Here is a 57,671-nt window from a genome sequence, read left to right as displayed (position 1 = left end):
TTATCTGAATCAGCATAATTCACTGTTCCTGGATATTATTAGAGCGTCTGTTATCATCATGCTCACATGGGGCTTGTACAATATGGCATCGGCATCTTCAGCCCTTTTCACAAGCCTAAAGGTTAAGTACGATCTGGAAATTGATGATATTCTCATTCCTTTCATTTCTAAGGCATTGAGATTCGTGCTTGTGGCAATTAGCATCAGCATTGTTGCTCAAGAATTTAACTATGATGTGAACGGTTTTGTGGCGGGACTCGGGTTAGGCGGAGTTGCCATTGCTTTTGCCGCTAAGGACGTACTGGGCAATTTGTTAGGCGGCTTCGTCATTATTACAGAAAAGCCGTTCACGATTGGTGATTGGATAATGACGCCAAGTGTCGAGGGAACCGTAGAAGATATTTCTTTCCGAAGCACGAGAGTAAGAACATTCGCCCAGGCGCTTGTTACTGTTCCTAATGCAACTTTAGCAAATGAATCCATTACCAACTGGAGCAAGATGGGAAAAAGACAGATCAGCTTTAGACTGCGTGTTACCCATGATACGACTAAAGATCAAATGGCGAATGTGGTAGGGCAGATCGAGTATCTGTTAAAAAATCATCCGGATATACATCCGGAAACCATTCTTGTTACCTTTGACGACTACAAAGAAAATGGGCTCGATATCTTCCTTTATTTCTTCACTAAAACAACAAACTGGGGAGAATTCCTTAAAATAAAGGAAGAAATCAATTTTGAGATCATGGACATCCTTGAAAATGAGCGTGTTTATGTTGCTATGCCTAGCAGGAAGCTATACTTAGATCCTGAAGGCGAAAATCAGCTGAAAAAAGATTCCAGGGTGAGACAGGAGTCGTAGTATATAAAAAGGCGGAACCTGGAGTCCGCCTTTTTTATTTTGAGAATATTTTATTCCATTGTTCGGCCTTAGCTAATGCAAAAGAATCTTCTTTCACTTCTTCCGGCTTTACTCCGCTCCCAATGATATAGTCCGCAAATTCCATCCCGACAAAATCAAAAATGTATTGAAATTGCTGAACAAGAGGGAGTCCTTTTACTTTCGCGCTGCTGCCTCCGGTAATGACAACGTAAGCTTTCTTCTTTGCCAGCTCTTCTTTCAGATTAAAGCGTTCATCCCTTAGGTACTGTGACCAGCGATCAAAGAAATCCTTCATCGGACCGCTCATGCCATACCAGTATAAAGGGGTGGCGAATACGAAAACATCATGTGTCAGCATCTGATGCACTAACTCTTCATAGTCGTCATCGACCGGCGTAAAGCCGCCATCCGCATGCCTCTGATCCACAATCGGTTTGATATTCAGGTCTGCTAGTTTTACCAGGGTGTGATCAGTCCCTTCCACAATCTTATTTGCCAAATACTCCGAGTTCCCGTTTTCTCTTGTACTGCCCAGCAAAGCTAATACTTTCATTGAATTCTCTCCTTCGACTATCGTCTTTGTATGAATTTTACATAAAAATATTGGGGGAAGCAAAAAAAGCATCTTTACATAAGTGTTAGTTCATTTTTACATTCTATTAATCTCTCATTTACATTAGGGTTCTATACTACTGCGTGTAAGATAATAAAGGGAGGTTAATAGAATGAAATTCAAGAAATTCACAAAAAGAACACTTCCAATCCTTGCTGCTTCTGCAGTTGCGTTTGGCGGACTAATGGGTTCAGTACAGCAAACAGAAGCAAAGAGCAAATCAGATGATAGAAAGATCAAAAATGTTATTTTCCTTATCGGCGACGGAATGGGCGTATCCTACACGTCTGCATACCGATATTTAAAAGACGATCCCGGCACAAAATTTGTTGAACGTACTGAGTTAGATAAATATTTGGTCGGCCAGCAAATGACTTATCCGGAAGATCCCGAACAAAATGTTACAGACTCTGCATCGGCAGCCACAGCCATGTCTGCAGGAATAAAAACATATAACAATGCAATTGCTGTTGATAATGACGGTTCTGAGGTAAAAACAGTTTTGGAAGCAGCGAAAGAGCAAGGAAAAGCGACTGGTCTTGTAGCTACATCAGAAATTACTCATGCCACTCCTGCCTCATTCGGGTCGCATGACGAAAGCCGGCAGAATATGAATGCCATTGCCGATGATTATTATGATGAGCTTATCAATGGCAAGCACAAAGTAGATGTTCTTCTTGGCGGGGGAACTGATTTACTTGTCCGCAAAGACAGAAACATCGCGGAGGAATTCAAGAAAGACGGATACAGCTATGTACCAAACCGCACAGAATTATTGGCGGATAAAAATGAACAAGTCCTTGGTCTGTTTGCAGAACGCGGCATGCCCAAAATGATTGACCGCACAGAAGACACACCTTCACTGAAGGATATGACTGCTTCTGCAATCGAGCGTTTGAACAAAGATAAAGACGGCTTCTTCCTGATGGTAGAAGGAAGTCAGGTAGACTGGGCTGGCCATGATAATGACATCGTTAGCGCAATGAGTGAAATGGAAGACTTCGAGAAAGCATTCAAAGCAGCGATCGAGTTTGCGAAGAAGGACAAGCACACCCTTGTGGTGGCAACTGCTGACCATTCAACTGGCGGCTATTCCATCGGTTCAGATGGCAACTATAACTGGTTCAGCGAGCCAATTAAAGCAGCGAAGCGGACACCAGATTTCATGGCTCAGGAAATTGCCAATGGAGCCGGTGTGGAAGAAACGCTAAAGGAATATATTGATCTTGATTTAAAAGAAGCAGAAATTCAATCTGTTAAAAAAGCTGCTGAAACAAAAAAGGCAGCTGACATCGATAATGCCATTGAAGAAATTTTCAACCAGCGCTCCCATACGGGCTGGACAACAGGCGGCCATACAGGTGAAGATGTGCCTGTGTATGCATTTGGCCCAGCCAGCGACCGATTTGCAGGGCAAATAGAGAATACTGACCAGGCTAAACTGATCTTTGAGATATTAAAGTCTAAAGTAAAGATTGAAGATAAATAAATGTTTATCTCCCGCTGCTTTCGGATGCAGCGGGAACTTTTTTACAATAACTGAAGGGGGATCATCATGATAAAAATAATCACAGTGATTACGCTCTTATCCACTGTCCTGTTCGGCTGCTCAAGTGCCCCGGAACAGCCTGCAGAGGTTAAAGCAGAAGTTCCGGCGGAAAACGAACCGGTGAAAAATTATGCCCCAAACCCTCAAGTTCCGGACGATCGGCAGCTGTGGAAAGAAGGGAAGACTCACATAGATGAAAAAGGTGAAATCACTTTAAAAAAAGCAAAAACTGTGGACGGAAACTATAAGATTGGCCCAATCGAAATGAAAATAACTGATGCCAAAGTGATGCATCTGAAGCCTGACTACAGTCTGGTTGACTATTTTCACACCTTGACCCATGACGAGGAATTCGACTTTGTTAAGGTTTTTGTAGAAATAAAGAACAACTCTGATCAAAAAGTGAATTTTGCCCCGGCAGCCTTCCTTGAAACAAGCGAAGGTGAGCAAATAACCTGGGAAAAAGATATGTATCTTGATGGGCTTAACGAAGAAATTGGGCCTAACGAAACCAAAGCCGGCAATGTTGGCTTTATCATTGAAAAATCGGAACTGAATAGTATTGAAATAACCACTAGCGACGTGTTTAGTGGTGAGAACAAGATTGAAGATGCAGAAAAGATTAAAATCGAATTTTAAGGGACAAGGCTCCAGAGATGGGGTCTTTTTGGCTGCCGCTGGCATGGAGAATGTAATTGTTGTTGGTTTTGATGCCGCAGTCCTCAGAATTGGGGGCTGTTTTTAGTTTCGCTCATAAAACCTCCGATTTCGCTGATATTATCTTTTTTTCGCCGATATTGTTAAAATTTTGCTGATAAATTCAAACCTAATCTTTCAAATGGAAGGAAATCATGCCGAAGAGTCGAATTCTTTCTGTAAAATAAATAGAGGAGTGATAAATTGATTGCAAAACCCAGGACAAAACCAATTACTTTGCTAAAATTGGAGGCATTATTGAAAAGATTGCCGGAAGTTCATCCAAAATACTCTTTGATAAAATCAGATTATGCCAAACAGAAGGCAGGATATTTAGGTGAAAAATTCCTTGAATATCCTTTAAGCTGCCTCCCCGGCAAGGATTATTTAATATTCAATGATTTAAGGCTTTTGAATGGCAAGCATTTCTTTCAAATCGATGTCCTCCTCCTAACCCCTTTTTTTATATCCATTCTCGAAGTGAAAAATATATCAGGTTCTATCTTCTTCAATTCCTTATTTAAACAAATAATCCGTACCATTGAAGGCAAGGAGGAAGGCTTTGCCGACCCGGTGGCACAGGTGAAACGGCAGACAGAGCATTTAAGGGATTGGCTGGAACGGTATGGTTTCCCCGCACTTCCGATAGTACCCCTGGTTGTTATCGCAAATGAACGCACCGTAATCAAATTTGATCCCCGCGATAAAATAACCCCTAATTTTGTAATCCCCTCTTCGGATATCATCAGCAACATGAGATTCTATGATAAAAAGTTCACATCCCCTTTCCTAACCCCGAGACAGGTCAAGAAATTATATTCCCGTCTGATAGCTGACCATACTCCAGTAGAAATGGATATTTTTCAAAGATATGCACTACAGAAAACTGATTTGATAAAGGGTGTCCAATGTCCAGGCTGTTTATCGTTTCCTATGAACAGGGTTCACGGTAACTGGAAGTGTTTAAGATGCAGCCATGTTTCTCAGGATGCACATAATCAAGCATTAAAGGATTATGCTCTGCTGATTAAAACCTCTATAACCAATAAAGAAGCCAGAGATTTTTTAGGCAGCATATCCAGTGATACGGCAAAGCGGATTCTTCAGCAAACTTGCAAAGTAAGTGAAGGAAATAAGAAAGGTAAACTTTATTTTATTCCTGTTGATAAAGTTTAATTGACAACAATCCTTCCCTATATTAAAGTTAACTACGTTAATAGTTAAACAGTTGAACAGTTAAATGATAGAATAATCACACTGTGAGGTGAATATATAAGTGAGTGTGCCAGACATTAAGGATTTGGTCGACCGGTATATTGCCGTTTCTTTTTCTGTTGAGAAAAAGGCTGCGTCACTTGTAAAAAATCAGATTGGCAGCGATCTGACCAATGATCAGCATTTTACTCTGAGGTACATAAATCAGGCAGGCTCTTGTACTTCGTCAGAGCTTGCGGAAGTGTTTGATGTAAAAAAGAGTGCGATCACAGCCATGATTACGCGCATGTGGGAAAAGGGTCTGATTCAGCGGACACGTGATGAAAATGATCGCAGGGTAGTCTATCTGACACTTACGGAAAAAGGGAATGAGCTGTACGTCAAAGCAGAAGAAAAGATTCATAATCTTGTAGAGTCACTGATAAACAGATTTGATCAGGCTGAAATTCAGCAGTTCATTGAAACCTTTGAGAAATTGGATAAAGTATTATCGCAGTCTAACGGTCAGTAAGACTGCCGCCTCTAGACTCCTGGCAATCGAAGAATATGGCGGAAGACTAACAATCTGCGGGGGAAAAGTACCCCCTGATTGAGGTTTCACTTTATCAGAAAACAAAGCGGGGGATTAAAAAGTGTATTCAATTATTAAAAGAAAATGGCTCGTCATTGCCGTCTGGATCGCAGTGGCTGCCGGCTTATTTATGGCAGCGCCAAACATGGCTGATCTTGTCCGTGATAAAGGGCAGATTACTGTTCCTGAAGAGTATTCATCCACACTTGCCGGGGATATCATGCAACAAGTGCAGAAACAGGAAGGCGGCGGGGATGAGACCCAGGTCGCACTTGTTTTTCATAATGATAAAAAGCTTACAGGAGAAGAAATCAAAGAAGCGGAGAAAGCTATCCGGACGCTTGAAGACAAAAGTTCAGAAATGGGAATTACTGAAATTCTTACACATTTTAATGAAGAAAGCTTAAAAGAACAGCTTGTTTCAGAGGATGGCAAGTCGATTCTTGCTTCTGTCAATGTAATCTGGAACGATCGTGAGCCAGCAGAGCTAAGTGAAGAGCTTTATTCAGCTATTGATGATGCTGAGGTAGATCATTATTATACGAGTGAATGGCTGATCAATGAAGATCTCATGAACAGTTCGCAGGAAGGACTGAAAAAGACGGAAGGGATCACAGTCGTCTTTATTCTGGTCGTTTTGCTGCTGGTATTCCGATCAGTGGTTGCGCCAATTATTCCGCTCCTGACAGTGGGATTCACTTATCTTGCTTCACAATCCATTGTGGCATTTTTAGTAGATAAGCTGGATTTTCCGATTTCAAACTATACCCAAATTTTCCTTGTAGCGATTCTGTTTGGGATTGGAACAGACTATTGTATCCTGCTGCTTAGCCGTTTTAAAGAAGAGCTTTCCTATAATGAAAGCACAGCGGACGCCATTGTGGCAACATACCGCAATGCGGGGCGCACAGTATTTTTCAGCGGCCTGGCTGTTATGATTGGCTTTGCTGCAATTGGCTTCTCGCAGTTTATTCTTTACCAGTCAGCAGCAGCTGTGGCCATTGGTGTAGCGATCCTCTTAATTGCTTTATTTACGATTGTGCCATTCTTTATGGCGGTGCTGGGACAGAAAATTTTCTGGCCTTCGAAAAAGAGTGCCGAGCATGGTGAAAGCAAGCTATGGGGTACGGCCGGCCGATTCTCGCTGGCGCGTCCATTCCTGGCATTGCTTATCGTGGCAGCTGTTTGTGTGCCATTCCTGGTGACGTATGACGGAGACCTTTCCTACAACTCCCTTGAGGAAATCGGCGGGGATGTTAATTCCATTAAGGCGTTTAATGCCATAGCTGACAGCTTTGGACCGGGAGAATCCATGCCGACGCAGATCGTCTTGAAAAACGATGAGGAAATGGATTCAGCAGAATATGTAGGCCTGGCTGAAAAAATTAGCCGGGAGGTTGAAAAAGTAGATCTGGTGGATACAGTCCGTTCTGTTACAAGACCAACTGGAGAGCCGATCGAAGACTTCTTTGTTGCCAAACAAGCTGAAACGCTTGAAGAAGGGCTTGGGGAAGGAAAAGATGGACTGAACAAAATTTCAGATGGCTTGAATGAAGCAAGCAGCGAACTGTCCAAATCAGAACCTGAGCTGCAGAATGCCACAAAAGGAATCAATGACTTGATTTCCGGCACTAATGAAATCAAGTCGGGTCTTGGTGAAATTCAGACAAACCTGGCAAAAATCGAAGATGGTATTCGTCAGGGATCTGCAGGTTCAGATCAAATTAAAGAGGGACTGGAAAAATCCAAGGCCGGTGCCGAAGAGCTTCTCGCTGGATATCAGCAGCTGCTAGTTGGGTATCAGTCAGGAGAAGAGGCCATTCCTTCCTTAATGGCGGGCTATAAAGAAATCCAGACGAACTTAAATCAGTTGTCGGATGGCATCAGACAGGCAAATGAAGCACTGTTTGGCTATGTTGAAACCAAGGACCCTGAGTTGGCCCAAGACCCGCAATACCAAGCAATTAAAGGTCAAGTAGCTGGCCTTCAGCAGCAGCTTCCAAAAGTTTCAGAAGGTATCAATGCTGCTAATAGGGGGTTAACACAGCTGCAAAACGGCTTGGCGGAGGCAAATAAAAACTTCGGAACCGCCATATCCGGCCAAAAGGAATTAACTTCAGGGCTCCAGCAGCTTATTAAAGGAATCGAAGCCCAGCAGGCAGGACTCAATCAGCTTGCAGACGGTCAGGGACAAATCGTTAATAATTTTCCAAAGCTGACAAATGGTTTAGCCGGAATCAATGGAGGGCAGGAACAGCTTCTTGCCGGATTTGGCGATCTTGGCGGACAAATCAGTCAGCTGACAGATGGCCTTGGCCAGAGTGCAGATGGGCTTGAGCAGGTATCTGAAGGACTCGGTTCTGCACAGGACTACCTGGCAGGTCTTTCAAACTCGGATAATATGGATGGTTTCTATCTGCCGCCTGAGGTTTTGGAGGATGAAGAATTTGCCCAGGTGTTTGATGTCTATTTGTCTGAGGACCGTAAAGTTATGACAATGGATGTTGTGCTTGAAGCAAATCCTTATTCTAATGAAGCCATTAACCAGGTAGATGAAATTAAGGAAGCTGTGGAAAGAGCGACACAGGGGACTAAGCTTGAAAATGCGGTTGTCGCAGTAGGCGGGATTACAAGTACCAATGCTGATTTAAGCACAATGTCTGATCAGGATTATTCCCGTACAGTCGTATTGATGCTGCTTGGCATTTCCATCATCCTTGTGTTCCTTTTCAGGTCTATCATCATGCCAATCTATTTAATTGGTTCATTGATTCTGACCTACTATACAAGTATGGCAATGAACGAAGCGATTTTTGTAAATCTGCTTGGATATACAGGCATCAGCTGGGCAGTTCCATTCTTTGCTTTCGTTATTCTCGTTGCACTTGGCGTCGACTACAGCATTTTCTTAATGGACCGCTTTAATGAATATCGTGACCTTTCAATCGCAGATGCAATGCTGTTATCCATGAAAAAGATGGGCACTGTTATTATTTCAGCTGCTGTAATCCTAGGCGGAACATTCGCGGCCATGATGCCGTCCGGAATGCTGTCGCTATTGCAGATCGCGTCCATCGTTCTGATCGGATTAATGCTTTACGCACTGGTCGTGCTTCCGCTATTTATACCGGTCATGGTCAAAAACTTCGGCCAGGCAAACTGGTGGCCGTTTAAAAGAAGTGCAAATTAATTAAGTTGAGACTGCCTTTATGGCAGTCTTTTTTTGATGGTTAAATTTAAGCAGAAGCATAAAGCCCCAATTATCAGCATTGGGGCTTTCAGCTAAATCTTATGGATTTGTCGACCACATGCCGGCTGTTTTAACAAACACCCGAGGGTTCAATTTCAGCTGTGCGACCATGAATTCTGCCAGATCTTCCGGCTGCATGACTTTTTCAGGGTTGCCGTCTGTCAGGTTTGTTTCAATCGCAAGGTCAGTGGCAACCGTGCTTGGCGTTAACGCGCTAACTCGGATATTGTGTTTTCTAACCTCAAGCATCAGGGACTCTGTTAAGCCTAAAACGGCAAATTTGGATGCGCTGTATGCACTGGTGACAGGCGCACCTTTCTGGCCTGCTGTGGATGCAATGTTGATAATGTCTCCGGACTTCTGTTCAATCATTTCAGGGAGAACGGCTCTTGTAACATTATAAACACCCATTAAGTTGACTTTGATGATGCTTTCCCACTCAGCGGGAGAAAGCTCCAGAAATCCTCCAAACTTGGCGATTCCGGCATTGTTAATCAGGATATCCACAGAGCCAAGGTCTGACTTAATATGCTCGACTGCATGAGTAACAGCTTCAAGGTCGGCAACATCGGCTGCAGCAGCAGATACATTCACATCGTACTGGCTAAGTTCATCCGCCATTTTTTCCAGATTTTCAATCGTGCGGCCAAGCAAACCAATATGGACGCCTTCTTTTGCGAGCGCTATGGCTGCTGCACGGCCGATTCCTCTGCCTGCTCCCGTGATGAGAGCTGTTTTGCCTTTTAATGTATGCATTGTTTTTCCTCCTCTAAAAAATCATTCATATACTACCAGAAAGGAGGTGAATTTCCTAATAAACCGCTTGCGCAGGTGGCACGTTTGAGGAAGCTGCAGGCATTATGATAAGATCACTGCAATGAAAGGGGGAGATCTAGTGAAGCTCAGTGTATTGGATCAATCAGTCGTGGCGAAAGGGGATACTGCCGCTGAAACTTTTCGTAAAACAGTCAATCTAGCTCAAATGGCAGAACAGCTTGGCTACACTCGTTTTTGGGTGGCTGAGCATCATAATTCGAATGGAATGGCTGGCTCCTCACCGGAAATTCTTATCTCACATATTGCATCAAGCACGAGTAAAATCAGGGTTGGTTCGGGCGGAGTTCTTTTGCCGCAATACAGTCCTTATAAAATTGCCGAAAACTTTAATGTTCTCCAGACATTATTTCCAGGAAGAATCGATTTGGGCGTTGGGAGGTCCCCCGGAGGATCCGCATCCACCCGGCTTGCCCTGACAGATGGCGTAAGGAAAAGTTTGAATGAATTTCCGAGACAGCTTAGGGATTTGCAGGGGTTTTTGAACAAGGAGCTTCCATAAGGACATCCTTATCAGCAAGTCAAAGCTTTTCCGGAGGCTGAAGACCCTGCACTATTGTGGCTTCTTGGAATCACACATCGCGGAGCAAGGCTGGCTGCGGAAGTGGGAGCTTCTTTTACGTATGGGCACTTTATCAATCCTGCCAATGGAAAGAGAGCAATGGATACATATTTCAGTCAATTCCAGCCTTCAGCAGCTTTGGCTGAACCGAAAGCAAATGTGTGTATTTTTATTGTATGCGCTGAGACACAGGAAGAGGCTGAAAAGCTGGCATTGAGCCAGGATATGTGGCTTCTGGCAGTTGAAAAAGGGAGAGATACGAGATTAATCCCAAGCACAGAATCTGAAAGTATCCAGCTCACACATGCGGAAAAGAAGAAAATAGCTGAAAACCGCAAAAGAATGCTGGTTGGTACTCCTCGAAAAATAAAAGAGGAATTGCAGCTGCTCAGCGAAATCTACGCAACAGATGAGTTTATGATCATCACCAATATTCATGATTTTCAGGGCAAGCTGAATTCATACACATTGCTGGCTGAAGCTTTCGGATTAAGTTGAGAATTTGTAATCCACAAATTGACTTACCGCTGTTTCAAAATGTGAATAACTAATTCATTGATTTTTTGAATTTTTCAGAAGTATCCACAATTAGAGTTGTTTTTTGCCCGTTTCATCCACACAGCGTGGATAATTCATGGAGGCAATAGAGTTATCCACATAGGCGATCATGTTTGAGACAAAAAGTTATCCCCAACATTCGCCTCTTTTATTTATCCACATAAGTGATTGCCTGTCTTCCCATCTGTTCCCATCCGGCAATGAACTTGTCCCTTTGGTATTGGGTGTTTTTCTCCTTAAGCGGGTCATTTGCATAGATATGATCTTCATCATAGCCTGTGACTAATACAGCATGCATTCTATAAGTTATTTTGACAGGGCCATCTTTTGTTTCCCAGGTTTCCCATTCCGATTCAGGCAATACGTCGTAAGTGCTGGTGATGATCACCCAGACTGGTCTGCCATCATCAAGCTGTTTAATTACTTTATCACCGCTGCCTGTCAGGTCTTCAATTTTACCGGGCATATAGCCTTCAGCCAGTTCTGCAGCAGGCTCATGGTATACGCCGAGTCCCGGTTCATCCAATGTTTGCATATTGCCAACAAAGCCTTTATGAATATTTCCCCGATAGCCATCTTTTTCGAAAGGAACACGGTTTATTTTGTCCGCTAATTCCATTTTGTCTGTCTCTTTTCCAGCATGATTCAGGAGCATACTGAGACTGGTTACCTCACATCCTCTTTCAAGCTCAGGCATTTGCGAATAATGAGGGGCATCAATTAATACTTTTCCGTCTCTTTGTTCTGAGGATTCGGTTTCACTGTGCTGGCCGGTAATCCAGGATGGTGAAGAACAGCCTGCCAGCAGGATGAATGTGAGTAAAATAGCTCTCTTCAAGATTCACACTCCTTTATGAAATTTCGCTTGTCAAAATAATTGGTATAAGCCTATTTCCCTATAGTGTGGAGCCTTAATCCTCATTCTGCATCAAAAAAAGCCCGGTTTCCCGGACTTAATTAACTTCGGCTTTCCCGCTGGATACAGAGATGCGGATATCATGTTGTCCTGATCCATGTTTGCCGGAAATATCATTTTTATCGCGCTTTTCATCATCCAATTTAAAATCGCTGCTGATATGGCCGCTGCTTGCTTTGCCTTTTAAGGTGAAGTCTGCATCATCAGGCAAGTCAAGGCGGACAAAGCCTGAACTGGCTTCAACCTTAATAGAGTCAATCAGTTTTCCGATCATTATATCGAGCTGTCCAGATGAGACCCCGGCATCAAGCTTGCCCTGGTAGTTGCGCAGCTTCACTTTGCCTGAACTCATATCTATTTCGCCTGAACGGGCAAATAAGTGATCTGCATCCATCATTCCCGAGGAGCCTTCATGTTCAAATTCATTCGTCTTAATATTGGCCAGGCTGACTTTTCCCGAGCTCATATTAACATCCAGGCTCTCAAGCTCGAAAGGCTTGCTCTCAGATTCACCGGCGAAATTCAAACGGCCGGAACCGATGTCAATGGACATGGATTTATTGAAATCTTCAGGAATGTAAATTTTCAGATTGCTTTTGCTGTTGAAAAACTGAAAGCCGTCCAGCCACTTTCTTTTATACTCTACACGAATTTCGTTTCCAGACTTATTTACGGTCACTTTGCCTTTACCGTCAAGCTCCGCTCTAACATCATTTCTCTTTTCAGGAATAATGACTGTATCTGAGCTTGATACATCTATACTGATAGTATTTGTCCTCTTGCTGAGAGAAGCTTCATTATTGCTTCCTCCAAAGCTGAGCCAGCTGCCCACGCCGGTAAAGAGCAAATAGGAACAGACTAAAATGATAAAAATGGTGAAGATCCTTTTCACTATGAACCCCTGCTTTCCCTCAATAATTTCTTAATTATATTTTATGCTAATCTCAATTCATGCACATTGAGCCCCAGGTTTAATTTCAGCTAAGACCTGAGTCTTACGGAATATAATATATAGCTTTTTGTCCGGCGAAAGATGTGCAAACTTGAATATATACACTGCAGCAGAAGTTGTAGAGGGGAGCTCTGCCTATAGTAACTCTCTAAAAAGAATTCTCTTTTCACTGCTAATATCTTATTATAAAAGGAAAAAACAGGAGAATCTATGAAAATCAAAAATGTTATTGGAAATGTCGGCAAGCCTGAGGTATGCGATAAAAAGCTGACTGCTGCTGAGGTGAAAATGATTAAATCGCATATAAAGATTGCTCCGATCTCAATAGATCACGAAACTGCTGCAAAAGAATTAATTTTGAATGGATTCCAGGAACGCTTCGGGTTTATTGACCATTCGTTAAATCCTGATTTGAACAGTCTTACAGAAACATACAGCGCTGAAGGTGCTCTTTTTCTGGCTGGTTTAATTGATACTGAACTGGTGTGTACGGGTGCAATTACCAATGAAGGCAATGGGTTGTGCAGGCTGCAGCGAATGTCTGTAAAAAAGGAATTCCGGGGTCAGGGCATTGCCCGAATGATGGTACGGAAACTGGAGGATCATGCTAAAGCAGCCGGTTACATAAAAGTTGTCCTGGAAACAAATATTGCCTGGGATAGTGCGGTAAACCTCTATAAAAGCTGCGGTTATAAGGAGTTTAAAATGGAAGCTGAGATGATCCATCTATCTAAAGAAATTTAGCGGATTTGCCTAAGGGCAAGTCCGATTTTTTTTTTAGAAAAAGCATGCATATGAAGTGCGATGTAACATAATATATGATATGATATATTTATGTTACATTAAAAAACGATAAAGACAGTGGAAGCGGCAAAAGTTAATCTTATTGGAAACAAAGCCAGCGACTCACTGTCACTTCTTTCTAATAGAAGCTCTGCACCATGCTAAGATCCGCAATGAGCTGCTGTCATAATCTCTCCTGGCATTTTCCTGTTGCAATAAAAGAAAACCTCAATAATGATAGAACATTGTTTATAACCTATATCCTTTGATTAAATCTGAATAAAGAAGGTGATCGTATTGGCTGAATTTATTTGGCACACAGATGCACTTATCCTGCTGGCTGCTATTCTTTTTATTATTGGTGTTATGACAACTAAATTTTCTGCACGGCTTGGCGTACCCGCTCTGGTTCTGTTTATCGCGGTCGGAATGGGATTGGGGCAATTCATTTATTTTGATAATGCGAGAATTGCGCAGATGATTGGGGTTTTGGCCTTTATCATTATTTTGTTTGAAGGTGGACTGCAGACGAACTGGAAAACAGCCCGGACGGTCATTGTACCCTCCTTATCATTGGCAACCTTAGGTGTTGTGATTACTACCGGACTTGTTGCTGTGGCAGCAAAGTTTATTCTCGGTGTTGATTGGCCTGTCGCGGTGCTATTTGGTGCGATTGTCGGTTCAACTGATGCAGCTGCCGTTTTTGCTGTATTAAAAGGGCAAAATATAAAGCCCAGGATTTCCGCCACACTTGAAGCCGAGTCCGGCTCCAATGATCCCATGGCAGTGTTCCTGACAGTTGCCATGATTGAGCTGATCATGACTCCCGGCTCGGGCATTTTCTCACTTGTTGGTTCCTTCTTTATCCAAATGGGAGTAGGAGCAATAGCGGGTCTCTTGTTTGGCAAGTTCGCAATATGGTCATTGAATAAAATTAACTTGGATTCAAGCGGGCTTTATCCTGTGTTTGCAACTGGTTTTGCCATGCTGACATATGGAATAACAGCTTATCTGGGAGGCAGCGGCCTTCTTGCTGTATATGTGGCAGGTATTATGATTGGGAACGCAGACATTGCTTATCGCCACTCTGTTTTCCGTTTTACGGAAGGCTTTGCCTGGATGATGCAAATTGCGATGTTCGTTATTTTAGGACTTCTGGTCTTTCCGAATGAACTTTTCCAATCTGACATTTTGCTAAAAGGCCTGGCTCTTTCAGCACTTCTCATATTTGTTGCCAGACCTGCTGCTGTTTTTCTAACCACCATTAAAATGGGCTTTTCGATGAAAGAATTGATCTTCTTATCTTGGGCAGGATTAAAAGGGGCTGTGCCAATTGTGCTGGCCACTTTTCCGCTGCTATCCGGCGTGGAAGGCAGTCACGAGATTTTCAATGTTGTCTTTTTCGTTGTCCTGACCAGCGCTCTTATTCAGGGATCAACAATTACATTGTTAGCTGAAAAGCTTGGTCTGACTGGGCCTGAAAAGGTTACTCCCATGCATTCCCTGGAATTGGTCTCCCTTGGGAAAGCAGATGCTGAAATGATTGAATTTGAAATTGAAGAAGATGCATTCATTATCGGTCAAAATCTGATGGAGATTCCATTTCCTGAAGGCGCACTCGTCAATGCAATTATTCGTAAAGATGAGTTAATTACTCCAACAGGCAACACCCAAATTGAGCAGGGAGATTTTCTTTACATTCTTACTAAGAGGAAATATAAAAGAGAGCTAAAGCTGCTGCTGAAAAAGAAAAAACCAGATGAAACTCTGGTTGAAGCAGAGGCGTAGTCAAATAGGGAGCCAGTGTGGAGAGGATCTGCACTGGATTTTTGCATTTTTTGCGGATAAAGAAGTTAAATTGAATCAAAATTTCGCTGTTATCTTCTATTTTTCGCGGAAAAATTTTGTGTGCAGCTGCGAAATGTCTAAACTATTAGACATCCTGACATCTGAAATGCTACCATAAGATCAGTTTCGGCCCAAAAGGTGGCAGGATCAAAAATAAAATAAAGGAAATACGGAATAACTCAGAAAAGGCTCGCTCAAGAATGCAGTGTGGCCAGGCAGACAATTAACTGCATAGAAATAATAAATACAATCCCACATTGGAGCTTGCTTTTTAAAATATCTAAAAACACTAAATGTAAAGGTAGATGAATTGTTTATTTATGAGTAAATTTAATGCTGATACAATCATTACGATGAAGGATATTGTACGTGAGGGTGATCCAGTCCTGCGTGAAGTAACAAAAGAAGTCACAGTGCCTTTGACTGAAGAAGATCGCGGAACGCTGATTGCGATGATGCAGTATTTGAAAAACAGCCAGGACCCTGCTGTTGCAAAAAAATATGGTTTGCGTCCGGGCATTGGGCTATCCGCCAACCAAATTGGCCTGAACAAGCGCATGTTTACTGCTTATTTTACCAATGAAAAAGGTGAGCCACAGGAGCATTATTTAATTAACCCGAAAATTATCAGCCACTCTATCGGTGTTATTTTTCTTCCAGAGGGTGAAGGCTGCCTGTCTGTAGACCGTGACGTAAAAGGGTATGTGCCCCGTTATGAGCGCATTAAGGTAAAAGCACATAATCTTGATGGCGAGGAAGTGACACACCGGTTTAAGGGGATTCCGTCAATCATAATGCAGCATGAAATCGACCACCTGAACGGAATAATGTTTTATGATCGAATTGATAAAAACGACCCGTTTAAAATTCCGGATAACTCAGTTATGAAGAACTTTTAGAAGCATAGGCCATGGGTTTATGCTTTTTGTTTTATTTTATGGAAACAGAAAGCGGTAAATATTTAATAACCACTTATAACAAACTATAACAAAAGGAGGATTAGTTAAATGAATGATACTACTGCTGAAACGAATATCAGGCTTAATGAAAAGCTGGAGGATCTGACTGTGCACTCCCAAATTAACAGCAAGACAGAAACAGAGGATGCAAATCTAAAATTGCAAGAAGCTATGAATCATCGTAATGAGAAACAAAACATGGCTCCAACCTATCTGTATAACAACACACCAGCGATTAAAATTTCAGGTGATGACGAATAGAAACCGGCTTCGATAAGGAAGCCGGTTTTCTTTTAAAAGATTAAAAAGTATAACTTTGAACTTCGATAACTGTCTAGCTCCAGGCGCCATCGGCTCGAGGTCATAAGCTTGTCTTGTTTCGGCTCCTAGGGACTCGAGGTCATAAGCCGCTCCCTTCCAGAAGGAAAAAACACCTTCTTACAGGGAACGTCTTATGCTGGTCGTCCCTGGGCAGTCGCCTCAACATTTCTTTCAATCCGTCCTAAAGGTTAAAGAACAACCTTTCAGCCGGCTTGTCTTATGCTTGAGGCCCGCAGGACAAGAAAGGCTTCGTCAGCATAAACATCGCACGACCAAAAGCGACAGCTTTTGGGAGGATGCGGGTCATGCAGACGTTGCCACAGGACGTGGCGGTTTTAGTCTGCGTTCCTAGGTAGGCGGGCGCCTTGCGCTTTTCTTAATCCAAATCAGTCTTATCCTTTTGATCTTTATTCCTCTTATTGCCTTTGCTGTTATCACCGCTGATCGGGGATTGATTCCCTCTTGGTGAATTTTGATTATTGCTGCCTTTATTGAACTTCTTTGTCATGGCGATTCTCCTTTCTTTGATTGCTACCTTATTTTTTCTAAATCACTCCTTTTTTATCCGGAGCGGCCTTCATCTTTCCTTTTTAAAAGGCATATACATTTAAAAGGATGGGGGGATCTTTAATGAATGAAATAGGATTGACGCCATGGGAGGAGCATGCCTTTTGGCTGGAGATTCTTGAAGACCATGCGATTTTTGTCAGGGACTATCTTTCTCCAACAGAAAGCAAGTATGTAAAAAGAGCGGATGAATACAGACAAGCCTTCCGTAACCTTAGAAATAGGCTTAATCAGTTATCTCCGTCTATACAGGCATCCTCTCAGGAGGCAATTGCCTTGGCCCTGGAGATATGGCCAATTGCAAACGGCTATTTTCAATTTGAGGGAAAGCTTCAGAATCTGAGAATCAATAATTTAATCAATCTAAATCTTTCGCCAACTTATTTTAACGGCACATTAAGTGAAAATCAGGAATATTTGCGTCTGCTGTCCTATTATGCAAAAGGACTCACACCGCCACAGCAATCCCTTTTTGAATTGCTGGATTTGTGGCTGGAGGATCAGCTGGGACACATCGTTCTTCTGAGAAATTCAATCGATCCAATTGAGGTATTTGTAGATGAACAGGCAGAAATTTATACCCGGATTTTTCAGGGTTTTATGGTGCAGAACCGACATATGAAAGGATATCTCCGGTTTACGCAGCCAGGGTTTCCGCGCCAGCAGGAAATGGCCCGGGATGTAGGGCTGGCTGTGATTGAAATGAATGAATACATTAAGGGAATAGTCCAGAAATACGCCGGCAAAAGGATTCTCAATAAAACAACCCTGAGATTTCTCGAACATCATTTCCCTGAAGCCTGCTATTTAATTAAAAAGCTCAGCTTCTATGCTCCTGAACTGGCGGAAGAGGCTTCTAAATGCTCATTGAAAAAACCATCTTATTCTTAGTTTCCTAAAGCCTTCTATTAGAAAGAGGGTTTTTTTCTTTGGCCTCCTATAAACTAAGCACTTTAGGAAAAGATAAAATAAAATCATTTCTTAAACAGGAGGCAAACAGATGAAAAAGACTTTTTTTAGTGCTGTTCTAATCTGTTTCGTTTTAATCATTTCAGGGTGCGGAACGAATAAAGCAAACCCGGACAATCAGGATGAGACTGCATCAGAAGAGGAGGGGCAGGATTTATGGGCAAAAGTGCAGGATGAGGGAAAGCTGTTAATAGGAACGGAAGGCACTTATCCGCCATTCACGTTCCATGACGATAAAGGCGAACTTACCGGTTTTGATGTGGACATCTCAAAGGAAGTGGCCAAAAGGCTTGGTGTGAAGCCGGAATTTCTGGAAACACAATGGGATGCCATGTTCGCCGGATTGGATTCAAAACGATTTGATATGATCGCAAACCAGGTGGGGATTCGCCCTGATCGCCAGGAGAAATACGATTTTTCGGATCCTTATATTTCTTCTGCAGCTGTTTTGATTACACATGAATCCAATGGTTCAGTTTCAAGTTTTGAAGACATAGAGGGTTTGAAAGCCGCACAGTCCATGACAAGCAATTATGCTGATCTGGCAAAGTCTTATGGAGCAGAAATTGTAGGAGTAGACGGATTTAACCAGGCGATTGAGCTGATTAATTCAAAGCGTGCAGATGTTACACTCAACGATAATTTGTCTTTTTTGGATTTTAAAAAACATAAGCCTGACGCTCCAGTCAAAATCGCAGATGAATCCGAAGATGCATCCCAAAGTGGACTAATGTTCAGAAAGGGAAGCGATACATTGGTTGATGAAGTCAATAAAGCATTGACCGAAATGATAGAGGATGGCACTTATTTGAAAATTTCAGAAAAATGGTTTGGCGAAGATGTACTTAAGTAGTATTTTTGCCAACCCGGAAAGGATCGAAAGACTTATAGAGATTGGCAAGAATTCATTCCAGCCATTGCTGGAGGGTGCCATTATTTATACCATCCCATTAACTCTGATTTCATTTATATGCGGGCTGGCATTGGCAATATTTACGGCACTTGCCCGTATTTCAGGAAATAAGGCACTGGAGACAATAGCCAGAATTTATGTATCAGCCATAAGGGGCACGCCGCTTCTTGTGCAGCTGTTCATCATTTTTTACGGGCTTCCGACGGTTGGTGTCATTATAGATCCTTTCCCTTCAGCGATCATAGGATTTTCGCTGAATGCAGGGGCGTATGCCTCTGAAATTATCCGGGCTGCCATCCTTTCGATCCCAAAAGGACAATGGGAAGCGGGATATTCCATAGGCATGTCTTATTCGCAGACGCTTAAGAGGATTATCCTTCCACAGGCTTCCAGAGTATCGATACCGCCGTTATCCAACTCATTCATCAGTCTTGTAAAAGATACATCTCTGGCTTCCATGATTCTGGTTACAGAGATGTTCCGAAGAGCACAGGAAATAGCCGCAACTAATTATGAATTTTTGCTTCTATATACGCAGGCTGCCTTCATATATTGGGTGATTTGCTTTATGCTCTCAATCGTGCAGGGAAGGCTTGAACGCCGTCTGGACCGATATATTTCTTCATGAAAAGAGGCAAGGCTATTAATGATTAATATTAAGGATTTGCATAAGCAATTTGATCAGCTGAAAGTACTGAAAGGAATTAATTTGGAAGTGAAGAAAGGAAAAGTGGTTGTAGTGATTGGGCCATCCGGCTCCGGAAAAACAACCTTGCTTAGGTGCTTAAATTTACTGGAGCAGCCTACTTCAGGCCTGCTTGCTATTGGCGATCAAGTCCTCGACTTTTCTAAGAAGGTCTTGAAAAGGCAAATACCTCCTTTCAGGCGCCTTACGGGAATGGTTTTTCAGAACTATAACTTATTTCCGCATATGACTGCACTCGAAAATGTCATGGAGGGGCCGGTTACAGTGAAAGGCGAATCAAAAGAAATGGCAAAGGAAAAGGGGGAAATGCTTTTAAGAAAAGTTGGTTTAGCGGATAAAACTGCCTATTATCCTTTTCAGCTTTCAGGAGGCCAGCAGCAGCGGGTAGGGATTGCACGGGCTCTTGCAATGGAGCCAAAGGTTATGCTATTTGATGAGCCTACATCGGCACTGGACCCTGAACTAGTTGGGGAAGTGCTGAAGGTAATGAAGGATCTGGCCGCTGAAGGAATGACAATGGTGGTCGTTACTCATGAGATGAGATTTGCGAGGGAAGCAGCAGATGAAGTCATTTTCATGGACGGCGGTATTGTTGTGGAACGCGGCAGACCTGAACTGATATTCTCCAGTCCAAAAGAAGTGCGCACTAGCCAGTTCTTGAATATAATTCAATAAACAGGCCTCTGCAGAAAGGCAGGGGTCAATTTTATAAAAAAAAATGCTTCCTTAACAGGAAGCGGAAAAAAGGGGGATTTACACTTGTAGGATTAGTATGTCCGGGCAGAGAAGTTCTTATTCATATTTTCTAAAAATAATTAATTCATTTAAACATATTCAAGGGTGCCCTTTTGCCGCGGGGTTTATTCCATGGTATTCGTGCTATACTGAAAATAGAATCCGGTGGGAGAGGTGTTAAAATGAAGGAAAATATTTTAATTTGTGTAAGCAATCCCAATCATGCGGAAAGACTGGCCCAGAGAGGAAAAAAACTGAAGGAAGCTTTTCAGGGAGAGGGCTATATACTCTCAGTAGAAAACCGGAAACAGGAAGAGTTTAATTTTAACGAGCTTCAGACAAAATACTTGTTCGAAAGTTTAGCAGAGCAATACGGGCTGAAGATGCTCTCCAAGTATGCCGGGGGCAAAAAAACAGCCAAGGTGATTGCTGATGTGGTTCAGGAGTATAAAATTACCCAGATTATTCTTGGACAGGCAGTTCAAACCAAGCTGGAGCGGATGGTAAAGCCTTCCCTGGTTAATGAATTATTCCAGCTGCTTGATGGAGTGGATATTCATGTCGCAGAAGTTTCCAGAAAGATTTATGATCCTTCTGATGTTACGGATAAAGGGCTGCCGGCCCAGATCGTCAAAAAAGGCTCGGATTATCATCTAATCATTGGAGAAAGCCACGAGAATGGTATAAAGGGCATCTTCTTTAAAGAATTATCCTCCGACTTCTCAAATGGTTTTTTTGTTATAGAAAGGGAAAATAACCATGAAGTGCTGCGAATTCACCATGGTGTTGTCGATAGTAATATATTAGAAGATAAATAAAAAAGAGCCGGCCCGCCAGCCGGCATTTTACATATTTAAATTAAGTCGTTAACATAATAAACTTTTCCGCTCTCAATCTCCTTATGCAGCAGACCGGCCAATGCGCTTGCCACAGTTTCCGTATCCCTTAGCATTCCTTTCTCTTTATATTCCTGGAATTTCTCCAGATCATGGAATGCTTCCTTCGCTGAAGAACGAATGGTTCCCTGCATATCTGTGTCCATGACACCTGGACTAAAGGCAATAATCTTATGGCTGCTTCCTGCTGTCTGCAATTCCAATGCAGCAGTTTCCGTGAACATATTTATTCCGGCCTTAGTGCTGCAGTAAGCACTCCACCCCTGTATAGGTCTTTCCGCAGCGCCTGAAGTTATATTAACAATGACCATTTCACTTGAAACTTCACGCAGCAGGATGTTCGAAATCATTATAGGAGCAATCAGATTAACGTGAGCATTTTGTATTAATGCCGCATGATTGAGATTCCCGGCTGTACCGATTGGATCTATGACCCCTGCGTTGTTAAATACATATACGGTCTCAGGCTGTTTTTCCTGCAATAATGCTGTCAGTTCGCTGAAAACAGATTCAAGCTCATCCGGTGAGGACAGGTTGCAGAAAAATTGGGCATAGAATACTTGTTTTTCTGCAGAAAGTTTCGCCAATTCCGGGTTTTCGGTCCTTGATACAGATATGATTCCTGTCCCTTCAGTGATCATTCTCCTGGCAATGGAAGCTCCTAACCCTTTTGATGCGCCTGTTATAATAGCCAATTTCACTTTCATCACTCCTATTTTCTGCTTCATTATCTACTATTAAAGCAGAAAACAATTATTTTTTCCTGTATCGGCCATTGTGTTCCCGTCTGAATGCCTTCATTTCATCCTCTATTAAATTGATAATGGAGAGGGTGATTCCTGAAAAAAGGCAGGCAACCGTAATCGTGCTTATGCCAAACAGAAGGTAAAGAAAACAGGTGCTGAAAAAAGTAAACAGGAGACAATAATGGCAAGCGCTAATCTTTCGCATTGACCGGTTCTGCCTTCCAGTAATAATCGCTGAACACATCCGCAAATGCGTTAATGGAATTATTCAGTTCATCCAGATTATTTTCCACACCTCCGAATTCCAGCAGAAGGGCCCGTTCGGAAAGATCCTGGTTATATATGCCGTTGCCTTCACTTTTTCCTTTCACAATGACCCCCCTGCTAATTCCTTTATATTTTGCTTCCAGTGCCTGGTGGAGCTCTGTAGCCACTTGTAAGTTCTGTTCATAGTTTTTGTGCTCCTTGCCGACGACAAAAAACAGTCGGGCGTATGACTCCTGGCCAATTAATGCGGTTGTTTTCCCGCGGGGCAGCGAATCCCTGTGGATATCAATCAGGAATTTAACATCTTTATTCTCTGTCATGGCAGTCTGGACAGTTTCTCTGGACATCGCATAGGAATTTTCCCAGTTCCAGCCCTTCTTTTTCAGTTCTGCGGCTATGTTGGTTTTATCATGCTCAGCACCTATGCCTTTTCTCGCCAATTCTTCACTAAGCTTTTTCCCGACAGCAATAACATTCACCTGTTCATTGGGGCTGACGGCCTCATCTGTATTCTTTACATCTTTTAATAATGGAGCAAACGATTCCCAGCTGTGGGAATGGTAAATGAAAACCCCTTTTTTGTCCGGAATTACCGGGGGAGCAGCATTTTCCTCACTTTGGCCGTTATTCATAGCCAATTCTTTTTCTTTTAAAAGAACTTCAAGTGGAGGGGCGGATTCCACTGGCAGGTTGGTGAAATCGGTTCCCTCTCCGGCAACGGCAATACCGGTATCAAAAATTGAAAAACCAGGGAGCTCCCGGCCAAGGAACGTTCTAATATCCTGCGGCTGTGTATTGGTTGCCAGCTTAAAGAGGGTTCCGGACAGTGAGTAGCTTTCGGCAGGAGCTTCCTTATAAAAATAATGATTTTCAGCTTTTAAAAAGTGAATGAAGAGCTGGTCGGCTTTAATATCCTTCAGCAGCACATTCATATGTGACGAAGAAAAGGCAGCCGGATAAAGCGTAACAGCCCCGGCAAGCGCCACGACTGCACAAATACTGAAAAGCCAGCTGTTTATATAAAAGAAAAGAGAATGGAAACTTAATTTAGAATTCATATCAATCCCTCCACTCTCTAAATATATGACGGATAAGTTGAATTAGAAGATAAGGGACGAAAGGGAAATCGGGCTGTTGGACGAATTTATTATAAGAGCCTATTAAAAGGAGATGTCTGAAATGGTGCAGCAGGTATTAATGGAAAAAGACGAACATAAAAAAATGGCCATCAGTTTATTCAACAAAGTATGGGACTTAATGGAGAATCCTGATAGAACGGAAGATGAAAACCTGGAAATGATACATATGGTACATACATCCCGCTATCATTGGGGAATTGCAGGTCAGCCTGTTAACCTTTCAAGGGGAGAGTGGCAGATATCCAGGGTATATACAGTCTTAAACCGGGCTGAGCCTGCTCTTTTTCATGCTAAAAGAAATCTGGAAATTTGTCTTTCTAACAAAATTGGGGACTTTGATTTGGCATTTGCCTTTGAAGCTTTGGCCCGCGCCTGTCAAATAGCCGGCGATGAAGAAAATGTACAGAAGTATAAAAAGCTTGCTTTCGAGGCAGCAGAAGACATCGCCAAAGAAGAGGACAAAAAAGTGGTCCTGAATGATCTTGCATCCATATAGTATAAAATACATAATAAAAAGCAATCCTTTGTACTAAATCTCAAAAGGCCTGAAAGGGCCTTTTACTTTTTGAAAAGATTTCATTGTTTTATCACAAATAGCTTTTATAGTTATCTTATCAAAGAACAATATAGATAAAGAGAGGGACATTAAATTGAAAAAGATATTATTCAGCATAATGGCGGGTTTACTGGTTCTTGGCGGATGCAGCCAATCTGAAGAAGAAAAGCCAGCAAAAAAAGACGAAGTGCCGCAAATCATTGAAGCTGTCATCGAGGTGTCTGAAACGATTAACCCTGGTGAGGAGGCAGCCCTTGCTGTCACTGTTAAACAAGGCGGTGAGGCTGTAACAGATGCAGATGAGGTGAAATTTGAAGTCTGGCAGGAAGGACAAAAAGAAAACGGTGAAATGATAGAGGCAAAGCACGGATCAGAGGGTAAATATACTGCTGATCATGCTTTTACTGAGGAAGGCCTTTACTATGTTCAGTCCCATGTAACAGCAAGAAGCCAGCATACTATGCCAATGGTTTCGATACAAGTTGGTGAAGCAAAAGCGGAGGACTCAGGAACGGGGCATGATCAGGAAAATGAGGGCCATGAAGAAGGCCACTCTCACGGGCATGGCGGTGAGGTATCCATTGAACTGCAGGCCCCTGACCAAATCCAATCAAACGAACAAACACAATTATCTGTCCTGGTTGATAATGAAGGGGAACCGCTGGGGGATGCTAAAGTAAAACTTGAAATCTCGCTGAATGGTGCAACACCTCAATGGGTGAACATGTCTGAAACAGAACCGGGCAAATACACAGCCGGCCATCAGTTTACAAATGCAGGCACATACACCATCACGACACATGTGGAAAAAGGCGACGACATTCACGAGCACACAGAAACTGAATTAACGGTGCAATAAATACTTTTCAGCGGGGAGGATTAATTACCCCGCTGATTCTTTTAGTTTACGAGATAAAGTTTTGGCGGAAACTTCCGACACAAAACTCCCGAAAAGTCTGGTGAAAGTCCGAAGTCGGTGCAACTTCCGACACAAACCACAGGATAAAGTCAGTTTGAGTCAGAAGTCAGTGCAACTTCAGACACAAGCGGCAGGAAGCGGTCAGTTTGAGTCCGAACACGGTGCAACTTCAGACTCAACTCCCCGGAAAAATCCGATGAATGTCCGAACTCCCTCCCCGCCCCCCATGAGCCTTCTGACTAGAGCACCCATGAAACTGGCACAGATACCCTACTCCCAGTTTCATGATAATATAGAAGGAGAGATTACAGAAAAGCAGGTGTCAGAGAGATGTCAGATACACATTTGCATTTTAATACGGGGATTGGGGTCCAAAAGCCTAATAGCATTCGGAATAAGGATATCAGCTGCCCTTTTTGTGCAAGGGAGGAGCTGACCGAAATCATTGCCGTAGAGGATTCAATTATTTTGCTGAAAAATAAGTATCCTGTTCTGGAAAACTCCTATCAGACGGTGCTGATTGAAACGGATCAATGTGATGGTGAGCTGTCTGTTTACCCTGAGGAGCATTTGGTCAGGTTAATTTCATTTGGTTTAAAACATTGGCTGCTTATGGAAGAAAGCGGGGAATATGAATCTGTATTATTTTTCAAAAACCACGGGCCATTATCCGGGGGAAGTATCGCCCATCCGCATATGCAGATTGTGGGATTGAAAAACATTGATTACAAGGAAAAAATCCAGGCGCAGGATTTTGAAGGGCTCCTTATTCATGAGGAAAGCGGCACGGTGTTCACTTTATCGACTTCCCCGAGAATCGGCTTTTATGAGTTTAATGTGAAGCTTGCTGATCAGGATGATATTCCGTACTTTGCGAAATGTATCCAGACTGCCGCGCATTATATTCTGAATGCCTTCCCTTTTCCAAGCAATAGTTATAACTTGTTTTTCTACAAGCTGGGCAGGGAGATTTACGCGAAAATTGTTCCGCGCTATATTACAACGCCTATTTTCATCGGATACAGCATCCCCCAGGTGCCTAATAATCTCGAGTGGATGAGAGATGATATAAAAGTGAGATATTTCAGCGGGGAGTTTAAAACCGGGTCTTAATACCTTTTGCATACGAATAGTGTATCTAAGACTGTGCTGAATATGGCTGTAAATAACCATTCTCAGTAATCGTAAAAATTTGAAATAATAACCATTCGCTTTTAGAAGTTGTGATTTATCTCTATAAAAAATATAATGAAATATTGTAGCGAGGAATAATTGTGAGGTACATATGCTATTCCTTGCACTGTGCTCCGTTATGCCTTAAAAGGTAAATGGTTTTGTTTTTTAAAGGAGAAGAATAATCATGACCTCAAATCGATATACACCTCCTAAGCTGGATTGGGGCTTAGTATTAATATTGATGCTGCTATTCCTGGTAAGTGCCATATCTATTTACAGCGCACAGACTACAGGACAATATACAGAAAACTTCCTTTTGAAGCAGGTTGTCTGGTATGCCGTTGGAACAGGAATCATCGCTGCCGTAATCACACTGGATTCCGATCAGCTAAAGAAGATTTCCTGGTATGTGTATGGCCTGGGCATTGTACTGCTTGGATTCCTGGTTGTGGCGCCAGCAAGCATAGCTCCTGTCATTAATGGGGCAAAAGCATGGTACAAGGTTCCTGGGATGGGATCCCTTCAGCCAGCTGAGCTTGTTAAAGTGTTCATTATTCTGGTATTGGCCAAAACGATTGACGAGCATCATCAAAAAAATCAATTCAAAACCATACAGACTGATTTATGGCTGCTGATTAAATTGGTTGGATTAACAATGGTGCCCCTGCTGCTGGTTATGCAGCAGCCCGATTTAGGGACAAGCCTTGTATTTCTGGCAATCATGCTTGGCATGATCTTCATTTCAGGAATCAGCTGGAAGCTGCTGGCCCCTATATTTGGAACAGGAGCGGCTCTGGCAGGCACCATTTTATATTTTGTTTTATGGCATCCGGATATCCTTGAGAAGTATCTGGGAGTAAAGGAATATCAGTTTGCGCGCATCTATTCCTGGATCGATCCCTATAATTACCAAAGTTCAACCGGGTTTCAGCTGACACGTTCTCTCCTTGCCATTGGGTCCGGTGAAACAAGCGGGAAAGGATATGGAACGAGGGAGGTCTACCTGCCTGAAAGCCATACTGACTTTATTTTCAGTATTGTAGGTGAAGAATTTGGCTTTGTAGGGGCAAGCATTGTGGTCAGCCTTTTCTTTCTGCTGATTTACCATATTACCAAGATTGGCATGGAAACGAAGAACAATTTCTATACCTATATTTGTGTGGGTGTTATCAGCATGGTAACATTCCATGTCTTTCAGAATATCGGAATGACCATCGGCCTTTTGCCTATCACAGGCATTCCGCTTCCTTTCATCAGCTATGGAGGAAGCTCGCTGATGGGGAATATGCTGGCCATGGGACTGATATTCTCGATTCGCTACCATTATAAAAAATATATGTTCTCAACTAGTGATTAAATAGAAAGAGCGGGCTTATTAAAGCCCGCTCTTACTCAATAATGCCGGTTTCTTCAATTGTTACATTGCATTTAACATCAAATCCAAGTGTTTTATAATCATCCTCCCACTTTTTATAATCAAAATTCCGGTGCTGCGTTTTCTTAATTTGACCCAGCCCAACTGGATCAATCCCAAGCTCCTGAAACATTTTCAATAGTCTGAGACATTCCTTTTCAATCTTTCTCTCCAGCTTCTTTTCAACGTCACCAACCACTTCTGACGCTAGCTTATTGCCGGTATACTCACGGATAATGCCTTCTATATTAATGTGAATGGTAGCGTGATTATCAGTAATCTTAATTTTATGTTTGGATTTTATACTTTTTACAGCAGCAATATCGTCTTTTTTTAATTTAACGTCGAAATTTCCTTCACTATATTTGTCAACCAGCAGCTTAAAAAAGAACAAATCCTTTACAGGCAGAATTTCTACCTCCTTATCCTGATCAAAAAGGCTAACTCCAATGATCTCCACTTTATCATCCCCAATCTTTTTGAGGCGGGGAAGAAAAGTATCTTTCCCTTTTTCGTAATAATTACGGGATAAAATGTGGAGGTTGGTTTTCGGTATATCCCGGTGCTCGATATTATGCTGTATCAAGTTATAAATGTAAGTTGAATTTCCCCTTGTTCCATACTCTCCCTTCATCACATCTTCCGCTTTATCTTCCGAGGTCGCAACAAATACCCGTGCTCCTATACTTGCGTCTCTTTGAAAAGAATCTATCAGATCATAGATCCCCTTTTTGGAAATCTCAGGTCCGAAGACGGCCACCTTTAACCCGCCTGTCACTACCGGCTCCGATGATTGCCGGGTCACATCTAGTAAAAGATCTTGCCGGAGTTTTCCGTTCCCTGAAAAGGTCTGGTTAATCACACTTTTATCAGGCTGGAATTCCTGAAATAATACTGTCCCTCTGTATTTGTCTTTTGAATCCTCTGCTAAATCGTAGCCAACCCCTACTTCAATGTTAATATCATCCAGTATTTCTTTGTCCACACAGCCGGAAAGCAGCAGCAAAAGACCGATAAGCAGCAGTTTTTTCATTTCTTTTTCCCCTTTTTTAGCTTTTTGGCTATCATGACAGCAGCGAAAAGCAAAGGAATATAAATAAAGTTAAAAATAAATCCCATTTTACCAACATAGTCATTAAGCATATTAATTTTTTCCCTTGTATCCAAAAAAGTAATAATGGATTGCACTGCGGCAACAACAAAAAACACGCCCACTTTATGGCGGATATTAAAGACCCTTTTAACGAGCCGGGAGGCGATCCATACGGATATGCATATATTAGGAAGAATGATTAAGTTCCAGTTGGCGATTCCAATATATTCAAAACGTTCAACAAAGGGCATCTCCACTATTTTCCACATTGTTAAACTGGCCCAAATTTGTTTAGACAGCTGTTCTTCGGAAAAATAGGCAAAGGTAATGATGGCTAAAATTGTATATATAAGAGTAGTTGTCATTACGGCCAAATGAGCCCATTTCTGGGATTTCCTTGGTTCTTTAATAAAAGGATAGAAAAAAATGATGCTTTCAAACCCAATAAAAGTAAGGGACATATTATAAGAAGCTGTAAGCATCTCTTTTATGGAATGATCCCAAATGGGCAGCAGATTGTAAAAGTTGGAGAATTTAATCGCCCAGCCAAATGTAAGGAGAAGGTAGGCCGGCAAAATAAGCCCGAAGAATGCGATACCCACGACAGTCCTAAATCCCCCAAAAATAATGTATACACAAAGCGCCAAAAAGCCGAAGGAGAACCAGAAGGTGTTGATTTCCGGAAACATCCAAACCTGAATGACTTCTATAAACGTCCTTAAAACTGTTAAGGAAAACAGGATAAAATAGCCAATGAAAATGGCGCTGAGTGCTTTGCCAATAAAGTTTCCTGCAACGTATTTATGTGCAGTTACAATATCACCGCCAGCAGTCTCGCAGATTTTATAGATTAACCAAATAATTACATGAATGCATCCGCCGGCAAATAAAATGGATATCCAGGCATCATATCCTGCATCCATTGCAATAATCCTCTGATAACCCAACACGCCAATTCCGATTTGTATGGACATGACCATATAAAATACTAAAAAGGGGGATATTTGTAATCTCTCTGGTATAGGCTGTTCCTTCATCTGGTTCACCTCCATATGATAATCTCAAAAGGCTCTGAGCAGATACCTGCTTCATTATTCATCAATATCTTTTTTCTTTTTTGCTTTTTTCTTGTTAAAACGGATAGGATTTTTAGTTCTTAAAAAAATCGGCCTTTTGGATTGTGCTTCAAATGGAAGCCGGATAAGGGCATCCTTCATATCCACCACCCGAGGGGGGTAGAGCGGTTCAAGGAATGGCCTTCCAAGTGAAGTCAGCCTGGTTAAATGAGTCAACAGTACACAGAAGCAAAATACAATTCCGAGCAGGCCCCATAACTCTGCGAAAAACAGAAAAGGAAAGCGAAGCAAACGAATCGTATTGCCCATCCTGTATACAGGTGTTGTAAAGGAAGCGAGAGCTGCAAGGGCTACAATAATTAGCAGGACGTTACTCGTCAGGCCTGCTTCTACTGATGCAGTTCCTATTACAATTCCTCCCACGATACCGATTGTCTGGCCGACCTTCGTCGGAAGACGTGCTCCAGCCTCGCGAAGCAATTCAATCGTAAGCTCTAAAAACAGCGCTTCAAGAATAGGAGGAAGTGGAATCTCCCGCCTTGATGTGATTAAGGTACTCATCAAATCCTTTGGAATCAATTCATAATGATATGAAAGAGTTGCTACATAAATAGGTGTAATCAGAATAGAAAACGCAACCGCAAACAAGCGGATAAGCCGGAAAAACGAAGATAAAATATAATTTAAAAAATAATCTTCAAAAGAGCTGAAAAACTCAACGAGGGTGGTTGGCGTTATTAATACATGGGGTGAACCGTCAACCACAATTGCGATTTTTCCCTCTGCCAAAATCCCCGCGACCCTGTCAGGCCGCTCAGTATCAAGCAGCTGCGGGAAAGGGGAATTGGAGTTATCGCTAATCAGCTGGACAATATAAGAACTGTCTGTGATGGCATCAAACTGTACGTTCTTAAGTCTCTGCCTGACAGTGTTTACATTATCCTCATTCGTGATATTTTCCATATAAAGAATTGCGACTGAAGTCTTTGACAGGCTTCCCAGTGTGAATTCTTCAATGATCAGTTCTTTTACGGGCAGACGTTTCCGGATTAAATTTAAATTTTGGCCCATCGATTCTACAAAGGCTTCCTTAGGCCCGATAACAGAAAACTCAACCTCAGGCTGGCTTAGACCTCTGACTATTTCTTTTTGCGCAGCTATAAAGCCGAAATGTTTGAGCTCTGTCTCAATTGTCAGCATGACGTATCCATTCATCAGCTTTTGTTCAATTAAAGAAGGGTCGTCGCAAATCTGCACATCAGCCACAGGGACAAGCTGTTTAATGTCCTCGATTTCCCGGAATTCGTCTTCGAGCAGATTAGGGAGAATACCATCCTGAATAATATTTTCATCGATTAATGTAGCCATGAAAGTAAGTCCAAAACGCACATTCGTTTTTTGGTTATAATAAAAGATTTTTTTAAAGTCTTTGGATTTAATGAAGGATTGCTCCCATTCCTTATGCTCTATATCCTCTTTAATCCGTTTATTCTTCAACCATTTTCTCATAGGTAAATCACCATCATTTTCGGCATTACGCTTATTGTTGCCGGTTTTGGAAAACTTATGAATGGAAGGCAATAAAAAAAGGTTTAGGTGTCGGGGAACTTTAAGAAGATAGTGAGGGCAAATAAAAAAGGAACCTGGGTCAGGTTCCTTTTTTATTAAGCTCCGGTGCCTGACCACTCGAGTCTGTTAGGCAGGCGCCGAATTTAATATATATTTGAGCTCTCATAAAAGAGGGGGTATTATGGGAGCGCAATCACAAGTTTTGCATTACTTCACAAGGTATTTCTCAATGTCATCCAATAGCAGGTTAGCAGCAATAACGCCTCCGGCAGTATTCCAGATGGTGTCGCTTACTTCATGTACATTGCCTTCCTGAGCTACTTTAAGGTTTTTGAATAATGGATCTTCAATCCATTCTTTAGCAAGTTTATTTGCTTCGCCATCCCCTGTTTCATATGTGAAGTAGAATAATACATCTCCATCCATGGCAGGAATGCGCTCTTTCGTAGCATTCTTTTCAGCGAAGTCATCAACATTCTGGCTTTCCGGACGCGCAAGTCCAATTTGGTCAAGAATGACGCCTGAGAAGGAGTCTTTATGGTAGATGCGGACATCCCCAGCCATGAAGCGGACAATGGAAACTTCCTGGTCTAATTTATCACCAAGGCCCGTTTTAATTTCTTCGATGCGGCTGTCATAATCAGCAAGGACTTTTTTGCCTTCTTCTTCTTTATTGATTGCTTTTGCGTAAAGCTCGAAATTTTCCTTCCAGTCTCCGCGCAATGTTTCAGCAAAGACAGTAGGAGCAATGTCATTTAATTGATCATAGATTTTTTCCTGGCGCATCTTGTTGCCGATAATAAGGTCCGGCTGCAGCGCTGCGATTGCTTCTACATTTACTTCACTTTCTGTACCAACAACCTGAACATCTTTCATATCATCAGCGATATGGTCATACCACGGATCGCCAGTCCAGGACTGAACGGCACCAACTGGAGTAACCCCCATGGAAAGTAATGCTTCAGTACCTTCGTTTGTCAAAATGACTACTTTTTCAGGTGCTTTATCAAGCTTGGTTGTCCCCATTGCATGCTCAATTGTATAGCTAGTATCTTCTGTTTTAGTTCCTTCTTTTTCCTTATCGGCTTTCTCATCCTGTTCGCTGCTATTCCCGCAGGCTGCCAGGAACAAGATTGTGAAAACTGAAAGAATGGCAAGTAAAGACTTGAATTTCATTATGTACTCCTCCATTTTGTGTTGTTAATGATAATCATTTTCATTTGATACTTTTATACTAATGTGAACGCTTTACGTTGTCAATAGGTAAATGAAAATCATTTTCATTTAATTTTTTAAATGACCAATGAAAATGATTTTCAAACTCATTGACAGCTATTCCTCTGTACAATAGACTGAAAATATAACTAAACATTATTAAATAGACGCAAGAAGGGTCTCGCTATGCTATTAAAAACAAATTCTCTGAGATGGGCTGGGCTAATTGCAGCTGCTCTCCTATTATTAGTATTAATGTCTTTCAGTATTGTATACGGATATACCGACACAACCTGGAAGATGGCAATTGATGCATTTACAAACTTCGATGGAACGAATGAACATATAATCATTCAATCTGTCCGTCTGCCGAGAGCTCTGATTGCAGCGGCGGTAGGGGCAAGCTTAGCGATTGCGGGTGTCCTGCTCCAGTCATTAACAAAGAATCCTCTCGCTGCTCCTGAGATCTTCGGGATTAACGCAGGTGCCGGATTTGCAGTTGTCATTACAGTAACGCTATTTTCCATCAGTAATCTGCAGGTCTTTACATGGGTATCATTTCTGGGAGCAGCTGTTTCATTTATATTTGTATATATTATCGGCTCCATCGGCAGGGAAGGGCTGACGCCTATGAAATTAACCCTTGCCGGTGCGGCGATGAGTGCCATGTTTGCTTCGATGACACAAGGCTTTCTCGTCATTAATGAGACTGCCCTTGAGCAGGTGCTGTTTTGGCTGGCGGGGTCTGTATCCGGAAGGAAGCTTGAGACCCTCGCAGCTGTATTCCCATATTTACTGGCCGGCTGGATCTTTTCACTCATCATTGCTGGAAAATTGAATGTCCTGTCAATGGGTGAGGACGTTGCAAAAGGGCTTGGCCTGAAAACAGGATTGCTTAAATTGGGTGCAGGCATTGTTATCGTTCTTCTGTCAGGAGGAGCGGTAGCTGTCGCAGGTCCCATTGGTTTCCTCGGAATTGTCATTCCACATTTGACCCGGGCTGTCGTTGGCATTGATCACCGCTGGGTTATTCCTTATGCGGGTCTTCTCGGCGGAATGCTCCTTCTGATTGCAGACATAGCATCCAGGTACATCATCATGCCGCAGGAAGTACCTGTCGGCGTCATGACCGCCGTCATTGGAACTCCTTTCTTTGTGTATATTGCCAGAAGGGGGTTCAATAAATAATGAAAAAATATTATAACCTGCGCCTTTTTGGCGATAAGATATCTTTTTTAGTAAACCGGAAAGCACTTATCACATTTTTATTATTGGCAGCAGCGGCTGCTGGAGTCTTCGTGATCAGCACCGGTACAGGTGAAATGAAGATCAGCCCGCTAAAGGTAGTACAGGTATTCTTTGGCGGGGGCTCGGATATGGATAGACTGATCATTCAGTCATTCAGACTTCCAAGAATCATCGTTGCCTTAATGGTGGGAATGGCGCTTGCTGCTGCGGGGGGAATCCTGCAGGGTATTATAAGAAATCCGCTTGCATCTCCTGATATTATCGGGATTACAGGGGGAGCATCTGTAGCAGTTGTAGGTTTTCTTGCTTTCTTTAGTGATAAAAATAATGCATTAACTGTAAGTATTAATTGGATGCCTCTTGCAGCTTTTGCGGGTGCTGCTATTTTGGCTTTCCTTGTTTATTTTCTAGCCTACAAGGATGGAGTGTCGCCAATACGCCTTGTTTTAATTGGGATTGGGCTTGCAAGCTTAATGAAGGCACTCACCACCTTGATGATGGTCTTTGGGCCAATTTATCAGGCCAGCCAGGCGAATATCTGGATAACCGGGACAGTTTACGGTTCGAATTGGGATAATGTAGCAATTTTAGTCCCGTGGACACTCGTGTTTCTAGTACTTGCGTTTATTCTGGCGCGCAATGTTAATATCCAGGAACTTGGCGATGATATTGCCATGGGTGTAGGCAGCACTGTACAGAAATACCGTTTTCTGCTGCTGATGGTCAGCACGGCATTAATTGGCGGCGCTGTCGCATTCGGCGGAGGGATAGGCTTTGTCGGCTTAATGGCTCCTCATATGGCACGAAGGATGGTAGGCTCTGCTTTTGGTGCTTTGCTTCCGGCTTCTGCTCTGATTGGCGGCATCCTGGTCATGGCAGCCGATCTGATAGGCAGGACTTTGTTCTCGCCGCTTGAAATTCCGGCGGGGGTGTTTACTGCCAGCATCGGCGCACCTTACTTTATTTACCTGCTTTTCAAGACAAGAAACGCATAAGCTGGAAAAGCTTGAAACTCGTATGATACAGGCAACTGGAGAGCCTATAGATATAAATATTAGGAAAAGGAGAGGGCAGAGATGACAGCAGGGCAAGCAATCGCTACAAAAGACTTAACCTTGTCATATGGAGACACCATTATTATTAATGAACTGGACCTGGAAATACCTAAAGGGGAAATCACTGTATTTATTGGTGGAAATGGCTGCGGGAAATCGACATTGCTAAGGTCTATTGCCAGGCTGCTAAAGCCGAAATCTGGTGCTGTATTATTGGAAGGTGAGGCTGTAGCCAAACTTTCCACGAAAGATGTAGCCAGAAAGATGGCGATTCTGCCTCAATCTCCTTCAGCTCCGGAAGGGCTCACAGTTCTTCAGCTTGTCAAACAGGGAAGATACCCTTATCAAACATGGCTGAAGCAATGGTCTACTGAAGACGAATTAAAAGTCAGAAATGCTTTGAAGGCAACAGGAATGGAAGAATTGAAAGACCGGACAGTGGATTCGCTATCAGGGGGACAGCGTCAAAGGGCCTGGATTGCCATGACTCTGGCACAGGATACAGATACCATTCTGTTGGATGAGCCAACAACCTATTTGGATATGACACATCAAATTGAAATACTTGATTTATTATTCGAGTTGAATGAAAAGGAAAAGCGTACCATCGTCATGGTGCTTCATGATTTGAATTTGGCCTGCCGCTATGCTCATAATATTGTTGCGATAAAAAATCAAAAGGTTTTTGCTCAGGGCAAGCCGGAACATGTCATTAATTGCGGATTGGTTAAAAACGTGTTTGGCATGGAATGCGAAGTAACGATTGACCCATTATTCGGCACACCGCTATGCATCCCATATGGAAAAGGGCGATGTATTTTAAAGGGGCAAGGACTTCAGGGATGATTAAATTAACAGGCGAACAGGAAGAAGCTCTCGGGCAATTCAGACTTGCCCGGAAAGGGAAGAGCTCTCCTTTAACCATTAAAGTGGAAAATTTGCTGGACCCAACTCAAACGGGTGCATATCTGGAAGCAGTGAAAAACCAGTTAGGAGCACCTGATAACAAAACGGCGGCTTCAATTTTAATAAAAAGGTATGCCTTTTTGCCTGTCATTTACTTATACTGCATGACGTCCTGGAATGTGAAATTGGATATCAGGCATGAAAATATTACAATTGTCAGTCAGGAAAGAGATGGGCTGTGGCTTCCGGGTTTTCGTTTTGTCCGCCTTCAGGGTCAAGGGGCTGGGATGGATAGGGATCAATGGAGAGAGGATGCGGTGAGGACTCTATTTAAGGGCCATATCTTTCCGCTGATCAATAGAATAGCTAGCGAAGGAAAAGTCTCTAGACTAATTCTTTGGGAGAATATAGCGATTTATCTGTTCTGGCTTTACGATAAGATTTTACCCTTGGAAATGCATTCAGAAAGGGCGGCTGAAGATTATAGGTTTATCCTGGAGGAAGCTCCGGGCAATTTATTCGGCTGTGAAAATACGAATCCCTTAAAGAAATTTGACAGCAGGAAAATATTGAGTGAAAACACCGGGGAAATGGTGCGGCCCAGAAAAACATGCTGCTACTCTTACTTGACCAGCAGCGGTAAACGATGCGGGACTTGTCCACACTCCTGCAGCAGTAAAAGGAGGATTCCTGATGAATGATCAATTGAAGGAACAGCTGGATGGCCTGCTTGAAAAATATACCGAACTCCTAATCGGCGAGGCCTCTCCGGAGTTAAAAGAAAAGGTTGAAGCATGGGCACTGTACTCTTTTATTGCGAAATCCATGCCGCCTTTAGCCAAGCACTGGAATGATACATATCCTGATGCAAAAGAAGAAATGAAAACTCTCATATCTGAAATTAAAACACTGAATGAAGAGATGAGAAGCAAAAAAAAGTAAAGACATTTTGTATTTAAAAAAACCGCTGCCATCAAAAGCAGCGGTTTTTTTAAGCATATTGCAAATTCGATAATTGTCTAGCTCCACAAGGAACACTTCGACAGCATCATCATCGCACGACTAAAAGCGTTAGCTTTTAGGAGGAGCGCCTACCCCATCGAGGTCATAAGCCGTTTCCTTGCAGAAGGAAGAACGCCTTCTTCCAGGAACCGTCTTATGCCTGAGGCCCGCAGGACAAGGAAGGCTTCGTCAGCATAACCATCGCACGACCAAAAGCGGTAGCTTTTGGGAGGACGTGGCGTTCTTAGTCTGCGTTCCTTCGGGGACAAGGCGCTTCCGCTTTTCTTATTGCATCTGGCCATTGCCATAAGGCAATTGATTCGTATAGCCCTGGAACTGCTGATAAGATTGCTGGAGTTTTTGCTGGTCTGCGGCTTCAACCTTATACCAGCCTTTTTTGAACATTAGGTTATAGAATTCTCTTTGCTGGTTTTGTGTTTCATTAAATGCCGCAAGAATATCCTGATACAGGCTCTGGTGGCTTGCCTCATTTAAGGCAACCGAATAGGCATCTGTCATATACTTTTCAGTAGTCAGAATATCATTTGTAAAGTCCCGCTCATTCATTTGCGGTGTTTTATTCACCTGTGTTTCGGGATTTTGAATCGTATTTGGATTCTGGTTCTGGTTCATTTTCAAGACTCCTTCCTATTGCATTCCCATAAAGTTTTGCTGACTTTGCTGGTTTAAATGAACAAGCAGCTGCTCATAGTGACGCTGATGCATTTGGCCGCATTGCTCGAAATGTGTTTTTAGCTCCTGGTCCTGGCATTGCTGCGCGTAAAAATGCGCTTTTTTACAGGCAAGAAGATTCCAGGAAAGCATGTCTGTTAAGTAAAGGGAATCTTTAGTGGAAATGACAGCAGGAGGCTGCTGCATAATACCCTGCTGATTCTGCATGTTCATATTTTGCTGCATAATTTGTTCCTCCAATTCTAATAGCGTTATTCGAACATATCTTGCCTCTGAAAAATATTTGCTATTCTGCTGAAGATGATTTACCTATATGCATAATGCAAACTTTAAGGCAGCCTGACTCTAAAACGGATCATCGCTTATATTGATTATTTTGGCTGTTTCTCTTTTTAGGACCTTCCCTTTCAACAGTCGGGCCCGCATCTCCCTGGACACTTGCAGCGCTGACTCCTGCCTTAGAAGGATCTTTTTTCATTTTTCCCATTTCTTTCACCTCCGCTCACGAACTAAGAATGTTTCCTTTTTAGAGTGTCCAAAACACTTATCACAAATTGCACAAAAAAATTACAGCTGGACACCATTAAATTTCAAAACATTTTTAAATTTCCGCTTAAAATCGTTGCGTAAATTTTGCAAATATTTTATAGTTATAATTAACAGAACTCATTCAGAAGAGATGCATATTTTTTTTGAAAATAAAATGAATGAGTATTCATTCAAAAAAGCAAAAGGGGGAAATAAAGTTGATCCAACAAATAAAAAAGGCGGCAGTATTAGGCTCCGGAGTCATGGGATCGGGGATCGCAGCCCATTTGGCCAATATCGGAATTCCAACACTTTTACTGGATATAGCGCCTCGCGAATTAACGGATGCCGAAAAGGCAAAAGGGCTTACTCTTGAAAATAAAGAAGTCCGCAATAGAATCAGTGAAGGAAACCGCCAAAAGCTGTTAAAACAAAAGCCTGCTCCATTAACTTCTAAAAAAAATATAGCTTTGATTGAGGCAGGAAACTTTGAAGATGATATGGAGCGTCTGAAAGATGTCGATTGGATTATTGAAGTTGTTGTGGAAAACCTCAGCATAAAAAAGCAGGTATTTGAAAAAGTAGACCAGCACCGCAAGCCAGGGAGCATTGTCAGTTCCAATACGTCAGGGATATCTGTTGAAGCAATGTCAGAAGGGCTCTCGGAAGATTTTCAAAAACACTTCCTGGGAACACACTTCTTTAATCCTCCCCGCTACTTAAAGCTTCTTGAAGTCATACCTACTAAAAACACTTCTTCTGAAGTGCTGTCATTTATGAAGCAATTTGGCGAAGATGTACTGGGAAAAGGAGTAGTTGAAGCAAAAGATACACCGAACTTTATCGCCAACCGGATCGGCACGTATGGCCTGCTGGTTACAGTGCAGGAGATGCTCAAGGGCGGATACAGTGTTGACGAAGTGGATTCCATAACAGGTCCGCTGATTGGCCGGCCGAAAAGTGCTACCTTCAGAACACTTGATGTAGTAGGCCTTGATACATTTATACACGTGGCAAACAATGTTTATGACCAGGTGGACGGTAAAGAAAAGGAAGTTTTTGAAGTTCCGGACTTCATGAAAGTGATGCAGGAAAAAGGCTGGCTCGGAAGCAAAACAGGGCAAGGATTTTTCCTGAAAAAGGGCAAAGAGATTCTGGAGCTGAATCCGGAAACTTTGGAATATGGCCCGCGCCAAAAGCTTAAGACAGCTTCGACTGAACTGGCCAAACAGGAAAAAGGCACTGCAGGAAAATTGAAAGCGCTTGTATATTCAGATGATCGTTCTGGCCAATTATTGTGGAACATTCTCAGCCCGGCCCTTCTCTATTCAGCACAGCTTCACGGAGAAATAGCTGATGATGTGACAGCGATAGACCGGGCGATGAAATGGGGCTTTGGCTGGGAACTTGGCCCGTTTGAAACCTGGGATGCTATTGGAGTAGAGAAATCGGTTCGAAAAATGGAGGAAGCAGGCGAAGAAGTGCCGGCATGGGTAAAAGAGATGCTGGAAAAAGGCATTAATTCCTTCTACAAAGAAGAAGAAGGACAGAAATATTTTTATCATAATGGCGAGTACAGATTAATCGAGGAAAACCCTAAAGTAATTAATTTAAAACAGCTTAAGAAGCAAAAAGGTGTTATTAAAAAGAATACCGGTGCAAGCCTTGTTGATATAGGCGATGGGGTTGCATTGCTGGAGTTCCATTCGCAAAGCAATGCCATTGGATTGGATATTATCCAGATGATCAACTTTGCGGTAGATGAAGTGGAGAAGAACTACAAAGGGCTTGTAATCGGGAATCAGGGCAAGAACTTCTGCGTAGGTGCCAATCTTGGAATGATTCTCATGGAAGCGCAGGATGACAATATTTATGAACTGGATATGGTAGTCCGCCACTTCCAGAATGCCATGATGAAAATTAAGTACAGCGCGAAGCCGGTTGTTGCCGCTCCATTTGGCATGACACTTGGCGGGGGGGCTGAGGTATGTCTGCCTGCTGCACATATTCAGGCATCAAGCGAAACATATATGGGGCTAGTTGAAGTGGGTGTCGGCCTGATCCCGGGAGGAAGCGGAAACAAGGAGCTTTATTTGAAGCATCTTGAAAATATGCCAAATGGTGTTGAATTTGACCTTCAAAAGGTTGCGAATAAAGTGTTTGAATCGATTGCAATGGCAAAGGTTTCAACATCTGGCGAGGAAGCAAGAGACAATAACTTCCTGAACCTGGCAGATGGCATCAGTGTAAATGGGGATCATCTCCTTTATGATGCAAAGCAGGCTGTCCTTGCGCTGTATGAGAAAGGCTATAAGCCCCCTGTCCGCAAAAAAGTGCCTGTTGTCGGTGAAACAGGTTATGCAACCCTTCTGCTTGGAGCACAGGCAATGCTTTACTCCGGCTATATCTCAGAGCATGATTTGAAAATTGCCAAAAAGCTTGCCTATGTAATTGCAGGCGGAAAAGTGCCATACGGAACAGAGGTTGATGAGCAATACTTGCTTGACTTGGAGCGCGAAGCATTCCTTAGTCTTGTTGCGGAACCAAAATCACAGCAGCGCATGCAGCACATGCTTTTAAAAGGGAAACCATTGCGCAATTAAGTGATAGAGTGGGACATTAATAGAAAGAGAGGGAACATGATGAGAGAAGCGGTTATAGTTGCAGGTGCCAGGACACCGGTCGGAAAAGCCAAAAAAGGTACGCTTGCAAATGTCAGGCCGGATGACTTAGGAGCGCTCGCAGTAAAAGAAACCCTAAAGCGTGCAGGAAATTATGAAGGAAATATCGATGATTTAATTATCGGATGTTCTATGCCTGAAGCAGAACAGGGGCTGAACATGGCCAGGAATATCGGCGCCCTTGCCGGACTTTCACATGAAGTGCCGGGAATAACGATCAATCGCTATTGTTCCTCAGGCCTGCAGGCTATTGCCTATGCATCTGAAAAAATCATGATTGGCCATGCAGATACAATTATCGCTGGCGGTGCAGAATCTATGAGCCTGGTGCCAATGATGGGGCATGTAGTCCGCCCGAACGCCAAACTGGCGGAAACAGCTCCTCAATATTATATGGGTATGGGACATACAGCTGAAGAGGTTGCAAAAAAGTATGGTATTACACGTGAAGACCAGGATGCATTTGCTGTCAGAAGTCATCAGAAGGCTGCGAAGGCAATTCAGGAAGGCAAATTTGCAGATGAAATTGTACCTGTAGACGTAACGTTCAGAACTGTTGGAAAAGACAATAAGCTGACAGAAAAGACAATCCAATTCAGCCAGGATGAAGGTGTTCGTGCAGATTCCACAATAGAATCACTTGGAAAACTGCGTCCCGCATTCTCGGTAACCGGCAGTGTCACAGCTGGAAATTCATCTCAGACAAGTGATGGAGCAGCAGCGGTAATGGTTATGGACCGGGAAAAGGCAGAATCATCAGGATTGAAGCCAATGGCTAAATTCAGAAGCTTTGCCGTAGGCGGTGTTCCTCCTGAGATTATGGGTGTCGGCCCGGTTGTGGCCATTCCTAAAGCATTAAAGCTTGCAGGGCTGGAGCTTTCGGATATCGGTTTATTTGAATTGAATGAAGCTTTTGCATCCCAATCCATTCAAATTATCCGTGAGCTGGGATTGGATGAAGAGAAGGTAAATGTTAACGGAGGTGCTATTGCACTCGGGCACCCGCTGGGCTGTTCCGGAGCCAAGCTCACTCTGTCTCTAATTCATGAAATGAAACGCCGCAATCAGCAATTCGGAGTAGTAACAATGTGCATCGGAGGCGGCATGGGCGCAGCCGGAGTATTTGAACTTTTATAGGATGAATCGAAATTTGGAGAGAAGCCCACAGGCTTTTCTCCGCAAAAACAGAATGGAGGAAAGTAAATGTCAAATCAAACTGAAAATCTTATCAAAGGCGGAAGCTTTTTAATCGAAGATGTTTCCTATGACCGGGTTTTTACACCTGAAGATTATACAGATGAGCAGGTTATGATTGCTAAGACGACTGAAGATTATGTAGTGAATGAAGTTGTACCGCAAATTGAACATCTTGAAAACCATGAATTTGACCGTTCTGTAAAACTATTGAAGCAAGCTGGAGACCTTGGCCTATTAGGCGCAGATGTTCCAGAGGAATACGGCGGACTTGCATTAGATAAAGTAAGCTCAGCACTTATTGCAGAGAAAATGGCGCGTGCAGGCGGCTTTTCCATCTCTCACGGCGCCCATGTCGGCATTGGCTCTCTTCCGATTGTTCTATTCGGAAATGAAGAGCAAAAGCAAAAATACCTTCCTGAACTTGCTACAGGCGAAAAGCTTGCCGCTTATGCATTGACAGAGCCAAGCTCAGGTTCTGACGCTCTTGGAGCAAAAACAACCGCCAAGCTGAATGCTGAGGGCACACACTATGTATTAAACGGTGAAAAGCAATGGATAACAAATGCAGGCTTCGCAGATGTATTCGTAGTATATGCAAAAGTTGACGGCGAACACTTTTCTGCATTCATCGTTGAAAGAGAATTCCCAGGTGTATCTGTAGGGGCAGAAGAAAAGAAAATGGGAATCAAGAGCTCTTCTACCCGTACGTTAATTCTTGAAGACGCCAAGGTGCCAAAGGAAAACCTGCTGGGTGAATTCGGCAAGGGCCATGTGATTGCTTTTAATATCTTAAATATTGGCCGCTATAAGTTAGGTGTAGGAGCAGTTGGCGGAGCGAAGCGTGCATTCGAACTGGCTGTTCAGTATGCGAACCAGCGCCAGCAGTTTAAGACACCTATCTCTCAATTTAATTTGACTAAAGAAAAACTGGGCACAATGGCTTCAAAGATTTATGCAGCGGAAAGTGCAGTGTATCGTACAGTAGGTTTGTTCGAGGACCGTATGAGCAAGCTTACAGATGAGGAAATAAAAGATGGCAAGGAAGTCGCAAAGTCAATTGCTGAATATGCCATTGAGTGCTCCATGAATAAATTTTTCAATACGGAGGTCCTCGACTACGTAGTAGATGAAGGTGTTCAGATCCACGGGGGCTACGGTTTCATGGCTGAATATGAGATTGAAAGAGCTTACCGTGATTCACGCATTAACCGTATTTTCGAAGGAACAAACGAAATCAATCGCCTATTAGTACCAGGCACGTACCTCCGCAAAGCACTAAAGGGAGAGCTTCCGTTATTCCAGAAAGCACAGGCGCTGCAGGAAGAGCTCATGATGATGATGCCTGAAGAGCCTGGCGACGAGCCGCTTGCACAGGAAAAATATCTGGTTAAGAACGCGAAGAAGATCGGACTGCTTGCTGCTGGTCTGGCAGCACAAAAGTATGGAAAGGCTCTTGATAAAGAACAGGAAGTACTTGTAAACATTGCGGATATTATTTCGAATGCTTATGCAATGGAATCTGTTGTTCTTCGCACTGAAAAGGCCATTGAAAAAGCTGGCCTTGAAAAGAGCAAACAAAAGCTCCTGTACACTCAAATCTTCTGCCAGGAGGCATTTAACGAAATCGAGCAGGATGCAAAGGAAACACTTGTGGCAGTTGAAAACGGCGATGCACTGCGCATGATGATGTCAGCATTGCGCAAATTCACACGACACACGCCAGTCAACGTGATTACAAAGAAGCGTGAAGCATCAGAAAAACTGATCGACGCGGAACGTTTTACCGTTTAATCTGACTTAGCTCCCTTCCGATGAAGGGGGCTTTATTATTGTAAAAATAACCATTCAAAAAATTTTTCCGGCTTGCAGGAACAAATAGAAAAATGTCGAATATTAAATTGGTGATCAAGGTTATGCTTTGTCACCCTTTTATGTTACTATTCAATTAAAAGGCAGCAATTTTGGATAAGCCTGAATTTGCTAAAATGGGTGGTGAAAAAATGGCGTTGACTTTTTATTGGTATCCTAAATGCGGGACATGCCGTAAGGCCAAGAAATGGCTTGACGAACATAATCTGTCCTATGAAGAAATACATATAACAGACAATCCGCCTTCTCGAAGCGAACTTGAAGCGCTTTATAAAAACAGCGGTTTGGAACTAAAGAAGTTCTTTAATACGAGTGGCCAAAAATATCGGGAGCTCGGCTTGAAGGACAAAGTAAAAACCTCTTCAGATGAAGAACTGCTCGATATTCTGGCAACAGACGGCATGCTGATCAAGCGTCCGCTGCTGACAGATGGAGAGAAAGTAACAGTGGGCTTCAAAGAAGAGGAATATGAAAAGAAATGGCTTTCCTAATAGCTGGAAGCCACATTAACCATGAGATCGATTTACTGATCATAAATTGAAATATTAATATGGAGGGATACATAATGAGCACACCAAAAGAATTACGTTATTCAGAAGAGCATGAGTGGGTAAAAACAGAAGATGGGAAAGTACGTATTGGGATTACGCATTTCGCGCAATCAGAACTTGGTGACATTGTATTCGTTGAGCTTCCTGAAGTTGGCGATGAGCTAAGTGCAAACGAACCATTCGGAAGCGTAGAATCTGTAAAAACAGTTTCTGAACTTTATGCGCCTCTAAGCGGTAAAGTGGTTGAAGTAAATGAAGATCTTAACGACAACCCTGAGTTCGTAAACGAGTCTCCATATGAAAAAGCATGGATGGTTGTGGTGGAGCCTTCAGATTTAAGCGAAGTAGAAAGCTTGATGACTGCTGAGCAATATGAAGATATGACAAACGAAGATTAATTAGAGAGCCGGTTCACTTCCGAACCGGTTTTTCGTTTTTTAGGGTAAATCATGTCCAGCTGCTTCAGTATTTTTGTTCTTACCTTTAATTGCTATTTTTCTTTTACAGAGACAGGGCAAAACTATAGGTACCCAAATGCATGAAAGGAATGATTACCCATGACATTGAAGCAGCAGAAAATCGATATAACTGACCGGGTTGTCGGCAAAATTAACAATAATGGGATAGATCTTTATCTTGAAAACGAAAAAATTGGCCAAATCAGCCTTCCGGAAGGCTCTTCTTTCAACTTGTCCCATCATTTTGAAACCGAACACCAAAAAATATACCAGAATGTCTCCGTTCCAGATAAAGCGCAAGCGCGCTACACAGACTGTGACGAAGGCGGCTGGTGCTGACTACTGTAAACAGCGGAATTATTTCCGCTGTTTATTTAATAGGCTAAAGTGTTATGACCGGGCATACAATGAATTAGGCTATTTAAAGAAGACATAAAAATATTTTTCTTTAAAAACATTTCCTTTCCTAAACCTGGCTAGGAATATATAAATCAGCACGGCCCTAACCTCCAAAATGGGCAGGAGATTCACACCATAACCGAGAATAATGAATATATTAAGATAAAAACAATGCATTACTGGCTTTTAGCTTAAACGAACAGTTTCAAAATAACTCCTTTCAGGTGATGACGATGAACGATGGAATTCCGGAAAAAGTGATTATTGTCGAGGGAAAGTCAGATAAAACAAAGGTTAAAAGCATTATAAGAGAGCCCGTTGAAATTATCTGCACAAATGGAACAATAAGCATTACCAAACTGGATGAATTAATTGACACACTGTTTGATAAGGATGTATATATATTGGTGGATGCCGATTCAGCAGGTGAAAAGCTGAGAAAACAATTCAAAAGGGAATTTCCAGAGGCAGAGCATCTATATATCGATAGAATGTACAGAGAAGTAGCGACAGCACCGGAACACCATTTGGCAACAGTGCTGCTGGGAGCTAACATTGACGTTTATACACAATATCTGGACAGATAAAGTAAGGATGATAAAATGCAGGAATGGTCGCAGCAGGACATTGAGGAAGCGATTAGCGGAGAAGAAAAAACGATTCTTATCTATTTGTATACGCCTATGTGCGGAACCTGCCAGATGGCAGGAAAGATGCTGGCAGTTACAGAGCAATTGCTGCCAGGTCAAAAAATGGGGAAAGCGGACTTAAATTATATGCCGCAATTGGCTGAAAAATGGGGAGTGGAAAGCGTACCCTGCCTCCTCATCTTCAGAAAAGGAACTTTACATGAAAAATTATATGCTTTCCGATCCGTACCCTATTTATTGGATAAAATCAGAAGCATCGATTAGCAGAAACCAGGAGCAAAGCAGCCTGGTTTTTTGCATGTTTTAAAAAAGCCTTTTCACTATTCAAAATATATTTACAAACCCATTCCGAAAGAGTATGATACTTAGGGAATCGAAATAAAAATCATACAGTGCAGGAAGGGATCCGCATGGCATTTTACAGGGAGTGGGCTGGTCAATTTAAAGGTTATAACCGCAACATAAAATTGGCTTTTATGGCGAATATCCTTACACAAATTGGTTTTGGGATATTCATGGTAATTTATAATTTCTACATAAGGGAGCTCGGCTACTCAGAAAGTGTTAATGGACAAATCATATCCATGACTGCTCTCGCGACAGCAATGATTCTTGTGCCGGCAGGGATCGCCAGCGACCGAATTGGCAGAAAAAAAGCGATGATGTTTGGTGCAGTTGCAACAGGTGTAGTTATGCTCTTCAGAAGTATAGTTGAAATGCAGGAGCTCCTGATTTTATTTGCATTTTTAACCGGGCTGACAACAGCCTTTCTTCAGGTATCCGGCATACCATGGCTGGCTGAAAATTCAAAGGCTGATCAAAGGGTTCATTTATTCAGTATCCACTTTGCTATAATGACGGGCGCAAATGTGATAGGGAACTTAAGCGGTGGCATCTTAACGGATGTATTTTCTTTGTTTACGGATCAGCTCACCAGCATACGCATCACCCTTCTGATTGCAAGTGTGTTTTTCATAGCCGGCTTATTTCCAATTTTGCGTTTCGCAGAGGTTTCGAAAGATCGAAAAGGTGCAAAGGGCATAAAAGGCTGGTCATTCAAAAATCTCTCAGCTAAAAATGACGGTGTCAAAATTATCGCGATGTTTGCTTTTGCTCAGCTGCTGATTGGAATTGGTGCAGGACTAGTTATTCCCTATCTGAATCTATACTTCGCAGACCGCTTTGAAGCCTCCAATTCAGCTATTGGCATGATTATTTCATTAGGGCAGGCTGCCACGGCCTTTGCCATGATTATCGGACCGGTTGTGGTAAGAAAAGTGGGAGAGGTAAAAGCTGTTGTGATCCTGCAGCTCATGTCACTTCCTTTCCTGCTTTTAACCGCTTATACTGAAAACCTTTGGCTGGCTGCCATTGGCTTTTTGTTCCGGCAGGCGTTGATGAATGCGGGAAATCCTATACAAATGTCATTGATGATGTCAAAGGTAAATGATTCGATGAAAGGACTGGCAAACTCAGTCAATCAGATGGTGTTCAATCTGGGCTGGGCTGTAATGGGCCCGGTTTCAACAGGAATCGTCATGAGATATGGAGATTATTGGGGATATGCACTCGTATTCACCATTACAGCTTCGTTATACTTGATTGGCTCTCTCTACTTTTTCTTTGTATTCAGAGGCTATAAAAAGACAAAAACTGCAGCAGCCTCTGTGAAAATAGTATGATCTGACATATTTCTCGGGAAATGAAAAGGCAATGCCAATTAAACAGGCAATGCCTTTCTGATTTTGTCGAATGAAAAATAAAGGATTAAAGCACTTTATTACTGAATATTAAAGTCAATTGACCCCATTAAAAGAGGTGAGGCTGTGAGGAGTTTACCTGATGTATTTATCCGGGAATTAAAGGCTAAAGGGCATCTTGGATTTTTCTTAAGAAGTTCAAACTTTTCTCTGCTTATTAAGGCGGGAAACACATGCATTCCTTTGAAAATTTCGAATGGGGAAATACAGAAGGCAAGCCGCATCAGCCATTTTGATGTGGAAATCTCGGGATCGGAAGAAGCTGTATTGTCACTGATTACAGGAAAAGTAAAGCTAAGGGATGCCATTTCCCAAAACGAAATAATGCTTGAAACCTCTTACAGAAAAAAATTGCTGCTCGAGTCTTTTTTCTGTTTAGGGAAAATTTCACTGCACAATACTTGACCGTTTTTTTTATAGTATGATAATATCGTTTTAATATTAATTAACTGAATATTCTTATCAAGAGAGGCGGAGGGACTGGCCCAGCGAAGCCCGGCAACCGGTAAAGTACACGGTGCTAAATCCAGCAGAGCAGAATGCTCTGGAAGATAAGAAGAGTCGATAAAGCCCTCTTCTTATGAAGAGGGTTTTTCTGCTTTTAAGAAATGAAATACAAACATTTTTATAGAGGAGAGATAGCGATGACGGACAAACAGAAAAATTACCGCTTTGAAACAATTGGAGTACATGGGGGGCTGAAGCCTGACCCTGTAACTGGCGCGAGGGCGGTCCCAATTTATCAGAATAATGCTTATCAGTTCAAAAATACAGATCACGCTGCAGATCTCTTTGCCCTGAAAGAACCGGGATATATTTATAGCAGGATACATAATCCAACTGTCAGTGTGTTTGAGGAAAGAGTGGCCATGCTTGAAGGAGGAGTGGGTGCGCTGGCTCTTGCCAGCGGCCAGTCTGCTATTACACTTGCCATTTTAAATATCGCCGAAGCTGGTGATGAAATTGTTGCCGCATCCAATTTATATGGGGGCACTTATAATTTATTTGCAGTTACACTTCCCAAGTATGGAATAAAGGTAAAACTGGTGGATCCAAAGGATCCGGAAAATTTCCGGAGCGCCATTACAGATAAAACAAAGGCTGTCTTCGCCGAAACGATTGGAAACCCCAGCCTGAAAATCCTGGATATTGAAAAGGTTGCCGCAATTGCCCACGAAAACGGTGTGCCGCTGATTGTCGATAACACTTTTGCTACCCCTTATCTTTGCAGGCCTATTGAACATGGAGCTGACATTGTCATACACTCAGCGACAAAATGGCTGCTCGGCAATGGGACCACAATGGGGGGAGTTATTGTAGATGGCGGAAAATTTGACTGGAATTCTCCTAAGTTTCCGGGCTTTACAGAGCCTGATCCGAGCTACCATGATATTGTCTATAGCGAAGCAATTGGCGAAGCTGCTTATATTATCAAAGCACGGGTACAGCTGTTAAGAGACTTAGGACCTGCAATGAGTGCGCAAAGTGCATTCCAGTTCACACTGGGTCTTGAGACTCTGCATGTGAGAATGAAGGAGCATGTTGCCAATACCAAAAAGGTAGTGGAATATCTGGAGGCGCACCCAGCCGTTAATTGGGTGCTCTATCCAGGTCATGAAAGCCACCCGGACAAAGACTTGGCAGATAAATATTTGCCAAAAGGAGCCGGGGCAGTGGCTGTATTTGGAATTGCGGGCGGACGAGAGGCTGGAGCCAAGCTGATCAATAGTTTGCAGCTATGGGCACATGTGGCAAATGTCGGGGACGCAAAGAGCCTGATTATCCACCCTGCAAGCACTACTCATCAGCAGCTGGATGAGGAAGGGTTAAAAGCTGCAGGAGTGCCGGAGGACCTGATTCGGATTTCGATCGGCATCGAAAATGCAGAAGATTTAATTGAAGACCTGGAACAGGCGATAGAAGCAGCTGCAGGTCTCACATCGCTAGCTGCAAAAGCGTAAAGGAAAATTTACCATTCACTTTTTTCCGAAAGTTTGAAATTTCATCGTTGACACCTTTTTAATGGCTATGATACGATAGCAAACGTAATTAAAAAACTGCTTAATTCATTTAAAGTATTAATTTAATATAGAACGTTACACTCTTATCAAGAGAGGTGGAGGGAAGTGCCCTATGAAGCCCGGCAACCGTCAATTAGTTGAAATGGTGCCAATTCACTCAAAGCATAGCTTTGATAGATGAGAGAAAGGACTAAATTTTTTTATGCCTTTCTGCTCATGTGCAGAAAGGCATTTTTGCTTTTGCGCATGAAAGCCTATATAGAGTGAAAAATAGGGAATAAAAGCAGTCTATTAATTATTATCTGTATCTTTCGATAAAAGAGGTGACTATCACGTTGATTTCTATAAAAGATGTACAGAAGATTTTCTCTTCAAAAAGCGGTCAGGTAAAAGCAGTTGACGATGTAAACCTGGAGGTAAAAGAAGGAGAAATTTTCGGTGTTATCGGATACAGCGGTGCAGGTAAAAGTACCTTAATCCGCATGCTGAATGGGCTGGAGCTTCCTACCCATGGCAGTGTAACAGTAGCAGGCAATGAGGTTTCAAAGATAAAGGGAAGCAAGCTAAGAAAAGCACGGCAGGAAATAAGCATGATTTTCCAGCACTTCAACCTGTTATGGTCGAGGACAGTAAGAGAGAATATTGCATTTCCGCTTGAAATCGCAGGTGTTTCCCGGCAGGAAAGGCTCAAAAGAGTAGATGAGCTCATTAAACTCGTCGGTCTGGAAGGAAGAGAAGATGCCTATCCTTCCCAGCTTAGCGGGGGTCAAAAGCAAAGAGTTGGGATTGCCAGAGCCCTTGCCAATAATCCAAAAGTGCTGCTTTGTGATGAGGCAACATCTGCCCTTGATCCGCAGACAACAGACTCCATTTTGGAGCTGCTTGTTGACATCAATGAGCGGCTGGGCTTAACCATTGTCCTCATTACACATGAAATGCACGTAATCCGTAAAATCTGCCATCGGGTTGCTGTTATGGAAGGCGGACGGATTGTGGAAATCGGCCCTGTATTGGATGTCTTTAAGAATCCGAAAGCTGTGATTACAAAGCGCTTTGTCCAGCAGGTGACAGAGCCTGAAGAAACGAAGGAAACAATTGATCATCTGGTCGATTTGTATCCAAAAGGAAAAGTAGTCCAATTAGGATTTGTCGGTGAATCAGCTGAACAGCCATTGATTACAAACCTGATCCGTCACTTCCAGGTAACTGTTAATATTCTGCAGGGGAAGATTTCCCAGACGCAGAATGGTTCCTACGGTACCTTATTCATCCATGTTGATGGAGAAGCAGAGGAAGTTGCAAAAGCGATTGAATTTATCCATTCTCAGCAGGTGGGCGTGGAGGTGATTTCCAATGCTTAATGAATGGTTTCCAAATGTGAAATGGGACTCCATGTGGGAAGCTACTGTGGAAACTCTCTATATGACAGCTATTTCTGTTATTGCAACGTTTATTTTAGGAGCGATTTTGGGGCTGCTGCTCTTTTTGACCTCAAAGGGGAATATCTGGGAAAATGCAGCAATCAATAAAATTATCTCTACGTTCGTCAATATTTTCCGTTCGATTCCATTTATTATCCTTATTGTATTACTGATTCCATTTACGAAGTTTTTGCTTGGGACAATGATTGGGGAGGATGCAGCTTTGCCTGCATTAATTATTGGTGCTGCCCCGTTTTATGCCCGAATGGTGGAAATCGGCTTGAGGGAAATTGACAAAGGGGTAATTGAAGCGGCCAAGTCAATGGGCGCAAAAACAAGCACGATCATCTGGAAGGTTCTGCTTCCGGAATCAATGCCCGCCCTTGTTTCGGGAATAACCGTGACAGCTATCGCGCTGGTTGGCTACACAGCCATGGCTGGTGTAATCGGCGCCGGGGGTCTAGGAAATCTGGCTTATCTGGAAGGATTCCAGCGGAGCCGAAGTGATGTAACGCTTATGGCGACCGTCATTATTCTAATCATCGTATTTATCATCCAGTTTATTGGAGATATCATTACAACAAAATTAGACAAACGATAAGGAGAGATTGACATGAAAAAATGGTTATCACTTGTTCTTGCACTGGCAGTTGCACTTGTACTTGCAGCTTGCGGCACTTCAGAAGAGGGCGGCAATGCCGGTGAAGGCGGAGATAGTAAAGAAAGCAAAAAGATTACAGTGGGGGCTTCCAATGTCCCTCATGCTGAAATTCTTGACGAAGCAAAGCCATTACTTGAAGAAAAAGGCTTTGAACTTGATGTTGTGACATTCCAGGATTATGTATTGCCAAACCAAGCTCTTGAATCTAAAGAGCTTGATGCAAACTACTTCCAGCACATTCCTTATCTTGAGTCACAAAAGGCTGAGCATGGATATGATTTTACGAATGCAGGCGGAATTCATATTGAACCAATCGGTGTGTATTCCCAAAAGTATAAGAACCTTGAGGAGCTTCCTGAGGGTGCAACAATCATCATGAGCAACTCTGTCGCTGACCATGGCCGCATCCTTTCCATGCTTGAAGCTGAGGGACTTATCACTTTAAATGCAGATGTGGAAAAAACGGAAGCAACACTGGAAGATATAAAAGAAAATCCGAAAAAATTAAAGTTTGATACTGAATATGAAGCATCACTTCTTCCTCAGATCTACAATAATGGAGAAGGAGACGCAGTCCTGATTAACTCCAACTATGCAATCGATGCAGGGTTAAATCCTCTTAAAGATTCAATTGCCATCGAGGACAAAGAATCACCATATGTAAATGTGATAGCAGTCCGCACAGGTGATGAAGAAAAAGAAGGAATTAAAGCTCTTATAGAAGTGCTTCGTTCAAAGGAAATCCAGGATTTCATTCTTGAAAAATATGAAGGTGCCGTTGTGCCGGTATCTGAGTAAAGGCAGAAAAGCAGGCGTTCACAGCGCCTGCTTTTTTTTGTGGATCAGCAGCCCCACTTCCCGTATAGATTGAAATGCAATCAAACATACTAACCTTGATACTATTTGAAATGGAGTGGAGATCGATGGAACATTATCATGAACCTTCAAACTCAATAGAAGAAGCCCTGCATGATTATAAAGTCGGATTAGGAGTTTTCACTGAAAAAATGCCTGATTTGGCAAAGCATTATAATGCTTTTACAGAAGCCTGCTTTAAAGAAGGGGTTTTATCTCAAAAAGAGAAGCAGCTGATCGCGCTCGGCATCAGTTTATATTCTCAGGATGAATATTGCATTATTTACCACACGAAAGGCTGCATTGATCAAGGGGCATCCGAAGAAGAGATTCTTGAGGCAGTAGGAGTAACAGCAGCTTTTGGTGGCGGAGCGGCCATGAGCCAGGCGGTTACGCTCGTCCAGGAGGCCATGACCGAATTGAATCAGCAAAATCACTGAAAATCTTCTCCTGCTTGGCAGCAGGAGTTTTCTTTTGCAATGGTGATTTTTCAGAAAATTTATAAAAACAACCATTAATCCAGAGCATTCAGCCAGTATTCTAAGGATAGGAAGTATGAAAGCGTTTCACCAGTTCTCATTCCTTATTTTGCTAAAAAAATCAGGTTTTTTCCGCTTTGTGCGGGGTATAGTGTGAGTGTTAAGATTTTAGATGTAAAACCAAATGCTGAAAAGCATAAAAACCGAAAGGATTGATTCATTATCAGTCAGTTACAGCTGAACTACACGAGTGAAATGGAAAAAGCTATGCAAGCTGCCCATGGAGTTGGATATGAAGTGTACAGCCGGAAACATGATATTCGAATGGAAGTTGAAAAAAGACGTGAAGAAGATTATCTTCAAAGCCAGCGATTAGTTGCAGATCTTGAAAGAAAAATTCATTCCTAAGTTAAAGGTATATATAATAATGAAGTAAATAGTAACCAGTGCCAATGATGCACTGGTTTTCTTTTTGCAATACATGAAATTACAGTACCGGGAAAAAATAGACAGGACATGCTGGTTTCCGGTAATTTCACTCTTTGATGACAAAGATTTTATATGATAAAATTTATATTTACAGGCTTTCTAAACTTTTTCGTTTGAAAAGTTTGTTAATGGTCTCAAAGAGTTGCTATGATATTTGATTTGTTATAAGATTGTAATGAGAATAAAATGAGAATAGAGATTTGCGGATGAAACCGATTTACAAATCTTCTTTTATTGACGGAGGTATATATTATGGCAGGATCAGTACTTACAATTAAAGACCTTCATGTTTCTATTGAGGGAAAAGAAATACTAAAGGGTGTAAACCTTGAGATTAAAGGCGGAGAAATTCACGCAATTATGGGGCCGAACGGTACAGGTAAATCTACTTTATCTTCTGCTATCATGGGCCATCCAAAATATGAAGTAACACAGGGAAGCATCACTTTAGATGGTAAAGATGTTCTTGAAATGGAAGTTGACGAGCGCGCACGTGCCGGCCTGTTCCTTGCAATGCAATATCCAAGTGAAATCAGCGGCGTAACAAATGCCGATTTTTTACGTTCTGCAATTAACAGCCGCCTTGAAGAAGGAAATGAAATTTCTCTTATGAAATTCATCCGCAAAATGGACAGCAAGATGGAATTCCTTGAAATGGATCTTGACATGGCTCAGCGTTATCTTAATGAAGGTTTCTCAGGCGGAGAAAAGAAGCGCAATGAAATTCTTCAATTAATGATGCTTGAACCTAAAATGGCTATCCTGGATGAAATCGATTCCGGTTTGGATATCGATGCATTGAAAGTTGTTTCAAAAGGAATCAATGAAATGCGCGGAGAAGAGTTTGGATGCTTAATTATCACACACTACCAGCGCCTTCTTAACTACATCACACCTGACCATGTTCACGTGATGATGCAGGGCCGCGTTGTAAAATCAGGCGGACCGGAGCTTGCACAGCGCTTAGAAGCTGAAGGATATGACTGGATTAAGAAAGAATTGGGCATTGAAGACGAAACAGTTGGGCAAGAAGCGTAAGCGTTAGGGGGATCACTATGACAACGGAAATAAAACTACCATTTGATAAGGAATATGTTAGTTCCTTTTCAAAAGATATGGGCGAGCCGGCATGGCTGACAGAACTCCGTCTAAATGCGCTTGCAGACGCGGAAAGCCTGCCAATGCCAAAGCCTGATAAAACCAAAATAGCTAAATGGAACTTCACACAGTTCGAAAAGCACATTGTCGGAAGCGAAGACTTTGCGTCTCTAAACGACCTTCCTGAGGATGTAAGAAACCTGATTGATACAGAAGCTGGCGATCAGAATTTATATATTCAGCGCAATAATAGACCAACTCATTTGTCTGTATCTAAAGAACTTCAGGAAAAAGGTGTTATTTTCACAGACATCTTTACAGCGGCAAGAGAACACAGCGAGCTTCTTCAGAAATATTTTATGAAGGATGGCGTCAAAACGGACGAACACCGTTTAACTTCTCTGCACGCGGCTCTTTTAAACGGCGGAGCGTTCTTGTACGTTCCGAAAAATGTGGAAATTTCAGCGCCAATTCAGGCTGTATATATCCATGATGATAAAGAGGCAAACCTATTCAACCATGTATTGGTTGTAGCTGATGATAACAGCTCAGTTACTTACGTGGAAAACTATGTTTCTGTAGTTGAGGAAGCGAACGGCATCTTCAATATTGTTACAGAGGTCATTGCCAATGCAAATGCACGAGTACAGTATGGTGCAGTTGACACACTTGCTAAGGGAACAACAGCTTATGTGAACCGCCGCGGGGTTGCAGGCCGTGATGCCCGCATTGAATGGGCTCTTGGACTTATGAACGATGGCAATACAGTTTCAGAGAATACAACTAACCTTGTTGGAGACGGTTCTTTCGGGGATACTAAAACAGTTGTTGTAGGACGCGGAGAACAGACTCAAAACTTTACAACGAAAGTAGTTCATTTCGGAAAGAATTCCGAAGGCTACATTTTAAAGCATGGGGTTATGAAAGACTCTGCTTCATCCATCTTTAATGGAATCGGTAAAATCGAGCATGGGGCTTCCAAGTCAAATGCCGAGCAGGAGTCACGCGTACTGATGCTAAGCGAAAAAGCGCGTGGGGATGCCAACCCGATTTTATTAATCGATGAAGATGATGTAACAGCAGGACACGCAGCTTCAGTTGGCCGTGTGGATCCATTGCAGCTTTATTATCTAATGAGCCGCGGTATCTCCCAAAAAGAGGCTGAACGTCTTGTTATTCACGGCTTCTTGGCGCCTGTTGTTAATGCTCTTCCGATTGAAGGCGTTAAAAAGCAGCTGACTGCCGTCATTGAAAGGAAAGTAAAATAATGAATGCCCGTGAGATTCGGCAAATGTTTCCCATCCTGGATCAGGAAGTCAATGGAAAGCCTCTTGTTTATCTGGACAGTGCCGCTACTTCCCAAAAGCCTGTTCCGGTAATTGAGGCGATTGATAAATACTACCGGGAATATAATTCGAATGTTCATAGAGGCGTCCATACGCTAGGCACGAGAGCAACGGATGGCTATGAAGGTGCCAGGGAAAAGGTGCGTAAATTCATTAATGCCAAATCGACTGAGGAAGTTATTTTTACAAGAGGAACAACAACTTCCATCAATACAGTTGCAGCAAGCTACGGACGTGCTAACCTGTCTGAAGGCGATGAAATTGTGATCTCCTATATGGAGCACCACAGCAATATCATTCCGTGGCAGCAGGTAGCTAAGCAGACGGGTGCCACATTAAAGTACCTTCCCTTGCAGGAAGATGGTACCATCTCCCTAGAGGATGTCAGGACAACCGTAACAGCTGATACGAAAATCGTATCTATTATGCAGGTGTCGAATGTGCTTGGTGTTATGAACCCGATTAAGGAAATTGCAAAAATTGCCCATGAGAACGGCGCAATTATGGTTGTGGATGGTGCGCAAAGTGCTCCGCATATGAAAATTGATGTTCAGGATCTGGATTGTGATTTTCTTGCTTTTTCCGGTCATAAGATGTGCGGCCCTACCGGCATTGGTGTTCTTTACGGAAAGAAAAAGCACCTGGAAAAAATGGAGCCGGTTGAATTTGGCGGTGAAATGATCGACTTTGTCGGCCTCTATGAATCAACATGGAAGGAGCTTCCGTGGAAATTCGAAGGAGGCACGCCAATTATTGCAGGTGCCATTGGATTAGGTGCTGCAATTGATTTCCTTGAACAGATTGGCCTGGACGAAATTGAGGCGTACGAGCACAAGCTGGCCGCTTATGCTATGGAAAAAATGTCTGCTATAGACGGAATGACCATTTATGGGCCAAAAGAAGCCTCAAAAAGGGCCGGCCTGGTTACGTTTAATATAGACGATGTTCATCCACATGATGTGGCAACTGTATTGGATGCAGAAGGAATTGCAGTCCGCGCCGGCCACCATTGTGCACAGCCGCTGATGAAGTGGCTCAAGGTCTCGGCAACTGCACGTGCCAGCTTCTATCTGTACAATACGGAAGAAGATATTGATAAGCTTGTTTCAGGGCTTGTCAAAACAAAGGAGTATTTCAGCGATGTCTTCTAAAAATTTAGATACCCTTTACCGCCAGGTTATAATGGATCATTATAAAAACCCTCGTAACAAAGGGGTACTTGAAGATGACAGCCTGACGATCAATATGAATAACCCTACTTGCGGGGACCGGATTCAATTGACGCTGAAGCTTGAGGACGGCAAAGTGGCTGATGCGAAATTTGAAGGCGAAGGATGTTCCATCTCCATGTCCTCAGCTTCCATGATGACCCAAGCCATCAAGGGTAAAAATATTGAAGAAGCCTTAAAGCTTTCCAAAGTTTTCTCGGACATGATGCTGGGAAAAGAATATGATGAAGATGATCTGGATCTTGGTGATATCGAAGCTCTTCAGGGAGTTTCCCAATTTCCTGCCCGAATCAAGTGCGCCACTTTGGCATGGAAAGCAATGGAAAAAGGCGTTGGCACGGAGAAAGAAGAACAGGAATAAATTAATCAAACGTTTGATTAAAAACTTTTTCGTCTGCCTTGTGTGCTAAAAAACTATGAATTGATAGGGTGTGAACCCTTTCCTATATGAATGGAGGAATACGACGATGGCAAAAAAGATGCCTGAGATCGGCGATTACAAGTATGGTTTTGCCGATAAAGACGTTTCCATTTTCCGATCAAAACGCGGTTTGACAAAAGAAATTGTTGAAGAGATTTCAAAATTGAAGGAAGAGCCACAATGGATGC

The 57,671-nt window shown here is 42.6% G+C and carries 59 protein-coding genes, 1 pseudogene and 2 riboswitches (2 of these 62 running past the window's edge); of the genes and pseudogenes, 46 read left to right on the top strand and 14 right to left on the bottom strand.

Annotated elements, in window-relative coordinates:
* A protein-coding gene (locus NAF01_RS21820) for a mechanosensitive ion channel family protein (RefSeq protein WP_197218507.1) crosses the window boundary here: on the top strand, positions 1-862 show its 3' portion. Its footprint begins 239 nt before the window's first position; 862 of the gene's 1,101 nt are visible here — the last part of the coding sequence; its start codon lies off the left edge, out of view; the stop codon is at positions 860-862.
* Between the two features lie 34 nt (positions 863-896).
* On the opposite strand, the gene NAF01_RS21815 is transcribed toward NAF01_RS21820, so the two are convergent.
* Positions 897-1,436, bottom strand: a complete 540-nt coding sequence (locus NAF01_RS21815; RefSeq protein ID WP_197247009.1) for a flavodoxin family protein — start codon at positions 1,434-1,436, stop codon at positions 897-899.
* A gap of 172 nt (positions 1,437-1,608) precedes the next feature.
* Between NAF01_RS21815 and NAF01_RS21810 the strand changes: the two genes are divergently transcribed.
* The 5 genes from NAF01_RS21810 (at position 1,609) to NAF01_RS21790 (ending at position 8,717) form a co-directional block, all read left to right on the top strand.
* Positions 1,609-2,985 carry an alkaline phosphatase gene (locus NAF01_RS21810; RefSeq protein WP_250801117.1) on the top strand — a complete coding sequence of 459 codons (1,377 nt, stop codon included), beginning with the start codon at positions 1,609-1,611 and terminating at the stop codon, positions 2,983-2,985.
* A 66-nt stretch (positions 2,986-3,051) separates the two neighbouring features.
* Positions 3,052-3,684, top strand: coding sequence for a DUF4352 domain-containing protein (locus tag NAF01_RS21805; protein WP_250801116.1), 633 nt, complete (start codon positions 3,052-3,054; stop codon positions 3,682-3,684).
* Positions 3,685-3,999: 315 nt separating this feature from the next.
* A complete protein-coding gene (locus NAF01_RS21800; protein WP_250801115.1) occupies positions 4,000-4,917 on the top strand; it encodes a nuclease-related domain-containing protein in 918 nt (305 codons plus the stop codon).
* Positions 4,918-5,017: 100 nt separating this feature from the next.
* Positions 5,018-5,467 carry a MarR family winged helix-turn-helix transcriptional regulator gene (locus tag NAF01_RS21795; RefSeq protein ID WP_048008428.1) on the top strand — a complete coding sequence of 150 codons (450 nt, stop codon included), beginning with the start codon at positions 5,018-5,020 and terminating at the stop codon, positions 5,465-5,467.
* 121 nt (positions 5,468-5,588) lie between these two features.
* Positions 5,589-8,717, top strand: coding sequence for an MMPL family transporter (locus NAF01_RS21790; protein ID WP_250801114.1), 3,129 nt, complete (start codon positions 5,589-5,591; stop codon positions 8,715-8,717).
* Positions 8,718-8,816: 99 nt separating this feature from the next.
* On the opposite strand, the gene NAF01_RS21785 is transcribed toward NAF01_RS21790, so the two are convergent.
* A complete protein-coding gene (locus NAF01_RS21785) occupies positions 8,817-9,533 on the bottom strand; it encodes a 3-ketoacyl-ACP reductase (protein WP_048008430.1) in 717 nt (238 codons plus the stop codon).
* Between the two features lie 139 nt (positions 9,534-9,672).
* Between NAF01_RS21785 and NAF01_RS21780 the strand changes: the two are divergent.
* Positions 9,673-10,671: pseudogene (locus tag NAF01_RS21780) on the top strand (LLM class flavin-dependent oxidoreductase).
* Positions 10,672-10,879: 208 nt separating this feature from the next.
* On the opposite strand, the gene NAF01_RS21775 reads toward NAF01_RS21780, so the two are convergent.
* Both NAF01_RS21775 and liaG read right to left on the bottom strand, forming a co-directional pair.
* Positions 10,880-11,569 (bottom strand): C39 family peptidase, encoded by a 690-nt coding sequence (locus NAF01_RS21775; RefSeq protein WP_250801112.1) that lies wholly within the window; start codon positions 11,567-11,569, stop codon positions 10,880-10,882.
* Between the two features lie 115 nt (positions 11,570-11,684).
* The gene (liaG, locus tag NAF01_RS21770; protein WP_226618488.1) at positions 11,685-12,539 is read right to left on the bottom strand and encodes a LiaG family protein; all 855 of its coding nucleotides are present in this window, start codon (positions 12,537-12,539) and stop codon (positions 11,685-11,687) included.
* A 270-nt stretch (positions 12,540-12,809) separates the two neighbouring features.
* Between liaG and NAF01_RS21765 the strand changes: the two genes are divergently transcribed.
* The 4 genes from NAF01_RS21765 (at position 12,810) to NAF01_RS21745 (ending at position 16,450) form a co-directional block, all read left to right on the top strand.
* The gene (locus tag NAF01_RS21765; RefSeq protein WP_250801111.1) at positions 12,810-13,343 is read left to right on the top strand and encodes a GNAT family N-acetyltransferase; all 534 of its coding nucleotides are present in this window, start codon (positions 12,810-12,812) and stop codon (positions 13,341-13,343) included.
* Positions 13,344-13,679: 336 nt separating this feature from the next.
* Positions 13,680-15,170, top strand: a complete 1,491-nt coding sequence (locus NAF01_RS21760; protein ID WP_250801110.1) for a potassium/proton antiporter — start codon at positions 13,680-13,682, stop codon at positions 15,168-15,170.
* Positions 15,171-15,550: 380 nt separating this feature from the next.
* Positions 15,551-16,129 carry a peptide deformylase gene (gene def / locus NAF01_RS21750; RefSeq protein WP_250801109.1) on the top strand — a complete coding sequence of 193 codons (579 nt, stop codon included), beginning with the start codon at positions 15,551-15,553 and terminating at the stop codon, positions 16,127-16,129.
* Positions 16,130-16,237: 108 nt separating this feature from the next.
* A complete protein-coding gene (locus tag NAF01_RS21745; protein ID WP_250801108.1) occupies positions 16,238-16,450 on the top strand; it encodes a hypothetical protein in 213 nt (70 codons plus the stop codon).
* Between the two features lie 436 nt (positions 16,451-16,886).
* Here NAF01_RS21745 and NAF01_RS25020 read toward each other — a convergent pair whose 3' ends face one another.
* Entirely contained in the window at positions 16,887-17,018 is a 132-nt protein-coding gene (locus NAF01_RS25020; RefSeq protein WP_258751946.1) for a hypothetical protein, read from the bottom strand.
* 122 nt (positions 17,019-17,140) lie between these two features.
* On the opposite strand from NAF01_RS25020, the gene NAF01_RS21740 reads away from it, so the two are divergent.
* The 5 genes from NAF01_RS21740 to NAF01_RS21720 all read left to right on the top strand — a co-directional run bounded on the left by NAF01_RS21740 (position 17,141) and on the right by NAF01_RS21720 (position 21,218).
* Entirely contained in the window at positions 17,141-17,968 is an 828-nt protein-coding gene (locus NAF01_RS21740) for a DUF2935 domain-containing protein (protein WP_197218537.1), read from the top strand.
* Between the two features lie 109 nt (positions 17,969-18,077).
* Complete coding sequence (locus NAF01_RS21735; RefSeq protein ID WP_197218539.1) at positions 18,078-18,899, top strand: amino acid ABC transporter substrate-binding protein; 822 nt, start codon at positions 18,078-18,080, stop codon at positions 18,897-18,899.
* Positions 18,886-19,587: an amino acid ABC transporter permease gene (locus tag NAF01_RS21730; RefSeq protein WP_048008439.1), complete on the top strand. Its 702-nt coding sequence runs from the start codon at positions 18,886-18,888 to the stop codon at positions 19,585-19,587. Before NAF01_RS21735 ends, NAF01_RS21730 begins: the two co-directional genes overlap by 14 nt.
* Positions 19,588-19,605: 18 nt before the next feature.
* Positions 19,606-20,340, top strand: a complete 735-nt coding sequence (locus tag NAF01_RS21725; protein WP_250801107.1) for an amino acid ABC transporter ATP-binding protein — start codon at positions 19,606-19,608, stop codon at positions 20,338-20,340.
* A 242-nt stretch (positions 20,341-20,582) separates the two neighbouring features.
* Positions 20,583-21,218, top strand: a complete 636-nt coding sequence (locus NAF01_RS21720) for an adenine nucleotide alpha hydrolase family protein (protein ID WP_250801105.1) — start codon at positions 20,583-20,585, stop codon at positions 21,216-21,218.
* Positions 21,219-21,253: 35 nt separating this feature from the next.
* Here the strand turns inward: NAF01_RS21720 and NAF01_RS21715 are convergent, their stop codons facing one another.
* Together NAF01_RS21715 and spoIIP are read right to left on the bottom strand one after the other, a co-directional pair.
* Complete coding sequence (locus NAF01_RS21715) at positions 21,254-22,003, bottom strand: (S)-benzoin forming benzil reductase (RefSeq protein ID WP_250802519.1); 750 nt, start codon at positions 22,001-22,003, stop codon at positions 21,254-21,256.
* A 230-nt stretch (positions 22,004-22,233) separates the two neighbouring features.
* Entirely contained in the window at positions 22,234-23,367 is a 1,134-nt protein-coding gene (gene spoIIP, locus NAF01_RS21710) for a stage II sporulation protein P (protein ID WP_222499068.1), read from the bottom strand.
* A 121-nt stretch (positions 23,368-23,488) separates the two neighbouring features.
* Here spoIIP and NAF01_RS21705 point away from each other — a divergent pair, with 121 nt between their 5' ends.
* The 4 genes from NAF01_RS21705 (at position 23,489) to rodA (ending at position 27,456) form a co-directional block, all read left to right on the top strand.
* On the top strand, positions 23,489-23,944 hold the full coding sequence (locus NAF01_RS21705; protein WP_226618484.1) for a hypothetical protein: 456 nt from the start codon (positions 23,489-23,491) through the stop codon (positions 23,942-23,944).
* Positions 23,945-24,098: 154 nt separating this feature from the next.
* Positions 24,099-24,863 (top strand): FixH family protein, encoded by a 765-nt coding sequence (locus NAF01_RS21700; protein WP_250801102.1) that lies wholly within the window; start codon positions 24,099-24,101, stop codon positions 24,861-24,863.
* Between the two features lie 390 nt (positions 24,864-25,253).
* Positions 25,254-26,036 (top strand): DUF4931 domain-containing protein, encoded by a 783-nt coding sequence (locus NAF01_RS21695; protein ID WP_197218555.1) that lies wholly within the window; start codon positions 25,254-25,256, stop codon positions 26,034-26,036.
* A gap of 247 nt (positions 26,037-26,283) precedes the next feature.
* Complete coding sequence (gene rodA, locus NAF01_RS21690) at positions 26,284-27,456, top strand: rod shape-determining protein RodA (RefSeq protein WP_222499075.1); 1,173 nt, start codon at positions 26,284-26,286, stop codon at positions 27,454-27,456.
* A 31-nt stretch (positions 27,457-27,487) separates the two neighbouring features.
* Here the strand turns inward: rodA and NAF01_RS21685 are convergent, their stop codons facing one another.
* The 4 genes from NAF01_RS21685 to NAF01_RS21670 form a co-directional block, all read right to left on the bottom strand.
* Entirely contained in the window at positions 27,488-28,546 is a 1,059-nt protein-coding gene (locus NAF01_RS21685; RefSeq protein WP_250801101.1) for a Ger(x)C family spore germination protein, read from the bottom strand.
* Positions 28,543-29,643: a GerAB/ArcD/ProY family transporter gene (locus tag NAF01_RS21680; protein WP_226618481.1), complete on the bottom strand. Its 1,101-nt coding sequence runs from the start codon at positions 29,641-29,643 to the stop codon at positions 28,543-28,545. The genes NAF01_RS21685 and NAF01_RS21680 overlap by 4 nt, the downstream gene beginning before the upstream one ends.
* Positions 29,644-29,697: 54 nt before the next feature.
* A complete protein-coding gene (locus NAF01_RS21675; protein WP_226618480.1) occupies positions 29,698-31,191 on the bottom strand; it encodes a spore germination protein in 1,494 nt (497 codons plus the stop codon).
* Positions 31,192-31,458: 267 nt separating this feature from the next.
* A complete protein-coding gene (locus tag NAF01_RS21670) occupies positions 31,459-32,427 on the bottom strand; it encodes an ABC transporter substrate-binding protein (protein WP_226618479.1) in 969 nt (322 codons plus the stop codon).
* Positions 32,428-32,652: 225 nt separating this feature from the next.
* Here NAF01_RS21670 and NAF01_RS21665 point away from each other — a divergent pair, with 225 nt between their 5' ends.
* From NAF01_RS21665 to NAF01_RS21645, 5 genes are all read left to right on the top strand, one after another.
* The gene (locus tag NAF01_RS21665) at positions 32,653-33,654 is read left to right on the top strand and encodes a FecCD family ABC transporter permease (protein WP_163142537.1); all 1,002 of its coding nucleotides are present in this window, start codon (positions 32,653-32,655) and stop codon (positions 33,652-33,654) included.
* On the top strand, positions 33,654-34,709 hold the full coding sequence (locus NAF01_RS21660; protein ID WP_163142540.1) for a FecCD family ABC transporter permease: 1,056 nt from the start codon (positions 33,654-33,656) through the stop codon (positions 34,707-34,709). Before NAF01_RS21665 ends, NAF01_RS21660 begins: the two co-directional genes overlap by 1 nt.
* An 81-nt stretch (positions 34,710-34,790) precedes the next feature.
* The gene (locus NAF01_RS21655; RefSeq protein ID WP_163142543.1) at positions 34,791-35,615 is read left to right on the top strand and encodes an ABC transporter ATP-binding protein; all 825 of its coding nucleotides are present in this window, start codon (positions 34,791-34,793) and stop codon (positions 35,613-35,615) included.
* Positions 35,612-36,376: an IucA/IucC family C-terminal-domain containing protein gene (locus NAF01_RS21650; protein WP_226618478.1), complete on the top strand. Its 765-nt coding sequence runs from the start codon at positions 35,612-35,614 to the stop codon at positions 36,374-36,376. The genes NAF01_RS21655 and NAF01_RS21650 overlap by 4 nt, the downstream gene beginning before the upstream one ends.
* Positions 36,369-36,617: a YusU family protein gene (locus NAF01_RS21645; RefSeq protein ID WP_048008455.1), complete on the top strand. Its 249-nt coding sequence runs from the start codon at positions 36,369-36,371 to the stop codon at positions 36,615-36,617. The genes NAF01_RS21650 and NAF01_RS21645 overlap by 8 nt, the downstream gene beginning before the upstream one ends.
* A 345-nt stretch (positions 36,618-36,962) precedes the next feature.
* On the opposite strand, the gene NAF01_RS21640 is transcribed toward NAF01_RS21645, so the two are convergent.
* The 3 genes from NAF01_RS21640 to NAF01_RS21630 all read right to left on the bottom strand — a co-directional run bounded on the left by NAF01_RS21640 (position 36,963) and on the right by NAF01_RS21630 (position 37,857).
* Entirely contained in the window at positions 36,963-37,310 is a 348-nt protein-coding gene (locus NAF01_RS21640; RefSeq protein ID WP_048008456.1) for a spore coat protein, read from the bottom strand.
* A gap of 15 nt (positions 37,311-37,325) precedes the next feature.
* Positions 37,326-37,595, bottom strand: coding sequence for a hypothetical protein (locus NAF01_RS21635; protein WP_197087584.1), 270 nt, complete (start codon positions 37,593-37,595; stop codon positions 37,326-37,328).
* Positions 37,596-37,725: 130 nt separating this feature from the next.
* Positions 37,726-37,857 (bottom strand): YuzL family protein, encoded by a 132-nt coding sequence (locus tag NAF01_RS21630; protein ID WP_076258846.1) that lies wholly within the window; start codon positions 37,855-37,857, stop codon positions 37,726-37,728.
* Between the two features lie 262 nt (positions 37,858-38,119).
* Here NAF01_RS21630 and NAF01_RS21625 point away from each other — a divergent pair, with 262 nt between their 5' ends.
* The 21 genes from NAF01_RS21625 to sufB form a co-directional block, all read left to right on the top strand.
* Positions 38,120-40,501 carry a 3-hydroxyacyl-CoA dehydrogenase/enoyl-CoA hydratase family protein gene (locus NAF01_RS21625; protein WP_250802517.1) on the top strand — a complete coding sequence of 794 codons (2,382 nt, stop codon included), beginning with the start codon at positions 38,120-38,122 and terminating at the stop codon, positions 40,499-40,501.
* 39 nt (positions 40,502-40,540) lie between these two features.
* Complete coding sequence (locus tag NAF01_RS21620) at positions 40,541-41,716, top strand: acetyl-CoA C-acetyltransferase (protein ID WP_163142625.1); 1,176 nt, start codon at positions 40,541-40,543, stop codon at positions 41,714-41,716.
* A gap of 66 nt (positions 41,717-41,782) precedes the next feature.
* Positions 41,783-43,567, top strand: a complete 1,785-nt coding sequence (locus NAF01_RS21615) for an acyl-CoA dehydrogenase family protein (protein ID WP_048008458.1) — start codon at positions 41,783-41,785, stop codon at positions 43,565-43,567.
* 209 nt (positions 43,568-43,776) lie between these two features.
* Complete coding sequence (locus tag NAF01_RS21610; protein ID WP_197246738.1) at positions 43,777-44,136, top strand: arsenate reductase family protein; 360 nt, start codon at positions 43,777-43,779, stop codon at positions 44,134-44,136.
* 74 nt (positions 44,137-44,210) lie between these two features.
* A complete protein-coding gene (gene gcvH / locus NAF01_RS21605) occupies positions 44,211-44,594 on the top strand; it encodes a glycine cleavage system protein GcvH (protein WP_197218592.1) in 384 nt (127 codons plus the stop codon).
* Between the two features lie 159 nt (positions 44,595-44,753).
* Positions 44,754-44,993, top strand: coding sequence for a YusG family protein (locus NAF01_RS21600; protein WP_197205201.1), 240 nt, complete (start codon positions 44,754-44,756; stop codon positions 44,991-44,993).
* A 293-nt stretch (positions 44,994-45,286) separates the two neighbouring features.
* Positions 45,287-45,640, top strand: coding sequence for a toprim domain-containing protein (locus NAF01_RS21595; RefSeq protein ID WP_035329346.1), 354 nt, complete (start codon positions 45,287-45,289; stop codon positions 45,638-45,640).
* 15 nt (positions 45,641-45,655) lie between these two features.
* Positions 45,656-45,967, top strand: coding sequence for a thioredoxin family protein (locus NAF01_RS21590; protein WP_048008460.1), 312 nt, complete (start codon positions 45,656-45,658; stop codon positions 45,965-45,967).
* A 146-nt stretch (positions 45,968-46,113) separates the two neighbouring features.
* Positions 46,114-47,385 (top strand): MFS transporter, encoded by a 1,272-nt coding sequence (locus tag NAF01_RS21585; RefSeq protein ID WP_048008461.1) that lies wholly within the window; start codon positions 46,114-46,116, stop codon positions 47,383-47,385.
* Positions 47,386-47,529: 144 nt separating this feature from the next.
* Complete coding sequence (locus NAF01_RS21580) at positions 47,530-47,868, top strand: hypothetical protein (protein ID WP_250801100.1); 339 nt, start codon at positions 47,530-47,532, stop codon at positions 47,866-47,868.
* A 51-nt stretch (positions 47,869-47,919) separates the two neighbouring features.
* A riboswitch (SAM riboswitch) is annotated at positions 47,920-48,021 on the top strand.
* An 86-nt stretch (positions 48,022-48,107) separates the two neighbouring features.
* Positions 48,108-49,424 (top strand): O-acetylhomoserine aminocarboxypropyltransferase/cysteine synthase family protein, encoded by a 1,317-nt coding sequence (locus tag NAF01_RS21575; RefSeq protein WP_226618476.1) that lies wholly within the window; start codon positions 48,108-48,110, stop codon positions 49,422-49,424.
* Between the two features lie 140 nt (positions 49,425-49,564).
* Positions 49,565-49,668: riboswitch (SAM riboswitch) on the top strand.
* Between the two features lie 151 nt (positions 49,669-49,819).
* Complete coding sequence (locus NAF01_RS21570; protein ID WP_197246742.1) at positions 49,820-50,845, top strand: methionine ABC transporter ATP-binding protein; 1,026 nt, start codon at positions 49,820-49,822, stop codon at positions 50,843-50,845.
* Complete coding sequence (locus NAF01_RS21565) at positions 50,838-51,506, top strand: methionine ABC transporter permease (protein WP_250801099.1); 669 nt, start codon at positions 50,838-50,840, stop codon at positions 51,504-51,506. The genes NAF01_RS21570 and NAF01_RS21565 overlap by 8 nt, the downstream gene beginning before the upstream one ends.
* 12 nt (positions 51,507-51,518) lie before the next feature.
* Positions 51,519-52,364, top strand: coding sequence for a MetQ/NlpA family ABC transporter substrate-binding protein (locus tag NAF01_RS21560; RefSeq protein ID WP_197246744.1), 846 nt, complete (start codon positions 51,519-51,521; stop codon positions 52,362-52,364).
* Positions 52,365-52,489: 125 nt separating this feature from the next.
* Complete coding sequence (locus tag NAF01_RS21555) at positions 52,490-52,861, top strand: carboxymuconolactone decarboxylase family protein (RefSeq protein ID WP_048008467.1); 372 nt, start codon at positions 52,490-52,492, stop codon at positions 52,859-52,861.
* 294 nt (positions 52,862-53,155) lie between these two features.
* Complete coding sequence (locus NAF01_RS21550) at positions 53,156-53,308, top strand: YuzK family famiily protein (RefSeq protein WP_169799774.1); 153 nt, start codon at positions 53,156-53,158, stop codon at positions 53,306-53,308.
* Between the two features lie 333 nt (positions 53,309-53,641).
* Positions 53,642-54,427 carry a Fe-S cluster assembly ATPase SufC gene (sufC, locus tag NAF01_RS21545; RefSeq protein ID WP_048008468.1) on the top strand — a complete coding sequence of 262 codons (786 nt, stop codon included), beginning with the start codon at positions 53,642-53,644 and terminating at the stop codon, positions 54,425-54,427.
* A gap of 17 nt (positions 54,428-54,444) precedes the next feature.
* A complete protein-coding gene (sufD, locus tag NAF01_RS21540; protein WP_048008469.1) occupies positions 54,445-55,755 on the top strand; it encodes a Fe-S cluster assembly protein SufD in 1,311 nt (436 codons plus the stop codon).
* Complete coding sequence (locus tag NAF01_RS21535) at positions 55,755-56,984, top strand: cysteine desulfurase (protein WP_197205209.1); 1,230 nt, start codon at positions 55,755-55,757, stop codon at positions 56,982-56,984. The genes sufD and NAF01_RS21535 overlap by 1 nt, the downstream gene beginning before the upstream one ends.
* Positions 56,974-57,423, top strand: a complete 450-nt coding sequence (sufU, locus tag NAF01_RS21530; protein ID WP_035329358.1) for a Fe-S cluster assembly sulfur transfer protein SufU — start codon at positions 56,974-56,976, stop codon at positions 57,421-57,423. Before NAF01_RS21535 ends, sufU begins: the two co-directional genes overlap by 11 nt.
* 106 nt (positions 57,424-57,529) lie before the next feature.
* Positions 57,530-57,671, top strand: the start of a protein-coding gene (sufB, locus tag NAF01_RS21525) for a Fe-S cluster assembly protein SufB (protein ID WP_048008472.1). 1,256 nt of this gene lie beyond the right edge of the window; 142 of the gene's 1,398 nt are visible here — the first part of the coding sequence; the start codon lies at positions 57,530-57,532; its stop codon lies off the right edge, out of view.

This window comes from Cytobacillus firmus (genome assembly GCF_023657595.1).
Classification (GTDB): Bacteria; Bacillota; Bacilli; order Bacillales; family Cytobacillaceae; genus Cytobacillus; species Cytobacillus firmus_B.
This window is presented reverse-complemented; position numbering and strand designations above follow the sequence as displayed.

Bases quoted from the DNA above. Each gene is read 5' to 3' on its own strand.
- rodA (WP_222499075.1), top strand. From the start codon at position 26,284: ATGACCTCAAATCGATATACACCTCCTAAGCTGGATTGGGGCTTAGTA.
- NAF01_RS21685 (WP_250801101.1), bottom strand. From the start codon at position 28,546: ATGAAAAAACTGCTGCTTATCGGTCTTTTGCTGCTGCTTTCCGGCTGT.
- NAF01_RS21575 (WP_226618476.1), top strand. From the start codon at position 48,108: ATGACGGACAAACAGAAAAATTACCGCTTTGAAACAATTGGAGTACAT.
- NAF01_RS21675 (WP_226618480.1), bottom strand. From the start codon at position 31,191: ATGAGAAAATGGTTGAAGAATAAACGGATTAAAGAGGATATAGAGCAT.
- NAF01_RS21740 (WP_197218537.1), top strand. From the start codon at position 17,141: ATGAATGAAATAGGATTGACGCCATGGGAGGAGCATGCCTTTTGGCTG.
- NAF01_RS21660 (WP_163142540.1), top strand. From the start codon at position 33,654: ATGAAAAAATATTATAACCTGCGCCTTTTTGGCGATAAGATATCTTTT.
- NAF01_RS21565 (WP_250801099.1), top strand. From the start codon at position 50,838: ATGCTTAATGAATGGTTTCCAAATGTGAAATGGGACTCCATGTGGGAA.
- NAF01_RS21695 (WP_197218555.1), top strand. From the start codon at position 25,254: ATGTCAGATACACATTTGCATTTTAATACGGGGATTGGGGTCCAAAAG.
- NAF01_RS21640 (WP_048008456.1), bottom strand. From the start codon at position 37,310: ATGAACCAGAACCAGAATCCAAATACGATTCAAAATCCCGAAACACAG.
- NAF01_RS21665 (WP_163142537.1), top strand. From the start codon at position 32,653: ATGCTATTAAAAACAAATTCTCTGAGATGGGCTGGGCTAATTGCAGCT.
- NAF01_RS21560 (WP_197246744.1), top strand. From the start codon at position 51,519: ATGAAAAAATGGTTATCACTTGTTCTTGCACTGGCAGTTGCACTTGTA.
- NAF01_RS21810 (WP_250801117.1), top strand. From the start codon at position 1,609: ATGAAATTCAAGAAATTCACAAAAAGAACACTTCCAATCCTTGCTGCT.
- NAF01_RS21615 (WP_048008458.1), top strand. From the start codon at position 41,783: ATGTCAAATCAAACTGAAAATCTTATCAAAGGCGGAAGCTTTTTAATC.
- sufC (WP_048008468.1), top strand. From the start codon at position 53,642: ATGGCAGGATCAGTACTTACAATTAAAGACCTTCATGTTTCTATTGAG.
- NAF01_RS21725 (WP_250801107.1), top strand. From the start codon at position 19,606: ATGATTAATATTAAGGATTTGCATAAGCAATTTGATCAGCTGAAAGTA.
- NAF01_RS21655 (WP_163142543.1), top strand. From the start codon at position 34,791: ATGACAGCAGGGCAAGCAATCGCTACAAAAGACTTAACCTTGTCATAT.
- NAF01_RS21765 (WP_250801111.1), top strand. From the start codon at position 12,810: ATGAAAATCAAAAATGTTATTGGAAATGTCGGCAAGCCTGAGGTATGC.
- NAF01_RS21715 (WP_250802519.1), bottom strand. From the start codon at position 22,003: ATGAAAGTGAAATTGGCTATTATAACAGGCGCATCAAAAGGGTTAGGA.
- NAF01_RS21610 (WP_197246738.1), top strand. From the start codon at position 43,777: ATGGCGTTGACTTTTTATTGGTATCCTAAATGCGGGACATGCCGTAAG.
- NAF01_RS21645 (WP_048008455.1), top strand. From the start codon at position 36,369: ATGAATGATCAATTGAAGGAACAGCTGGATGGCCTGCTTGAAAAATAT.
- def (WP_250801109.1), top strand. From the start codon at position 15,551: ATGAGTAAATTTAATGCTGATACAATCATTACGATGAAGGATATTGTA.
- NAF01_RS21670 (WP_226618479.1), bottom strand. From the start codon at position 32,427: ATGAAATTCAAGTCTTTACTTGCCATTCTTTCAGTTTTCACAATCTTG.
- NAF01_RS21785 (WP_048008430.1), bottom strand. From the start codon at position 9,533: ATGCATACATTAAAAGGCAAAACAGCTCTCATCACGGGAGCAGGCAGA.
- NAF01_RS21730 (WP_048008439.1), top strand. From the start codon at position 18,886: ATGTACTTAAGTAGTATTTTTGCCAACCCGGAAAGGATCGAAAGACTT.
- NAF01_RS25020 (WP_258751946.1), bottom strand. From the start codon at position 17,018: ATGACAAAGAAGTTCAATAAAGGCAGCAATAATCAAAATTCACCAAGA.
- NAF01_RS21535 (WP_197205209.1), top strand. From the start codon at position 55,755: ATGAATGCCCGTGAGATTCGGCAAATGTTTCCCATCCTGGATCAGGAA.
- NAF01_RS21720 (WP_250801105.1), top strand. From the start codon at position 20,583: ATGAAGGAAAATATTTTAATTTGTGTAAGCAATCCCAATCATGCGGAA.
- NAF01_RS21550 (WP_169799774.1), top strand. From the start codon at position 53,156: ATGGAAAAAGCTATGCAAGCTGCCCATGGAGTTGGATATGAAGTGTAC.
- sufD (WP_048008469.1), top strand. From the start codon at position 54,445: ATGACAACGGAAATAAAACTACCATTTGATAAGGAATATGTTAGTTCC.
- gcvH (WP_197218592.1), top strand. From the start codon at position 44,211: ATGAGCACACCAAAAGAATTACGTTATTCAGAAGAGCATGAGTGGGTA.
- sufU (WP_035329358.1), top strand. From the start codon at position 56,974: ATGTCTTCTAAAAATTTAGATACCCTTTACCGCCAGGTTATAATGGAT.
- NAF01_RS21630 (WP_076258846.1), bottom strand. From the start codon at position 37,857: ATGGGAAAAATGAAAAAAGATCCTTCTAAGGCAGGAGTCAGCGCTGCA.
- NAF01_RS21650 (WP_226618478.1), top strand. From the start codon at position 35,612: ATGATTAAATTAACAGGCGAACAGGAAGAAGCTCTCGGGCAATTCAGA.
- NAF01_RS21595 (WP_035329346.1), top strand. From the start codon at position 45,287: ATGAACGATGGAATTCCGGAAAAAGTGATTATTGTCGAGGGAAAGTCA.
- NAF01_RS21600 (WP_197205201.1), top strand. From the start codon at position 44,754: ATGACATTGAAGCAGCAGAAAATCGATATAACTGACCGGGTTGTCGGC.
- NAF01_RS21635 (WP_197087584.1), bottom strand. From the start codon at position 37,595: ATGCAGCAAAATATGAACATGCAGAATCAGCAGGGTATTATGCAGCAG.
- NAF01_RS21555 (WP_048008467.1), top strand. From the start codon at position 52,490: ATGGAACATTATCATGAACCTTCAAACTCAATAGAAGAAGCCCTGCAT.
- NAF01_RS21585 (WP_048008461.1), top strand. From the start codon at position 46,114: ATGGCATTTTACAGGGAGTGGGCTGGTCAATTTAAAGGTTATAACCGC.
- NAF01_RS21745 (WP_250801108.1), top strand. From the start codon at position 16,238: ATGAATGATACTACTGCTGAAACGAATATCAGGCTTAATGAAAAGCTG.
- spoIIP (WP_222499068.1), bottom strand. From the start codon at position 23,367: ATGAATTCTAAATTAAGTTTCCATTCTCTTTTCTTTTATATAAACAGC.
- NAF01_RS21705 (WP_226618484.1), top strand. From the start codon at position 23,489: ATGGTGCAGCAGGTATTAATGGAAAAAGACGAACATAAAAAAATGGCC.
- NAF01_RS21590 (WP_048008460.1), top strand. From the start codon at position 45,656: ATGCAGGAATGGTCGCAGCAGGACATTGAGGAAGCGATTAGCGGAGAA.
- NAF01_RS21735 (WP_197218539.1), top strand. From the start codon at position 18,078: ATGAAAAAGACTTTTTTTAGTGCTGTTCTAATCTGTTTCGTTTTAATC.
- NAF01_RS21620 (WP_163142625.1), top strand. From the start codon at position 40,541: ATGAGAGAAGCGGTTATAGTTGCAGGTGCCAGGACACCGGTCGGAAAA.
- NAF01_RS21680 (WP_226618481.1), bottom strand. From the start codon at position 29,643: ATGAAGGAACAGCCTATACCAGAGAGATTACAAATATCCCCCTTTTTA.
- NAF01_RS21815 (WP_197247009.1), bottom strand. From the start codon at position 1,436: ATGAAAGTATTAGCTTTGCTGGGCAGTACAAGAGAAAACGGGAACTCG.
- NAF01_RS21805 (WP_250801116.1), top strand. From the start codon at position 3,052: ATGATAAAAATAATCACAGTGATTACGCTCTTATCCACTGTCCTGTTC.